Raw genomic sequence first — 57,671 nt, forward strand, 5'->3', positions numbered from 1 at the left:
GGGCCTGCGCGAGGCCTATCGCAGGATCGCGGCGGAGGATCCCGCGCGCTGCGTGCTGATCGACGCCAACTCCGACCCGGACACGGTCGCCGCGCGCATCTGGACGGCGCTGCGCGAGCGCCTGCTGCCGACGCCTGCGTCAGTAGTGTCGGCATGAGCCCGCGTCAGGCCGAGCGTGAAACCGCCATACCGCATCCGCGCGAGACGTCCCGGCTGTTCGGCCATCGCGAGGCGGAGGCCGCGCTGCTTGATGCCTACCGCAGCGGACGCATTCCGCACGCCTGGCTGATCGGCGGGCCGCAAGGGATCGGCAAGGCAACGCTGGCCTATCGGATGGCGCGCTTCGTGCTCGGCCATGCGCAGCCGCTGGCGCCGGCCGTGCAGCGCGCCGAAAGCCTTGCGATCGATCACGACGACGCCGTGGCGCGGCAGGTGGCGGCCGGCTCGCATGGCGGCCTGCTGACGCTCGAGCGCACCGCCAACGAGCGCGGCGTGATGCGCACCGTGATCACCGTGGACGAGACGCGCGAGACGATCGGTTTCTTCGGCTCGACCGCCGCGGTCGAAGGCTGGCGCGTCTGCATCGTCGACACCGTCGACGAGCTCAATCCGAACGCGGCCAACGCGCTTCTGAAGATTCTCGAGGAGCCGCCGCAGCAATCGCTGTTCCTGCTGGTGAGCCACGCACCCGCGCGGGTGCTCGCCACGATCCAGTCGCGCTGCCGCAAGCTGCGCCTGCGGCCGCTCGCCACCAACGATGTGGTCGGCGCCGCGGCCTCGGTGGCTGAGCTCGATCCGAGCGATGCGGCGCTGCGCGAGGCGGCCGAGGCCTCGGAGGGCAGCGTCGCACGGGCGCTGACGTTACTCGGTGGCGAGGCCCTGAAGCTTCAGCAGCGCACGGCGGCGCTGCTCGCGCGCCTGCCGCAGGTCGATCCGCGCGAATTGCACACGCTCGGCGATTCGCTCGGCACCAGCGACCGCGTGGCGCTTGCGGCCTTCATCGACGGCATCGACCGCTGGATTGCGGAGCGCCTGCATGCGGATGAGGCCAATGCCAACCAGAACCTGTCGCGCCTTGCGCGGCTAGCTGAGGTATGGGAAAAGATCGTCCGCGCCGCGCGCGACACCGAAACCTACAATCTGGAGCGAAAGCCCTTGGTTTTCTCGGTGTTCGGCTGGCTGGCGGACGCAACGCGCTAAAGCATGATCCGGAAAAGTGCGCAGCGGTTTTCCGAAAAGATCATGCGCAAAACAATAACGGAACGCCAAGCCGTTTCCAAAATTCGAGAAGCCGGTAAAGGAATTCGTGGTGGCAACGCGAGCTAAGAAATCCGTCAAACGCAAGAGCGGCAAAAAGGCTGCGAAGAAGGCCGTCAAGAAAGCCGCGAAAAAGGCCAACGCGCGCGCGGCCAAAACTGCCAAAAGCAACAAGAAAGCCGGCGCCAAGAAGGGCGTGAAGAAGACCGCTGCGAAGACGTCGAGGAAAGCCGGCAAGAAGGCCGCGAAGAAGCAGGTCGTCGCCAAGAAGGCCGTGAAGAAGGCCGTGAAGAAGGCCGTGAAGAAGGCTGCCAGAAAGCCGGCCAAGGCTCCGGCGAAGAAGGTCGCGAAAAAGGCGGCTACGCCTGCCGTGACCGCCGCACCGACTCCCGTCGCGCCTGTGAAGCCAACGGCGCCGAAGTCAAAGGCCCCGCGCGCGCCGAAGCCCGTCGCTTCTCCGCAAGCTGCCGCGCCTGCGGTCGCCGCCGCGCGCGACAATGTCTTCTACATCACCACCGCGATCGCCTATCCCAACGGCAGCCCGCATATCGGTCATGCCTATGAGGCGATCGCGACCGACGCGCTGGCGCGCTTTGCGCGGCTCGACGGCAAGGATGTGTTCTTTTTGACCGGCACCGACGAGCACGGTCAGAAGATGATTCAGACGGCAGCGAGCGAAGGCATGTCCACCGTCGCGCTCGCAACGCGCAATGCCGGCCGCTTCAGAGAGATGGACGAGCGCCTGGACGTGTCGTTCGACCGCTTCATCCGCACCACGGAGAAGCAGCATCACCGCTCCAGCCAGGAGATCTGGCGCCGTATGGAAGCGAATGGCGACATCTACGCCGACACCTATTCAGGCTGGTACTCGGTTCGTGACGAGGCCTATTACGCCGAGGACGAGACGCGCGTGAACGACGACGGCGTGCGCTTGGGGCCGCAGGGAACGCCGGTCGAATGGGTGGAGGAGAAGAGCTATTTCTTCCGCTTGTCGGCGTACCAGGACAAGCTGCTCAAGCTCTATGCGGATCAGCCTGACTTCATCGGGCCGGACTCGCGCAAGAACGAGGTCGTGAGCTTCGTCAAGGGCGGCCTACGCGATCTCTCGATCTCGCGCACCACGTTCGATTGGGGCGTGAAGGTGCCCGGCGACGAAGAGCACGTGATGTATGTCTGGGTCGATGCGCTGACCAACTACATCACCGGCGTCGGTTTCCCCGACGAGAGCGACAAGAATTGGCGCTATTGGCCGGCCGACGTGCACGTCATCGGCAAGGACATCATCCGCTTCCATGCGGTGTATTGGCCGGCCTTCCTTTTGTCGGCGGGCATCCCGCTGCCGAAGCGGGTCTATGCCCACGGCTTCCTGTTCAACAGGGGCGAGAAGATGTCGAAGTCGGTCGGCAACGTCGTCGACCCCTTCAACCTCGCCGAACAATACGGCGTCGACCAGTTGCGCTACTTCTTCCTGCGCGAGGTGCCGTTCGGCCAGGACGGCAATTACAATCACGAGGCCATCGTCGCGCGCATCAATGCCGATCTCGCCAACGATCTCGGCAATCTCGCGCAGCGCTCGCTGTCGATGATCGCAAAACAGCTCGGCGGCGTGCTGCCCGAGCCCGGCGAGTTCAGCGACAACGACAAGGCGATCCTGGCGATGGCCGACGGCATGATCGCGGCCTCGCGCGAGGCCATGGCGGCGCAGCAGATCCATCAATGGCTCAACGCCGTCTGGGCCGTGGTCGCGGAGGCCAATCGCTATTTTGCGGGCGAGGCGCCGTGGGCGCTCGCCAAGACGGATCCGGCCAGGCAGAAGACGGTGCTCTACGTCACCGCCGAAGTCGTGCGCCAGATCGCGATCCTGGCTCAGCCCGCGATGCCGACCGCCTCCGGCAAGCTGCTCGACAGCCTCGGCATCGCCGAAGCCGAGCGCAATTTCGCCATGCTCGGCGGCGCAAAGCGCATCGCGCCCGGTTCGACACTGCCGGCGCCGACGCCGGCATTCCCGCGCTACGTCGAGCCGGCGGCCTGAAGGCGTTCGCACGATGCTGGTCGACAGTCATTGCCATCTGGATTTTCCCGACTTTGCGGAAGATCTCGACGGAATCGTGTCGCGAGCGCGCGCGGCCGGAGTCGCGCGCATGGTCACGATCTCGACGCGGGTGCGGCGGCTGCAGGACCTGCTCGCCATCGCGGGGCGCTATGACGACGTCTATTGCTCGGTCGGCACCCATCCGCACCATGCGGACGAGGAGGACGGCATCGCGCCGGACGAGCTGATTGCGCTGACCCAGCATCCCAAGGTCGTCGCGCTCGGCGAGGCCGGGCTCGACTATTTCTACGACAACGGCTCGCCGGAGGCGCAGGCGAGGGGCTTTCGCGCCCACATCGCCGCCGCTCGCGCCACCGGCCTGCCGCTGGTGATCCACACCCGCGAGGCCGACGAGGACTGCGCGCGCATCCTGGAAGAGGAGGCGGCAAAGGGATCGTTTCGCGCCGTGCTGCATTGTTACACCGGCGGGCGCGAGCTGGCGCTGAAGGCGGTGTCGCTCGGGCTCCATATCGGCTTCACGGGAATTCTGACCTTCAAGAAATCGGAGGCCTTACGCACGCTCGCAGCCGAACTGCCGCCCGATCGTATCCTGATTGAGACAGACTCGCCTTATCTTGCGCCCGGCAAGTTTCGGGGCAAGCGCAACGAGCCGGCCTATGTGGTCGAGGTCGCAAAGGTGCTCGCCGAGACGCGCGGCGTGTCCCTCGACGAGATCTCGCGCCAGACCAGCGAAAATTTCTTCCGCCTGTTCTCGAAGGTGAAAGCTTGAGACTGGGAGCCACATGACGCTGACGCTGACGATCCTGGGCTGCGGCTCCTCCGCCGGCGTGCCGCGCCCGGCACTCGGCTGGGGCGCCTGCGATCCCAACAATCCCAAGAACCGCCGCCGCCGCTGCTCGCTGCTGGTCGAACGGACGTCCGAGCACGGCACGACACGCATCGTGATCGACACCTCGCCGGACCTGCGCGAGCAATTGCTCTCGACCAATGTCGACCACATCGACGCGGTGTTCCTGACGCACGAGCATGCCGACCAGACTCATGGCATGGACGATCTGCGCTCGGTCGTCATGCACATGCGCCGGCGCATTCCGACCTATTTCAATCAGTCGACCGCCAAGGACATCCTGTCGCGGTTCTCTTATTGCTTCATCTCTCCCGAGGGCAGCGACTATCCGCCGATCCTGACCCGGCATTCGATCGAGGCGGGGGAAAGCCAGACCATTCTGGGGAAAGGCGGCGCGGTGACGATGACCGCCTTTCTGGTGCAGCACGGCAACATCCCCGCCCTCGGTTACCGCATCGGGGATGCGGCCTACACACCTGATCTCAACGATATCCCGCGCGAAAGCTGGGGTGCGCTGGAGAATCTCGATCTCTGGATCGTCGACGGCCTGCGCTACACCAGCCATGTCAGCCATTTCAGCATCAACGATGCGCTGTCCTGGATCGAGCGCTTCAAGCCGAGGCGCGCGGTCATCACCAACATGACCGCGGACGTCGATTATGAGGTCATCCGGCAGTCGCTGCCCCCTGGCGTGGTGCCGGCCTATGACGGGCTGCGGCTGGAGACGCACTAAACCCGCGGTGGAAATTCTGCGGCCAGCCGGCATAGACCTTGCTTGCACCGGCCCCATCATGTTGATCTAACGTCTGAAAGACAGGCGTTGGGCAGGGCGATATTCAAACGGACTGACACTGCCCAAGTGCAATCCGTCGGTCGAATCGCCTCGTGTGAGGATGGGGATCGCGTTGGCAGATGACGATGTAGCGACTCAAGGACCGGTGCGACGCGCTCTGGACCTCCTTTATCTAGGCGCGGGCTACGCCGCGGGCGTGTTCCTGGTCGCGATCTTCGCAATCATGATGATCATGTCGGTCGGGCGCCAGTTTGCGCTCAACATCCCCGCCGGCGACGATTTTGCATCCTGGTGCATGGCGGCGATGGCGTTCCTCGGCCTTGCTCACACCTTCAAACGCGGAGAGATGATCCGCGTCGGCCTGCTGCTGGAACGTCTGCATGGGCGGACCAAGCAGATCGCGGAGATCGTGGCGCTCGGCATTGCCGCGGCCTTCATTCTCTACTTCACCCGTCATGCGGTGCAGATGACCTACGATTCCTGGCGCTTCAACGACGTGGCGCAGGGCGTGGTCGCGCTTCCGCTCTGGATTCCCCAACTCGGGTTCGCCGGGGGCCTCGTGATCCTCTCGATCGCGCTGATCGACGAGATGGTCAACGTCATCGGCGGCAAGCGTCCGAGCTACGAGAAGGGCTCGCCCGACGAAACTCCGGAGGAGTTCGTCGAGCGCATCTCGCAGGGCGGCGGGGGCTGACCATGGCGAATCTCGGCATGATCGAGCTGTCGTTCGTCCTGCTCGGCGTCATGATCCTGCTGCTGGGAAGCGGCGTCTGGATCGCGGTCTCGCTCGGGCTGGTCGGCTTCGTGGCGATGGCGCTCACCACGAGCCTGCCGCTCGGTACCGTGCTTGCGACCACCACCTGGAGCGCGAGCTCATCCTGGACCCTGGCGGCGCTGCCATTGTTCATCTGGATGGGAGAGATTCTGTTCCGCACCAAATTGTCGGAGGAAATGTTCCGCGGCCTGTCGCCCTGGGTGCAGTGGCTGCCGGGACGGCTGACCCATGTCAACGTGATCGGCTGCGGCATCTTCGCGGCGGTGTCGGGCTCGTCGGCGGCGACCTGCGCAACGATCGGCAAGATCGCGCTGCCGGAGCTCGACAAGCGCGGCTATGACAAGGGCCTGAGCCTCGGATCGCTGGCGGGCTCGGGCACGCTCGGCCTGTTGATCCCACCGTCGATTCCGATGGTGGTCTATGCGGTCACGGCGAACGTCTCCGTGCTTCAAGTGTTTCTCGGCGGCTTCCTGCCGGGACTGCTCGTGATCGTGCTCTATTCCGGCTACATCATCATCTGGTCGCTGCTCAACCCGACGAAGGTTCCGCCGCGCGATCCGCCGATGCCGCTCCGGCAGAAGCTGCGCGAGTCCGCCAAGCTCGCGCCCTGTCTGCTGCTGATCCTGGCGGTGTTCCTGTCGCTCGTTCTCGGCTTTGCGACGGCGACCGAATGCGCAGCCTGGGGCGTTTCCGGTGCGCTGCTGCTGGCCTGGTGGAGCGGCACGCTCACGCGCAAGAATTTCCTCGAGAGCATCATGAGCGCGACGCGCCTGACCTGCATGATCATGCTGATCCTGGCAGGCGCGGCCTACACCACGGCTGCGATGGCCTATACGGGCATTCCGGCCGCGCTCGCCACCTGGGTTCAGGGCCAGCACCTCACGCCGAGCATGCTGGCGCTGTATCTGAGCATCATGTACATCATCCTGGGGTGCCTGATCGACGGCATCTCGATGATCGTTCTGACCGCTGTCATCGTGCTGCCGATGGTCAGGCAGGCCGGCCTGGACCTGGTCTGGTTCGGAGTCTATCTCATCATCCACGTCGAAATGGCGCAGATCACGCCGCCGGTCGGCTTCAACCTGTTCGTGCTCCAGAACATGAGCGGGCGCGATACGTTCACGGTCGCGCGGGCGGCCTTTCCGTTCTTCCTGTTGCTGCTGGTCGCCGTGTTCATCATCACCGAATACCCGCAGATCGTAATGTTCCTGCCGAAGCTCGCTTTCCCCGATTGATTTCAGTCGACCGTAAGGAGAAGTCCGATGAAGTCTCGTCTCATTTTCGCAGGCCTGATCGCCGGCGCCATGCTGGCCGCAAGCCCCACCTTGGCCCAGACCAAATGGAATCTGCCGGCCGCATATCCGGCCGACAATCCGCACTCCGAGAATCTGGTCGCGTTCGCCAAGGACGTCGATGGCGCCACCTCGGGCAAGCTCCAGATCACGGTTCATCCGGGCGCCTCGCTGTTCAAGGCGCCGGACATCAAGCGCGCAGTGATGACCGGGCAGGCGCAGATGGGTGAGGTGCTGCTGTCGATCCACGAGAACGAAGACCCGATGTTCGGCGTCGACGTCGTGCCGTTTCTCGCGACCAGCTTCCCCGAGGCGATGAAGCTGTATCAGGCCTCCAAGCCTGCGATCGCCAAGAAGCTCGATGCGCAGGGTCTCAAGCTGCTGTTCGTAGTGCCGTGGGCGCCGCAAGGCGTCTACGTCAACAAGCCGCTGGCGACGCTCGAGGACATGAAGGGCCTGAAATGGCGCGCCTACAATGTCGGGACCGCGCGGATCGGCGAACTGGTCGGCGCGCAATCGGTCACGATCCAGGCCGCGGAATTGCCGCAGGCGCTGGCGACCGGCGTGGTGAACTCGTTCATGTCGTCGGGCGGCACCGGCTACGATTCGAAGGCCTGGGAGTCGCTCAAATACTTCTATGACGTGCAGGCCTGGATTCCGAAGAACTATACCTTCGTCAACAAGGCTGCGTTCGAAGCGCTCGACAAGCCGACCCAGGAAGCCGTCCTGAAGGCCGCCGCCACCGCGGAGACGCGCGGCTGGAAGGCCTGGGAAGAGAAGGCCAATTGGTACCTCGATCAGCTCAAGGCCAAAGGCATGGCCGTCGAGCCGCCGAGCCCCGCTCTCAAGGCCGGCTTTCAGAAGATCGGTGAGCAGCTCACAGCCGACTGGCTCAAGAAGGCAGGGGCCGACGGTCAGGCGGTGGTCGACGCCTACAAGAAGATGTGAGGGTGAGAGGGCTTCCGCTCATGCACGGCGGGCGGAAGCCTCCTCAGACGCTGTCAGGCCGAGATCGCCTTCACCGAACCGACTTCGTTGCGCAGCAGGAATTTCTGGATCTTGCCGGTGGACGTCTTCGGGATCGGCCCGAACACGACCGCCTTCGGCGTCTTGAAACCGCTCATGTGCGTGCGGCAGAAGGCGATGATGTCGGCCTCGCTGGCGCTGGCGCCGTCCTTCAGCTCGACGAAGGCGCAGGGCACTTCGCCCCATTTCGGATCGGGTTTTGCCACCACGGCGGCGAACAGCACGGCCGGGTGCTTGTAGAGGATGTCCTCGACCTCGACCGAGGAAATGTTCTCGCCGCCTGAGATGATGATGTCCTTGGAGCGGTCCTTGATGATGACATAGCCGTGCTCGTCGAGCACGCCGAGATCGCCGGTGTGAAACCAGCCGCCCTCGAAGGCTTCTTTCGTTGCATTCTCGTTCTTCAGATAGCCCTTCATGACGATGTTGCCGCGGAACATGACCTCGCCGATGGTCTCGCCGTCGCGTGGCACCTCCCGCATGGTCTGCGGATTGATCACGGTGACGGCTTCCTGCAGCGGGTAGGGCACGCCCTGCCGGCGCTTCATGCGGGCGCGCTCGGCGGGCGGAAGCTCGTCCCAGCCGGGCTGCTCGGCGCAGACGGAGGCGGGGCCGTAGACCTCGGTCAGGCCGTAGACGTGGGTGAGCTTGATGCCGATGCTCTCGGCGCCTTCCAGCACCGCGACCGGCGGCGCGGCGCCCGCGATCAGGCCGACGACGCGGCGGGCCGCAACCCCCTTGGGCGCATCGGGCGCGTTGATCAGCGTGTTGTAGACGATCGGCGCGCCGCACATATGGGTGACGCCGTGTTGCTTGATCAGCTCGAAGATCCTGGTCGGCTCGACCTTGCGCAGGCAGACATTGATGCCGGCGGCCGCCGCAATGGTCCAGGGAAAGCACCAGCCGTTGCAGTGGAACATCGGCAGCGTCCAGAGATAGACCGGATGCTGTCCGAGATTGCCGGCGAGGATGTTGCTGACGGCGTTCAGATAGGCGCCGCGATGATGGGTGACGACGCCCTTGGGATTGCCCGTGGTGCCCGAGGTGTAGCTGAGTGCGATGGCATCCCATTCGTCCTGCGGCAGAACAGCGTTGAAGCCGGGATCGCCTTGCGCGACGGCCGTCTCATATTCGATCTCGCCGATATGCTTGCCGCCCTTGTACGCGGCATCGTCGACGTCGATCACCAGCGGCTTGGGGCCATTCATCCGCGCCAGCGCCTCGCTGATGACGCCTGAAAACTCTGGATCGACCAGGATGATTTTCGCGCCGCCATGGTCGAGCTGGAACGCGATCGAAGGCGCATCGAGCCGGATGTTGAGCGCGTTGAGCACGGCGCCGGTCATCGGCACCGCGAAATGCGCCTCGTTCATCGCGGGAATGTTGGGCAGCATCGCCGCGACGGTGTCGCCGACGCCGATGCCCTTGTTGGCAAGCCAGGAGGCAAAGCGCCTGCAGCGCTCATAGGTCTGCGCCCAGGTGAAGCTGCGGCCTTCATAGACCGTGCTGACGTGATCGGGATAGACCGCCGCGCTGCGCGCTAGGAAGCTAAGCGGGCTCAGCGGCACGTAATTGGCTTGCGTCTTGTCGAGGCCGCTATTGTATGGATTCTGCCGCTCACTCATCGACACCCTCCTTAAACCGCATCAAAGAAATCCGATCGAGATCCAGGGGAAGATCGCGACGATGATCAATCCCACCAGCAGCGCCAGCAGATAGCCCCAGATCGGCCTGATGCCTTCGGCCGGATCGACGCGTCCGATGGCGCAGGCGGCATAATAGCCGACGCCGAAGGGCGGGGCGAATAGCCCGATACCCATGGCGAGAATGATCACCATGGCGTAGTGCACCTCGTGCACGCCGACGGCGCGGGCGATTGGAAACAGCAGCGGTCCGAACAGCACGATCGCCGGGATGCCCTCCAGCACGCTGCCGAGAACGACGAAGGCCAGGATCGACACGGCGATGAAGGTCGCAGCCCCGCCCGGCAATCCCGTCATGGCCGCAGCCAGCGAGCGCGAGAAGCCGGATTGGGTCAGGCCCCAGGCCATGCCGGTTGCCGTGCCGATGATCAGGAGGATCGCGCCCGACAGCGCGGCGGTCTCGACCAGCATCGGAAACAGCCGCCGCCAGTCGAAGCGGCGATAGACCAGGAGGCCGACGAGGGCGCCGTAGACGATGCCGATTGTGGAGACTTCGGTCGCTGTCGCGATGCCCTCGACCACGGCATAGCGGATCACGAAGGGCAGCGCGAGCGCGGGCAGGGCGATGACGAAGGTCTTGCCGATCTCGGACGCCGAGGCGCGGCGGACATGGCCCATGTCCTCGTGGCGGTAGCGCCACCACACCAGCATGCAAAGCGTGATCGCGAGCACGACGCCGGGCAGGAGGCCGCCGGTGAAGAGGGCGGCGATCGACACGCCCGTGACCGAGCCGATCGTGATCAGCACGAGGCTCGGCGGAATGGTTTCGGTCTGAGCACCCGTGGCCGCCAGCAGCGCGACGAGATCGCCGGGCTTGGCGCCGCGCTCTTTCATCTCCGGGAACAGCACCGGCGCCACCGCAGCCATGTCGGCGGCCTTGGCGCCTGAGATGCCGGAGACCAGGTACATGGCGCCGACCAGCACGTAGTGGAGGCCGCCCCTGATGTGGCCGAGCAGGCTCGCCAGGAACGCCACCATGGCTCGCGCCATGCCGGTCATCTCGATCAGCAACCCCAAGAACACGAACAGCGGCACGGAAAGCAGGATGAGGTGGCTCATGCCCTCGTCCATCCGCCCGACCAGCACCATGACCGGCGTGCGCGTGGTCAGCGCGAGATAGCCGAAGATCGCGAGGCCAAAGCCGAACGCAATGGGAACGCCGGCAAAGACGCAGAAGCCGGCAACGCCGACGAAGAAGACGACGAGGTTGAGATTGCCGAGCGGCCGCAGCAATGGCTCCGCTAGCCAGAACAGGCCGACCACGACCGCAACCGACAGCACGGCGGCCGCAACCATCCGGTGGTCGGCCGCGCGCACGAGCCGCAGCAAGGCGAAGGCCGCCATCAGGCCGATGCCGGCCGGCAGCGCAGCGGCGCGCCACATGTTGGAAATCTGCAGCGCCGGCGTCGTGATGTAGCTTTCTTCATAGGCGTAGTCGCAGGCCGGCCAGACGATCAAGAACAGGAACGCCAGGGCCGCGGAGGTCGCGACCAGATCGAGATAGGCCCGCATGGCCGGCCTCGTGCTGGCGACGACCGCTGTCATGCGCATGTGCTCGGAGCGGCGGAACGCGACCGCCGCGCCCAGCATGGCAAGCCAGAGGAACAGGATCGAGGCGAGCTCGTCCGACCAGATCAGCGGCCGGTGCAGGCCGTAGCGCGCGACCACGCCGGCAAACAGGATCACGATCTCGGCGACGACCAGGATCGCCGTCGGGATTTCGACGACGAGGCCGAGCACGCGTTCGACCGAGGCCAGCAACGAAGGTCGGCGAGGGGACTGCAACGTCACCTCGCCCACCACTTCGGTCACCTCGATATCGGCATGAGCCATGCTGGCCCCAACGCGCTAGGACAGCTTGCCGACGGCCTTCTCCAGTAGCTCCCAGGCCTGATCGCCATATTTGCCCTTCCATTCGGCATAGAAGCCGGCGGAGCGCAGCTTGTCGCGGAACGGCGCGATGGCCGGCTGGTTGAAGGTCAGGCCCTTGCCAGCAAGCTCCTGCTGCAGGTTTGCGTTCAGCTTGGCGGTATCCTCACGCTCCCTCACGGCGGCGGCATTGACGTTCTTGGCGACGACGGCGCGCACGTCCTGCGGCAGCTTTTCCCAGGCCCTGCGGTTGGCCAGGAACCAGAAGCCGTCCCACATGTGGTTGGTCAGCGAGCAGTACTTCTGCACCTCGTAGAGCTTGCCGGTCGAGATGATGGCCAGCGGGTTCTCCTGGCCCTCCACGATCTTGGTCTGCAGCGCGGAATAGACCTCGCTGAAATTGATCGAGGCGGGCGCGGCATCGAACGCCTTGAACATCGAGGTCCACAGCGGCGACACCGGCACGCGGATCTTGAAGCCCTTGAGGTCGTCAGGCCCGGCGATCGGCCTGGTCGACGACGTCGTCTGGCGGAAGCCGTTGTCCCAGATCTTGTCCATGACCTCGAGGCCGGCCTTCTTGATCTCGCCGCGGACATGGGCGCCGAGATCGCCGTCCATGGCCTTCCAGACCGTGTCGTAGTCCGGGAACGCGAAGCCGATACCATTGATGGACGCCGCCGGCACCAGGGTCGACAGGATCAGCCCGGACAGCGTGAAGAACTCGACGCCGCCGGAGCGGATCTGGCTCAGCATATCTGTGTCGGAACCGAGCTGGTTGTTCGGGAAGATCTGCAGGTCGAACTTGCCGCCTGTCTCGGTCTTGATCGCCGCCGCCATCTCCTTGGCGCGGACGTTGAGCGGATGGGTGTCGGGCAGGTTATTGGCGTATTTGTAGGTGAACTCGGCGCTCTGGGCGCGGGCCACATAGGGCGCAGCGAGGCCGCCCAGGACCGCGGTCGCGGCGGAGGCCTTGAGAAGCGTGCGTCGGGAAAAGCGCGTGGAAAGGACCATGGGTCTGCTTCCTCGGAAGGTTTGTTGTTGTTCTGAGATGCAAACCTATACGGACGGTCGGCCTTAAGGTCATCTGCGATCTCGCGGATGCCTCGCTTATTGCAGCCGGACAAGGTCACGGCAATATCGGCTTTCGCGGACCTCGACCCGATTCAAAACCTGAAAAACAACCCCATGCACAGTAGCCGTCAAGAGCCAAGACGACGGCCGACGCGCAGACGGAGATACAGGTTTTGGCGAAGGTCGGATGTCAGCAATTGCGCCTAAAGAATTGATCTGATTATACATAAAGATATTCCATAATATACCTTATGCGAATCACGGATATGCCGGGCTCCAGACCGATGTCCTGCGCGGCGATCTCGAGGATGCTACGTTGATCTGGTTCTGCCGACTGGTTCCGGGATCGAATCGCGAGAGCTCAAGACGCTCCATTCTCAGATTTTCCGGATCGCTTGCCTCCTCCGCTGGCAATTGACGACGCGGGGGCGGCGCGAGCCTACCGCCAAGCTGCGGCGGTCGGCGCAAGCCCAGACGCCGCGATCCACCTGCTGGTGATCGCCCTATCGAGGCCTCGTCCGCCTCGGCCGGTCCCCTCTCCCCGAACGTCCGCTATTCGGTCTTGACGTTGCGTTCCTCGATCAGCTTGCGCCAGGACGGGATTTCTGCGGCGATCAGAGCGTGGAGTTCGGCAGGCGTGCTGGCCTTGGCCTCGACGCCATAGGAGAGAAAACGATCCCGTATTTGCGGCATCGCCAGCACCGTGCCAAGCGCAGCGTTGAGCTTGGCCACGACGTCTGGCGGAGTGCCGGCAGGCGCGAGAATGCCGAACCACGTTTCGACCGAATAGCCCTTCAAGGCACTGCCGATGGATGCCGCACCGGGAGCAACCGGCGAAGGACCGGGCGAGGAAACCCCGAGCAGCTTCACCTTGCCGGAGCGGATGTGCTCGTTCAGCGTATCGGAAGTGGTGGTGAGCAGAATGTCGACCTCGCCGGCAAAGATGGCGAGCGTCGTCGGCGCCTGGCCCCGGTATGGGACGTGGACCATCTGCAGACCTGCCTGATTGAGGAAGCGCTCAGTGCTCAGGTGCCCGAGCGAGCCTGGTCCAGCGGAGGCATACAGCATCGGCTTGCTCTGCGCCTTCGCGTAGGCAAGCAGCCCGGCGACGTCGTTCACGGGCACCTTGTCGCTTGCCACCAGAACCAGAGGCGCCGTGGAGACCAGGGACACCGGCGCAAAGCTCTTCAGCGGATCAAAATCGATGCCCTTCTGCAACAACGGGGCGATCGAAATCGGCCCATTGTTGGCAAACAGAAGCGTGTAACCGTCGGCATCCGATCGGGCCGCTTCGTTGGAACCGGTCGTGCCGGCCGCTCCGCCGCGATTGTCGATGACGATCGGCTGGCCGAGGATCTTCGTCATCGGCTCCTGCAGTGCACGCGCCATGATGTCGGTCGAACCGCCGGCGGGATATGGCACGATCAGCCGGATGGGACGCGATGGATAATTGTCCGCTACGGCGGGCGCGACGAGCATCGCCGCTCCAAATATCAAAGCCAGAACACGTAGCCCCTTCATGTCGATCCTCCCACGATATTTTTTGATTATCTTGCGGTAGAAAATTCGCGGCTGGCAGCATCAAATCACGGCGACGCTTCACCCTTTCCAAATGCGCCGACGGCCGCGGCCTGCTCGAGGTCGTTTTCGGACAGGCCGAGCACGCGCGTCAGAATCTCGTCCCGGTGCTCGCCGACGGCGGGGATGTCGTGGCCGATTCCAGTCCGCGCGCCCGACATCCGCCACGGCGCGTTGACGCCCTTGAACTCACCTGCAGCGTCGGCGATCGGCGCGAATACGCCGCGAGCGGATAAATCCGGGTCATCCAGCGTTTCCGCGGGATCGCGAAAGCGGGCGCTCGGAATACCGGCGCGATCGAGCGCTGCCAGGCACTCATCCACCGTATGCCGTATCGTCCACCGCTCGACGACCTGCATCATCGCGGTCCAGTTCGCACCGCGCGCCGCCACCGAGCCGAAACGAGGGTCGGACGAAAGCTCCGGTAGGTCCGTCAGGTCGCGAAGCGCCGCAAAATTGCGTGCCGACACCGGCGCGATCAAAACGTCGCCGTCCTTAGCACGCACTGGACCGTAGGTCGGGCGTGCCACCGGCGTCGAGAACTGCGCCTCCTGCAGCTCATACACCAGAAGATTCAGCATGCAGTCCATCAGAACGACATCGACGTGCTGCCCTGCTCCCGTACGCTCCCGTTGCACCATCGCCGTTTGAATCGCCGAGAAACCGAAAACGCCACCGAGAATATCGGCAACGAACACGGCTCCGGCCGCCGGCCGGTCACGATCGCCGGCGTATCGCATCAGTGCGCGGTCAAAACCGCTCTCGGCATGAACGATCATTGCATAGGCCGGGCGCTCCGACTGCGGGCCGGTCTGGCCGTAACCGGATATCGAGCAATAGATCAAACGGGGATTGATCTTGCGAAGCGCCTCGTATCCGAGCCCCAGGCGCTCCATCACACCGGGGCGGAAATTCTCAACCAGAATATCCGTGCTTTCGACCATGCGATGCACGAGCTTGATCGCCTCGGACGATTTGAGGTCCAGCGCGATGCTTTTCTTGCCGGCATTCAGCTGACCGAAATAGGCGCTTTGGCCATCGCGAATGGGCGCGCGCAGACGCATCTCCTCGCCTTCGGGCGGCTCGATCTTGATCACTTCGGCGCCGACATCCGCCAGCAGCCGGGCGCAATACGGTCCGGCGAGCATGATGGAGAAATCCAGCACGCGGACGCCCTCGAGTGGTGATTTCAATGACTGGCCCTGCATCATCGGTTCCTAGCGAGGTAAGCCAAGCGCACGCTGCGCAATCAAGCTACGCTGAATTTCGTTCGTGCCGATGCTGATCACCCACATCAGTGAATGACGCAGGTTTTGCTCGAACCGGCCGTTGTCGATGGCACCCGGCATCTGCTCGGACAGCGTGGCGCGCATGCCGAGCATGTCGAGCGCGGCTTCGCCAAAGCGTTCCATCAGCTCGCTGGAAAAGACCTTGCTGATCGCGCCATACTCCGGCGGAGTGATGCCGCCGGCGGCAAGGTCAGCGCAATGCATCATCAGCTGGCGCCCGATCTCGATTTCGCACGCGAACGCCGCCATGCGGTCCCGGACGATCGGATCCTCTCTCAATTCCGGCCTGGCCATGACGTGCTGGCGCAGTTGTTCAAAGGCATGCGCGACTTTCAACACGATGCCGCCGCCGACCAGCCCCCGCTCGAAAGCGAGCGCTCCGGTCAAGACTTTCCAGCCCTCGTTTTCACCGCCGACGAGGTTCTCCAGGGGCACGCGAACATCGTCGAAGAAGATGTTTGCGAACGTTCCATCGTACATGGTGGTGGCAGGCCGGATCGTGATCCCGGGCGTGTTCATCGGCACGATGAACATGCTGATGCCGGCATGGGGCCTGGCGCTCTTGTCGGTTCGCGCCGCCAGGAACATGTATTTTCCCCACCAGGTCGTGGTCCAGATCTTCTGGCCGTTGATAACCCAATGGTCGCCGTCGCGGACTGCGCTGGTCCGCAGCGCCGCAAGGTCGGATCCTGCCTGCGGCTCGCTGTAACCCATCCCATGCATGGCCTCGCCACGCAGAATTTCCGGCAGATATTTCTTCTGTTGCTCGGGCGTTCCGAACATCATCAAGGCGTTGGCCTGGATCGAAGCGCCAATGCGCGGAGCCTCGTTTAGCTCCATGGTCTCCATGAAGGCGATTTGTTCGAGCGGCGAACGCGCCTGGCCGCCGAACTCCTGCGGCCAGCCGAGCCCGATCCACCCGGTGCTCCCAATATCGGCAGCAAATTCAGCGTCGAACTCGCGCTTTGCGAACGGCTTGGCGTCAAAGGCGGCCTTTCTGCCGCCCGCCCAGTTTTGCGCAAGCCACCGTCTGACACGTTCGCGCAGTTCGTTCCCGGCGGGACCGAGATCATACTGCGGCATCGCTGCGCCGCCATTGTCGAACAGGTGAGCGGCGAGGTTTCGTCTGGCATGAGCGGCGCCACCCAGCGCTATGGTGTCCAGATGTACGCGCTTGAAGTGCAGCGGCGCTTCGTGCTCTTCGGCATAGCCGATGGCGCCGAATGTGTGCTGCGTCTCCAGGGAAACACGTCGCAAAGAAGGGCCCGCAAACGCCATGGCGCAATCGGAGAAGTACGACCAGGCGACATCGCCCTCGTCCCGTAGCTTCGCCGCGTGATGCAGAACGAGACGCACGCCCTCGAGATCGATGAAGCAGTTGGCGAGCTTGTGCTGGATCGCTTGAAAGCGCCCGATCGGTTGGCCGAACTGCTGCCGCTCCCCAGCGTAGGTTACCGCCAGGTCGAACGCACGACGCGCGGCACCATGGGCGCGTGCTAGCAGCGCCAGGCGCGCGATTGATCGCAATTCGCTCAGGCTGATGTCGGCAACAGGAACAAGCCTTGCCGGCGCCGCATCGAGCGTCAGCTCCCAATTGCCCCAGCTACCCATCGCGCGCGTGGGCATAAGATCAATGCCGGGGTCCCGAAGATCGACGAGCGCAAGCTGTGTCTCGTCCACCGGCGCGAGCAGGTGCGTAGCGCTCCCTGCCGCCTCAACAAACCGAAGCGATCCCGTTGCCTTCTCGCCATGCAGCGTGATCGATCCGATACCGGGATCGGAATCGAACGCAGCAAAGGAAAAGACAATGCGCGCCCCGCCCACGCGAAGCGCGCTTTGCAAATCACCTGCATGTGGGGATGCAGCCGACAGCACGAGATTGGCCAGCACGGCAGACCACATCGGAGCGGGGCACGCCGCGCGGCCGAGCTCTTCCATCACCGCCAGGATCTCGCGAAGGCCGCCCTCCTCCGAATTGGCGCCCAGAACCGTGACACCTTGCTGAGCCAGCTTGTCCCAGATCTCGGTGATCGCGTCGGGCGACGCACCATCCTTCTTCATGCAGTCGGCGCGCCAATGCGCTTCGAGAAGCCCGCGCAAAGAATCGCGAAGCATGCCCGCAACGTCGTCGCTTTCGATGCCGGTGGCCATCACGAGAGCCTACGCCTGACCGAACCTCGGCTTGCGCTTTTCCTTGAAGGACATGGTTGCCTCCTTGTGATCCGCTGTCTCGAACGTGACCTGTTCGAGCGCCATTGACGCCTCGAGCAACATGTTCACGCGATCCTTCACGATCTGGTTGATCGACAGCTTGGTCCAGCGGATCGCCCAGGTAGGGCCGTTCGCCAGTTCGATGGCGATTTCCCGCGCCTTGCCTAGCACGTCAGCACGAGGAACCACGTGATTGACCAGGCCGATCCGCTCGGCTTCCCGGCCCTTCAGCAGCGTGCCGCGAATCAAGAACTCCTTGGCCTTGTTGATGCCGACCAGCAACGGCCAGATCACGGTGCCGCCGTCTCCGGCAACCAAGCCAACGCGCGACACGTGTGTGTCGCCAATGCGCGCATCCTCGGATATCACCGTGATATCGCAGAGCAGCGCGTGAGTCGCAGCCAGCCCGATGGCATCGCCATTGATCGCCGCGATGATGGGCTTGTCGAGCTCGAGCTGCCGGGTGACGCCGCGGCGGCTGATCATGGGATCATGGACCTCGCCCTCCTCCAGGACGTCCCCGCCGGGACGCTCCGACATCGCCTTGACGTCACCTCCAACGCTAAAGAAATCGCCGGCGCCGGTCAGCACCACGACGCTGACGGCATGGTCATCGGCGAGGTCGTCCCAGATCGTCCGCAACTCGCGGATCAGCTTCTGATTGATCGCGTTGCGGGACTGCGGCCGGTTCAGAGTCACCGTCGCCACCTTTTCCGATACCTCGACCTTGAGGCATTCATACTTCGCGTAAGTCGACACTTGTTCCTCCCTTTGTTATCGTGTTCGAGCGTAAGCCGTCCGCTTCCAAGCCCGGCTAACGCCGCATGCCCGGCTGGACCTCCGCCAGCGCGACATGCAGCGACATTGCGCCCGGGTCCTGCTCGAGCATTCGTTGCACAGCTTCGAGATGCGCGCGCATCAGGCGGCGCGCCGATGAGGTGTTTCGTTCGGCTATGGCAGTAAGCAGTTTGCGCCGCCGCTCGGCCAGTCGGCTCATTGCGACGCCGCTCGAAGCTACCTTGGCGTAAACGAACCGCATGTGAATTTCGGTCACCGAATCCATGATCATCGCGATGACCTTGTTTCCAGTCGAAGCTGCGAGCAGCTTGTAGAACTCACGGGAGCATTCGACCCGGTCGAGCAGTCTCCCCTCCTTCGTCGCAAGCTCAGTTCGCCGGATGTTGGCCTCCAGCGCGTCGAGATCGGGCTGGCGTGCCTGGTTACACGCAAGACCGACGACGAGGTCGAGCACGTGGACGCGCGCCTCCGACAACTCCCGGACCGAAATCGTGCCAAGGCTCAGCATGTCCCGGATGACGTCGTTCATGCGGCTGGTGTCGCCCTCCTGGATGAAGGCTCCGCCTTTGACGCCCTTTAGCAGTCGAAGCACGCCGGCCATCTCGAGGCTGCGCAGCGCTTCCCTCAGGACATTCCGGCTCACGCCGAGCTGCTGAGCGAGATCGCGCTCCGGAGGCAGCTTATCTCCCGGCTTGAGCAGCCCGAGCGCGAGCTGCTCGCGGATGCGCTCGCAGATTTCCTCGAACGCCCGCCTCGTATGGATCGGCCGGAACCTGGGGGCCGGCGCGGGACTTGCCGTCGCCCGCTGATCGGCCGGGCGCTCGCGCCTGCCGGACGAAACATTGCGTGTATGCGCACCAGCGCGGGGACTTGACTTAGCATTCATGGGGTGAATTATTAAATGGATCACCCATTCAATGAAAGCCCTTTTTTCGGCTTTCATTAGAAAAGTCCACAATGAGGGTCCATGAGTTCTTCCGAAGAGCAGATCGCCTTCCGCGACACCGTCCGCAAGATGGCCGAGAAGCATGTGGCGCCGATCGCCGCCGAGATCGACGAGACCGACCGCTTTCCGACCGAGCTCGTGAAGCTGTTCGGCGAAATGGGGCTGATGCAGCTCTGGGTGCCGGAGCAATATGGCGGCCCGAACGGCAATCTCACCATGGCCTGCATCGCGCGGGAGGAGATATCCAGGATATCGCCGGCCTGCGCTTCGATTGCCTGTCTGAACACCATGTTCATCATGCCGCTGCTTCATTTCGGCTCGGAGGAACAGCGGAAGAAGTACCTGCCGATCATCGCGAAGGGCGGCGTCGTCACGGCAATTGCCATATCCGAGCCGCAGGCCGGTTCAGACGTCACCGCAATCGCGACGCGCGCCCGAAAGGATGGCGATTGCTACGTTCTCGATGGCCGCAAGCAGTGGTGCAGTTACGGAGTGGTCGCCGACTATATCGTGGTGATGGCACGGACCAGCGACAGTCCAGGCTCCGACGGCATAAGCGCCTTCATCGTCGAGCCGAAGAAGATGGCGGGCATTTCCTTTGGCCGTCACGAGCGCAAGATGGGTTTCCGGGGCGCGCCGAATACCCCGATCTTCTTCGACAATGTGCGCGTGCCGAGGGAAAATCTGGTTGGGGAAGAAGGCAAGGGCTTTCGAGCCTCGATGCGCGCCCTTGATCTCAATCGGCCGACGATTGGAGCTCAATCTGTCGGGCTGGCTCAGGGCGCGCTCGACGCCTGCGTCGCCTATGCAAAAGAGCGCAAGCAGTTCAAGAAGTCGATCTCTGAATTCCAAGGCGTCCAGTTCATGCTCGCGGACATGGCGATGCAAATCCAGGCCGCACGTGCGCTGGTCTACGAGTGTGCGCGCGCCGGCGACGCGGGTGACTGGAAGCGCCTGAATGTTCTTGCCAGCATGGCCAAGTGTGTGGGCAGCGACGTGGCCATGAAGGTCACAACGGATGCGGTGCAGATATTCGGGGGCTATGGCTACACCATGGACTACCCTGTCGAGCGCATGATGCGCGACGCGAAGCTAACCCAGATCTTCGAGGGCACGAACCAGATCCAGCGGGTCGTCATCGCGCGTGAGCTGCTCAGTTAGCCAAACGCGCTACCCACCTTCTGCCGGCCGATCCGGCCTCGCGACCTATGAAGCGGCGCTCGTCGTGCGGGTTTGCACCTTGGCTCCATCGGCAAGGTCCACCGACGGATTGAGAATGATCTGATCCCCGCGCGCGACCCCGCTGTCGACCTCGAGCTGACGGCCAAGATCGCGCAGCACGTGGATCGTCCGGAAATGCACGATGCCATTCTCGACCATGGCGACCTGCATGCCTTTGGCATTGAAGATCACCGCATCAGCCGAAATCTGGAAGCTTGGCGTTCGGCGCGGGATACGAAGTTCCACGGTGCAGTAGATCCCCGACGTGAGCGCGGCGTCGGGATTCGGGATATCGACCTCCGTCAGCAGCGTCCGCGAGCCGGGCTGGAGTGCATCCGCTATCCGGGTCACCGTGCCTGGAAAGGTCCGGTCCGGGATCTCCGGTACGTGGATGGCCGCGGCAATGCCAGGCCTGAGGCCGAATGCGGCGTCCTGCGGCACGAACACCTGGGTACGGATGACGTTGCCTTGCTGGAGCGTGAACATGAACGTGCCCGATGTGGCATCGGCCTGGACCAGGCTGCCGACGTCGACATTGCGCTGGGTGATGACGCCGTCGAATGGAGCCACCACGCGCTGATACAGCTTCTGCTGGCGGAGCACCTGCAACTGCGCCTCCTCGGCCGTGATGTTGGCCTGCGCCACCGCTACCGCGGCCTCCTGGGCCTTCAGAGTCTGCTCGTCGATGGTGCCCTGCTGCGCGGTCACCCAGCCCTTTTCGACCAGCGGCCGATCGCGGTCCCACGTGACCTTGGCGAGTTCACGGTTCGCCTGGGCCTGCTGGTACGACCAATTGAGCTGGGCAAGGGTCGCCTCCGCCTGGGCGATCTGGTGATCGAGCTCGGGGGCCTTGATCTCGGCGAGCAGCTGCCCTGCCTTGACGCGGTCGCCGATATCGACGGCGCGGGTGGCAATATAGCCGCTGGCGCGGGCGAAGATGTTGGCGCTCGCAAATGCGGAGGTCGTCGCCGGCAGCTCGACGACCTCGACATTATCGGCGGGCTCGACGGCGACCACACGGACCTCTGGAACAAAATCCCGGTGCTGCTCGGCCGTCGCTCGTAGCTGGCGGTGCTCGGCATATTGGCGCCAAGCGCCCGCCGCCAGCAGCGCGCCCACAATGAGGATCAGGATGAGGCCGGCGAGGCGCCCTCCCCGACGAGCCCGCCGCCGAGGCGCGATGTCCTGGTCCCGGCCGAGTTCGGTCACGCGCTCGGGTTCGATTGGTCCGTTGAAATTCATTCCAGCACCTCGTCGAATACCCCGTGATGTGTCTTGCCGTCATTGCGCTTGCGAAGAATCGCGAACAGGTAAGGCACGACCAGCAACGTGGTCGGCGTCGCGAACAGCAGCCCGCCGATGACGGCACGGGCCAGCGCGGCGTTCTGTTCCTCGCCGGCCGCGCCTATCGCCATCGGGATCATGCCGACGATCATCGCGGCCGCGGTCATCAGGACCGGTCGGATTCGGGTATGGCCCGCCTCGACCGCGGCTTCAAAGGCAGTCTTGCCTGCAAGTTGCTGCTCGCGGGCAAAGGTCACGAGCAGGATCGAGTTTGCCGAGGCGACGCCGACCGCCATGATCGCGCCCATCAGCGACGGCACATTGAGTGTCGTGCCGGTGATGAACAGCATGGTCAGGATGCCGCAGAGCGTTGTTGGCAAGGCCAGAATGACGACAAGGGGATCGCCGAAATTCTGGTAGTTCACGACCATGAGCAGATAGACGAGCACGGCGGCGAACAGCAGTCCTGTGCCGAGGTTGATGAAGGCGCTGTTCATGCTCTGGATCTGGCCGGTGACCTGGATCGTGTTGCCGGGCTTGAGCTGCTTCTGAAGATCGGCCGTGACTCTGGCGATGTCGCTCGCCACGCTGCCGAGATCGCGATCCTGGACGCTGGCATAGACCTCGTAGACCGGCTGCACATTGGCCTGGTTGGCGTTGGTCGTGATCGTGCCACGCTGGAACGTTGCGACATTGCTCAGCAGGCCGGGAATGGGCGTGTCATTCTGCGGTGACGCCAGCGACGTCGATACCGGGGTGTTGGCGAGATCGTTGAGCGATGCGATCTGCCGCTCGGGGGTCTGCACCGCGAAGTAATAGGGAATGCCGGATGTGGGGTCAGTCCAGAAATTCGGCATCACCTGCTCCGAAGAGCTCAGGCTGACGTTGAGATTGCTCGCGATCGTATCGGCATTGAGCCCCAGCTGCGCTGCACGGGTGCGGTCGATATTCGCGTAAAACGCCGGCGCGTTGACCTCTTGCTGGAGATGGACGTCGGCGATTCCCGGGATCGCGGCGAGACGCCGGCGCAACTCGTTGGCAACCTTCAGGTTATTCGCCTTGTCGTAGCCCACGGTTCGCACGTCGATCTGAGCCGGAAGCCCGAAATTGAGGATCTGGGTGACGATGTCGGCCGCCTGGAAGTAAAAAGTGTCTTCAGGAAATGCAGCCGGCAAGGCCTCGCGCAGCTTGCGCACGTAGTCGGCGGTTGGCCGGTGGCCTTCCCTCAGCGAAATCAGGATGACGCCATCGTTGACGCCGATGGTCGAACCGTCGCTGAACGCGAGATTGTAGGAGCGCGCCGGCAGGCCGATATTGTCGACGATCAGAGCCCGATCCTTCTCCGGAACGATCTCGCGGATCTTGTCCTCGACCTGCTGAAAGATCGCCTCGGTGTTCTCGATCCGGCTTCCGGCCGGCGCGCGCACATGGAGCTGGATCTGTCCCCCGTCGATGACCGGGAAGAAATCGCGACCGACCATGGGGAACAGCACGAGGCCGAGCGCCAAAACGGCGACCATGCCGGCAGGAATGATGAAGCGGTGCTCGATCAATCCTTTCAGGGCTTGCGAATAGGCACGGCGCATCGCCTCGAAGTGTCGCTCGAAGGCCGCATGAAATCGCGCGAAAGAACCGCGTGGCGCAGCACCGGTCTCGCCGTGCTGCTCGCCCTTGAGCAGGAGACCGATGATGATCGGCGTCAAAGTCCGCGACAATCCGTATGACGCCAGCATGGCGAACACCACCGCAAGGCCGAGCGGCGTGAACAGATATTTGGCCGGCCCTTCCAGGAAGACGACCGACGTGAAGACGCAGCTGATCGCCAGTGTCGAGACGAGCGTAGGTATGGCGATGCCGGCCGCACCGTGCAGCGTTGCCTGCGGCAGAGGCTGTCTCTCCTCCGTGAGCAGGCGATGGGTGTTTTCGATCGTGACCGTGGAATCGTCGACCAGGATACCGACGGCCAGCGCCAGTCCCCCCAGCGTCATCGTGTTGAGGGTCTCCCCGAGGAAGTGGAGCACGATCAGCGATGTGAGGATCGATAGCGGAATCGAGATCATCACCACGAGCGTCGATCGCCATGATCCGAGGAACAGCAGGATCATCAGCGCGGTCAGCGCGGCCGCGATGGCGCCCTCGCGCAACACGCCTTCCACCGATTGCTTGACGAACACCGACTGATCGAACAGTTCGTCGATACGCAGCCCCGGAGGCGCGGCGGCGCGTGCGGCTTCGAGCGCCTTGTGAACCGCGTTGACCACGCTCAGCGTCGAGGCGTTGCCGTTCTTGATGATGCTGAGCAGCACCGAACGGCGGCCGTTCTGGCGCACGACATTCTGCTGCACCAGCCAGCCATCGTGAACCTGCCCGACGTCCCTGACGAAAATCGTGGCGCCGTTCACGACCTTGATCGGGATGTTGTTCAGGTCCTTGATCGATGGCGGCGTCGCATTGGTCCGGACCACATATTGCTTGTCACCCATCTTCGCGGTGCCGGCCGGCAGCGTCAGGTTCTGGGCGTTGACCGCATTGACGACGTCGAGCGGCGTCAGCCCCTTGGCGACCAGCTTGGCTGGGTCGAGATCGACCATGATCTGGCGGTATTTTCCGCCCGAAGGCGTCGGCAGCGTGATGCCCGGAATCGGCGCCAGTTGCTGACGTATGCGATAGATGCCGTAGTCGTAGAGCTGCTGCTCGCTCAGCGTATCGGAGCTCAGACTGACCTGGAGCACGGGCACGCTGGAGGCGTTGAACTGCACGACGACCGGCGCCTGGATGCCGGGCGGCATCAGTGCGCGGATGGCGTTGGTTGCGGAGACGATCTGCGAAATCGCGAGGTCGAGATTGACGTCGGGTTGGAAGTAGATTTTCTGCACCGACAGACCAGCCATGGTCTGTGCCTCGATGTTCCTGATACCGTTGACGTTCGAACTGATCGAGTACTGGCTGTAGGTGGTGACGCGTTGCTCCATTTCCGGCGTACTGAGGCCGGTATAACTCCAGATCACGGTCACGACCGGGATGTCGATATCCGGAAAGATGTCGGTCGGCATCGCGAGTATGGTGACTGCGCCGAGGAACAGGATCAGCGCGGCGACCACGTAGAAGGTGTGGGGAAATCGCAAGGCGAAACGAACGATACCCATCGAGGCACTCCTTGCGGCGTTGCGGCCCCTTGCGGCCTCAACGGCTGTCCAGATCAGCGTTGACGCATGCACGCGGCATGTTGCCCGTGCGGCCACCTCGTGCGCTCCTGGATGGTTCTTGGCCTCGAGGGTCGACGATAAACCCCGCTCACACTTCCGGCTTCGGGCGTCCGGAATTGCAGAAACATGGCAACAGAAGATCAGAAGTGAATGCGGTGCGGTGTTAATTCACGGCAATGATGGGCGCGGCTCGACCACAAATCGGTGAGCGCCCTCGTACGGAATCTCAAGACCATGCGAGCTAAGTCGCGGGACCAGACGGCCGGGAGGTCCTTCCCGCGGCACTGACAGGCGATGCACCTTGCTCCGGGCGTTAGCGGCCGCTTCCCGGGTTCAAACCAGCCTCGCTCTCAGCGCGAGCAGATGGCATTGCCACGGCGAACTCCGACCGCGTTCCGCCACGGAAAGTTCGGAAAAGTGTGGCCCAGTTCATACAATCGAGCGGCCGAGAGCCGCACTATTCCCAAATAGCGTTGTTGCATAACGAAACACGTTTCGGTTGCCGGGCCCAGGCGGGAATGCGCCTCGAGCCCGCGTGCGACCCGGGGGAGCCAGAGACATGCGTCGCGATTTGACCATCAAGACCGGCAGCATGGCCGGTACGTCCGATTTCAGGGTCATGGCTCCGATCAAGAAGGGGTTCGTGCCGTCCCTGGATGCGACCACGTACAAGACCCGCGTCAAATACGTGTTGCGGGCGCTGAATGGCGGACGCGCCAACGCCTATGAATCCGAGCTCGCCCGCGTGCTGACCGATTCCGTTGACCGCGTCGGACGGATCCACTCGGTGGGCATCGCCGTGCTCGAACCCGAGGACGAGGGCATCGACGGCGAGGACTATGTGCTGCTGACGGCGACGTTCGACGGCTCCTGGGAAGCCTATGTCCGCGTCATCTGGCAGAAGGCCGCCCGGCTGCTCGACCTCATCTTCTGCAACACCGAGGGCTACGTGCTCGGATATGAGAACACGTACGAAGACTGGGGTATCTGGCTCAAGAGCAGGCAGACCGAGGCCTATTTCCTCTACGCCACCCCGGACCTGACCGTGGATGACACGCGCTTCCTGCGGATGGAGGAGCGGGTCTATCGGCGCGTCTCGGGCGCCGGCGCCGACCAGATCGTGACGCGGATCAGGATTCCCTCGCCGGAAGACATCGCGCGCCGCTCGATATTCGAGGTCGACGGCCAGATCGGCGTCGATCCGGCCAATGCCGGCTTCAGCCAACCGCTCAGCATCGAAGCTGCCGCCCGGCCTCCGTTTCGCCACGGCATCCGAGCGCTTGCGGGGCTCTACCGTCTGGCCGACTTCTATCCGCCGGGCACGGATGATGGGGTGATTCTGCATCGGGCCGGCCACGAGCTGCTGCCGGAATTCGTCACCATGATCAACCACCCCGCCTATGCGGCGGGCGTCCAGCGCGCGCGCCGGCGCTATGAAGAGGCTCTGCGCTGGTTGATGACCCCACCCAATGTGGCGCCCGTCCGTCGCAACCTGCCCCTCGCCCCGCCGGCCGAACCGCCGTTGCAGGATCCCGGCAACGTGCAAGGCGGGATTCTGACCGCCTACAATTCAGATCACGGCTGCCTGCTGCTGTTGCAGTTCGCCAATCCGGCCGCACTGGCCGCGTTTCTCGACGTCCTCAAGGTGACCTCCGAAGCCGACGTTCTGACGGAGGGGCAGATCGTCACCAACATCGCATTCACCGTCGAGGGACTGCGTCAGGCTGGCCTGTCCGATGAAGAGGTGCGCACTCTGCCGGAAGAGTTCGTGCAGGGCATGGAAAGACGCGCCGGCCTGCTCGGCGACGTGCGCTGGAATCATCCGAACCGGTGGCGCCTTCCGGCCAGCAATTGGGCGCTCGGGATCGACGCGCCGGACCTGCCCGAAGGCGACCTGGCGCCGCGGATCAGCATGAGCTCGGTCCATGCCGTCCTCCAGCTCCGCCTGTTGCTGTCCAAGGATACGCAGACCGCGACCGATGCGAGAGGCGCGTTGATGGCCGAAATGAAGCGCCTGGTCGAGGTCGATGCAGGTGTCAGGCCGCTTTCGATCCAGTGGATGCAGCGACAGCGCGACAAGAGATCCGGCGACATGCAGGACCATTTCGGGTTCGCCGACGGCAGTTCGAACCCGGTGCTGCGTGAGTGCCAGACCGGCAGATCCTATTCCAATCAGGTGCATCTCGGCGAAATTCTGTGCGGCTATCCGAACATCGCCGACGAGACGGCGCCGCTTGGCGACCCGACCAATCGTGCTCATGCGATGCTTCGCGACGGCAGCTTCATGGCGCTACGTAAGCTGCGACAGGATGTCGAGCAGCTTGAGGATGTCCTCGCCCGCGCGACGCGACAGGCGACCGAGACGGCCGGGCCGGACGCACCTGCCCTGACGCGCGAAACGCTGATGGCCAAGATGATGGGACGCTGGCCGACCGGCCATGCCCAGGCGGGGCAACCCCTGACCCCTACTCCGCCGCCTGACAAAGGCCACAACGACTTCAACTACGACGCCGATCCGCAGGGACAAGTGTGCCCGTTCCACGCGCATATTCGACGCGCCAATCCGCGCGTTGCGATCACCAAGGCCGACGCAGGCGCCCGGCCCCCACGGATCGTCAGGCGCGGCATGTCCTACGGCCCGCCCGTCGACACGCAAGGGGCCAAATCCGCGCCGCAACCAGAGCGCGGCCTGGTTTTCATGGCCTACAATGCTAGCCTCGGCGAGCAGTTCGAGGTGGTGCAGAGCTGGCTCGCCGGCGGCAACAGCTCGGGCTCGTCTTCCGGAGTGAGCGATCCTTTCCTCGGCCTCGCCGAGCCTGGCCGGCTCCGGCATTTCCGTTTCGAGCACGCAGGCCAGACCATCCGCGTGGCGCTGGACGGCTCGGACCGGCTCCACGATGAACCCCGTCCGTTCGTTCGTCTGGAATGGGGCGCGTATTTCTTTGCGCCATCGAAGAAGGCGCTTGCCGATCTGCAGCAATGGGCGGCGAGCCAAGGGTATAAACCGGCGGTGACGTGGAGTGCGGATGAGGGGGAAAAGGAGATCGCGCGGCTGCGCCTGATCGAGCGCCAGAAGGGGGAAGCCGCTGCGATGGCTGCGTGGAAGACGGCACTCGAAGATCCGGATTCAGCCTCGCATTTCGTCAACGCCTCGATCTGGGCTGCGATCCGCGAGCGGCACGGCGGCGCGCTGCGCACGCCATTCGGGGTTTTGGTGGCCGACCGCGACATGGTCTACAAGGTGTTCGCCGATTCCGACACCAAGCTGACCATCACCGGCTATCTTCCTCGCATGTTGCGGTCGTTCGGCATCCTCTATCTCGGCCGCGACGCCGGGCAGCCGGATCAGGTCTACGAACAGGAATCCGAGGCCTGCAACGCCGCGATCATGGCCCTCGACCAGCCCACCGCATTCGAGCTGGCGCGCGCGGTTACGCAGAAAGTTCTAGGCTTCATGGTCAAGCAGACCATCGACTTTGCAGCAAGCGACGGCGAAGCGAGCTGGGAATTGACCGTCGATGTGCACGAATTGGTGGATCCGCTGCTCGCCGCCTTCTGCGAAGCGTGGTTCGGATTGAGTGAAGAAGGAGGTCATTTCCGCCGCGTCGGTTATCGCTGGGATTGGACGCCGGGCGAGGCGCCGGGTTATCCCGGCCATTTCCTGTCCCCGTCGCGCTACATCTTCCAACCGCATCCGAACCGGACGGTGGAGGCGATCGGTGCGGCACATGGCGACGCCGCGCGCCGCGCCATGGAAAATTTCCTGGCGCAGTTCGGGCCGACGAACGGGCCGGTGACGAAGGCGGTTTACAACTCGCCGCGGGGCACCGGCGACATTCCGTTCGTGGCCCGCACGGTCGCCGGCGCCATGATGGGATTCATTCCGACCGTCGACGGCAATTTGCGCCGAATATTGAACGAATGGCTGCGCGAGGGAACGCTATGGGCGTTGCGCGCTCGCTATGCCGGCACGAAGGCAAAGAACTACATGGACGCCCTCAACCGGCTGCGGGACGACTTCATTCCGGCGATGCAACTTCGCGCCGTGCCGGAACTGATCTGGCGGACAGCCGTCGTTTCGCAGACCATCGGAGGTGTCGAGGTCAGGCCGGGAGACGTCATCGTCGCCGGCGCAGTCTCCGCCACCCAGCAAAGCCTCGCCGAAGGTCGCCAGGACATCTACCACGCCTTCGGCGGCAATCGCAGGGTCGCGGGGCATCCGACGCATTCATGTCCCGGAGCAGACCCGGCCCTGGCGGTGATGCTGGGCTTCTTCAGCGCGCTGGTGGAGACGGAGCTACCCTTGCGGACCGGCCCCATTCCAATGAGCCTGACGATGGACGGACGAATCCCCGCGCCGAGCCCACCGCCACCCTAGGGCCGGAGGTACGCGGCGGTTAGACGGCACAATGCTGAGCGAGCTGATCGTTGGCGTGGATGACGGGTATGCCGGCGACGCGCCTGATCGTCTGCTCCGCATGCCAGTGCATGCCGAGCGCGCGCAGTTTCTCCGCGGCTTCCATCATGGTCTGGCGAGCCGCCTCGCCCCGGCCCTGCGCTGCGAGGAGCTCGCCCCGCAGGGAAAGATTCAGGGCCGCATCGCGCAGCGACCCGCGCCACCCTGCGGAGGTTTCGGCCCGGCGCAACCAGCGCTCGCTGAGGCGAGGATCCTGGCGCAAAGCTGCGAGCTTCGCCAGCGCGCGGCACGCCACCGCTTCGCCCAGTCGCTCGCCTTCGCGCGCGCGCCGCAGGACATGGGCGGCATACCGCCGCGCCGTCTCGACATCGCCTTCGGCGGTCGCCGCCTCGACGAGCCAGCTATATTGAACCGACGTGTAGAATTGAAAGTTGCGCCGCTCCATCCATTCGGCGGCGTTGCGCAACTGCAGCAGGCCCTCGGCGTCGCCGGTTGCCGACCAGCGGGCAAATCCCGAGGCGGCCCGGCAATCCGCCAGAAGCAGCAGGCTGCGCGTGTTCTCGGCGATGCGCGCCCCTTCCACGGCAAGCTGCTCCGCCTCCTGCCAGCGGCCCTGCCAGATCAGCGCGACTGCGATCCAGTTGCGCACGGAATTGACGACCGGATGGGTCGAGCCTCCGACCAGAGCCATGGCTTCGCCGAAACAGGCGTGGGCGTCCTCGAAATCGCCGCGATCCGCAAGGACACCGCCCTTGCACGATAGCGCATAGGCAGCTCCGAAGGATATCGCACCATGCCGCCGGCTGCGTTGCTGCTTGGTCGAAATGGCGGCGTCGATCAGGGCGATGGCCTCGTCGTACTGACAGCTTGCAGCGAGAATCTGACCGAGCGTCGCTTCGATCTGGGCGATCAGGCGACGATCTTCGAGCTTGCGCGCCAATTCCAGGGCCGTCCGCGTGTGCGTCACGGCTTCGCGGAAGCGGCCGAACCCGTAGCACATCCAGCCGAGCCATTCATAGGCGCTGGCCATCGCAGCGGTCTCGCCGAGGGAGGACGCGATCGCAACCGCGCGTTCGAACACAGTGGTGTCGTCGGTCAGCGACAGCGGGTCGAAGATATTGGCCATAGCCAGCTTGTTGGCCAAGAGGCACCAGCGCAGCGATTGCTCGCGCGAGCGATCCGGCACGCGATCCAACGCTTGCATCGCAACCTGATATTGCGCACTGGCACGATCGAGCGCGAATGCAGCCATGGCCTTGTCGCCGGCGCGTTCGGCATAATGGGCTGCGCTTTCCCAATGACCTGCGCCTTGCGAATGATAGGCCAGAGCTTCCATCGCATCCTCGCGATCAGCCTGCTCGGACCGCGCCAGCAAGGTGGCCTGCATCCGCTCGTGCAATGCCTGACGCTCGTGCAGGCCAATGCTGTCGTAGACCGCATCGCGCGTGATGCCGTGCTTGAAGCGAAGGACGCCGCCCGCTGGATCGGCATAGAGAAAGTCCGCATCTGCCAATGCCCGCACGATGGCCGGGTCCGGTTCGCTGCCGCAGGCCGAAACCAGTAGTCCATGCGGGACGGTATTGCCAATGACGGCCGCGGCGCGCACCACCTTCGCCTCGTCGGGCGGCAGGCGCGCCAGGCGCGAGGCGACCAGCGTTGCGATCCAGCCCTGTTTGCTGCGCGCTTCGAACGAAGCAGGATCGTTGGCGGCGATGGAATGGCACAGCTCCTCGATGAACAACGGCACCCCGCCCGCGTAGGCGTGGATGCGGGCCACGAGGAAAGGATCGGCCTGCGGGACCCAGCGTCGTACGGCAAGGTCGGTTTCCTGCCCCTGAAACGGTTCGAGAAACAGGCGCGGCGCGCCGGAGATCCAATCGGTGCCGTCCTCGCGCGGCCGGCTGGCGAGGATGACGCGCGGTCCATTGTGCAATTCCAGCAAAGCCTGCAGCAATTGGCGGCTGGCGTCGTCGGACCATTGCCAGTCGTCGATCACCAGCAGCAGCGGGCCTTGTGCCGACAGTCCGGTGAAGAACCCGAGCAGATCGCCGACGATGCCGTCGACGGTGATGCGGCCGCCGCGTGCATCGGCGCCGGCCGACGCCAGTGCGAGGATCGATTCTGCGTTCGGACCGAGCTGGGCCGCCCATGGCTCCAGAGCAGCGCGCGCCGTCTCCCTGGCCTCGACGATGGAGGCGTCCGGCCGAATTCCCAAGGCGGCGCGCAGCATCTGCAGGAATGGTTGCAGAACCTCGGCACCGACGTAACTCTCACAACTCCCCCGCAGCAGCCTGAAGCGCTCGGTGCCGACGTGTCCCAGCACCTCTTCCAGCAGGCGCGTCTTGCCGAGTCCGGGTCCGCCGACGACCACCGTGCAGCGTTGTGCGGGCGCAGGTGCCTCGCTCAGAAAGCGCCTCAGGAATCCGAATGCCTCGTTGCGACCGATGAAGGGCGTCAGGCCGCGCCGCGAGGTTGCCTCGAAGCGCCGGGTCGCCGTGCTTCGGCCCAATACCAGCCTCGCCTGCGGCATTCCGGAAGCCGCCGGGAGGGGGGCGGCGAGCTCGAAGAAGTTGGCATGCGGCCCAAGGGCATCGAGGCTGGCGAGGACCTGATCCGGACCGGCGTGGCGCGACAGATGCGCTGCCGTGTTCACGACATCGCCGATCAGGTCATACCGGCCGGACTCGATGTCGCCTTGGGTCAGGAGCACGGTGCCGGCATGAATACCCGAATGCATTCGCAGCGGCATCAGCGCCGGCGACACGCCGTGGTGGCGCAGCTCTCCGACCCATTCGTGAATGTCGAGTGCTGCTTCCGCAGCGCGACGACCGTCGTCTTCGCCGGATTGGGGATAACCGAAAATGGCGAGGGCACCGTCTCCCTGCGTTCGGATGATGCGACCACCGTGCTTTGCCACCGCGCGATGCCAGATCTGCCGCAACTGGCTGAGAAGTTCGGAAAGGTGCTCGGACTCGACGTCCCGGCCCAGGGCCGTTGATCCGACAAGGTCGGAGAACAGCACCGTCAATCGATGACGTTCGCCTTTGGGGACGCGGGTCTGCGTAATCATCGTCAATCGCAGCCAACTCGTTGACGAACCACAAGAACGGTCTCCAGCGGGTGCCTGACCGGATCCAGCAAGTATCGCAAAAGGCCATAGTAGCTCGCCTAACCCGCAAGTGGAAGCTCGCAGGATTGCATCCGCCGAATATGGCGATCAGGGCGACCCCATCGGCCTATCCTATTCAAAAACCTCATTTCTTCCGGTTTGTCGGAGGGCGCGGCACTGCCTCGCCTGCGCCGGCCGAGGCGGTCGATCAAAGCCGAAGGATCACGGCGGAGGATATCGAGCTGGCGTTTCTAGGGGAGCGGCAGCCGCTCCAACTGGCTCTGTGCCTTCTTGACCGCGGCCGCATACCAGCTCTGGCTCGGAGCTTCCTTGGCGAAGCACGCCGTGAAGGCAGTCATTGCCTTGTCTTCGCGGGCCATCTCGCCGCGTGGGTCTTTCTTGTCGACGGGCTTTGCCATCATCTGCTTCCAGACCTTCTCGCAGGCCGGGATCGGGGCGGTCTTCACGGCCTCGCTTGCCGCGAGGAAATAGACCCTGTCGCCCTGGATCGCGACGACGTCGATTTCATCCGGCGGACCCTTGAGGCCGCCATTGCCGCGCACGCCGAGCACAGCGGCTGCGGCGCTCGCCTTGGCCGGCTTGGTGATCGGCAGCTCCGCATAGATCGCGAAGGCGGCGTCCTGGATGGCGTGATAATAGAAGCGGTCGGATTTCAACGCGGCGCCACTCTCCTGCGGCATGCCGTCCGCGCGATGCTCGCCCAGCCAGTGCTTGAGCAGCGCGGTCGTGGTCACCACGGCCTGCATCCTGTCGCCTTCGGATGCGAAGCTCAGCCCGTCGAGATGGCCGAAGCCGATGTCGCCCTTGAACAGCGTATCGACGTTCGACCTGCCCTCGGCCGGGAGTCCCTTGATCGCGACCGGACCGATCAGACCGCGCAGCACGCCGGCCAGCTCCTTCAGGGCCGCATCGTGCTGCTTGTAGATCTCGTCGCTCTCCTTGGCGTTCGAGAATTTTGCGATGTAGCGGTCGCGCAGGTCGAGATAATGCTGCTCGGGCGCGGCCGCCTCGGCGGGCGCGGCCAGGACGAGCAGGCAGAGCAAGGCTAGCAATCTCATTGCAATTCCGAAAAGACTGGAGAGCGATCTCCCATCTTTGTGCCGAGGCGGTGTGCCAAGGTTCATCCGCCGGCGGAACGTCCCTACTCTGCCGGCGTCAGCTGCTCGCGGTTCAGCCGCAGGGCGGCCGTCTCCCGCACGCGGACCCGGGCACGGCGCTTGCGCCACCAGATGACGACACCGGTGACCGAGAGCGCGGCCACCACGAGCCCCATGATCGAGATCAGGATGCGGCCGGGCAGCCCGACGATGCGGCCCGAATGCAGCGGAAACTGCGCCTGGACGAAGATGTCGGCGGCGGTGCCAACCCAGGGCAGCCGCTCGCCGATGGGGCGTCCGTCCTCGCTGTCGTAATAGAGCTGCGCCGGGCCGACGCCGCCGGCACCGTGATCGTCGCCGGGGTGGAAGAAGGCGGCGGCATAGACGCCATGGGCCGGACCGTAGCTGAGCGCGCCGACCGGGGTGGTCCAGCCTCGCGCCTTGCCGTCGGCGGCCGCGCGGGCGGCGATCTCGGCGAACGTCATCTTGGGTTCGATCGGATTGTCGAGATCGCGATACGGCCGCTGCTCGTAGGGCGTCGGCGTATAGTTCGACACCATCTTCATCAGCGGCGAGAACACCTCGAAGTAGAGGTTCAGGGAGAACGCGGTGAAGGCGATGATGAACAGCACGCCCCAGGTCCACAGGCTGAAGGCGCGGTGGATGTCGAAATTGATCCGGTAGGCGCTGCCCGAGGTCTTGATGGTCCAGGCCGGCGCCCAGCGCGCCCAGAATCCGCGCTCGAGCTGGCGCGTGACCTCGGGCGCCCGCGCCGCCTTGGCGCGCCGGCGCGAGGGCAGCGTCAGGTAGAAGCCGACGAAGCAATCGATGGTCCAGATGATGGCGATGATGCCGAGCACGCGCATGCCCCAGCGGTCGCTGCCCCAGAATTCCGGGATGTGCATCGTGTAGTGCAGCTTGTACAGAAACGAGACGAAGTTTTCGCGCGTGACGGGCCACACCGCGCCCCAATAGCGCCGGCCAAGCTCCGCGCCGGTGTTGGGATCGAGGAAGACCTGATTGTAATCGAGCGGGTAACGCTTGCCGGTCGCGGGATCGATCCGCGGCATGACGAAGAACCACAGCGAATGGCCCTGCTCCGGCGTCATGAAGAGGTAGACGACGCGCGCACGCGGATCACGCTGCTCGATCATCTTGGCGAGCTCGAGCGAGGGAATGGCCGGGCCCTTGGTCGAGACATCGAACAAATGGCTGTTCAGGACGTCGTCGAGCTCGTGATCCCAGGAGATGATCGCGCCGGTGATGCCGGAGAAGAACAGGAAGGCGGCCGTCAGCAGTCCCGCCCAGCGATGCAGTTTGCCGAATATCGCTCTCATCGCTTGGATCTCATTCCCACTGGGCCCGGCCCCCTCGTTTGCCGGACCGCTTTCGATTGGACTCACCGGCGGCAGCTCAGCTCGCCGATGGGCCTTCGGCCTAACGCAGGGACTATTTCAGTGCGAGAGGTCCGACATTAGAATCTATCGAGACTGGCCAATAAGCTGCGCGACAAAGCGTCCATGCGTGATCGGCTGTCCGCGCAGCCGGGTGCGTCAAGGCCAATCAGCAAAGTTCAGCGTCGGTCTCGATCGTCCCGCTCTCGCGCGTGCCGCAACGCGCCGACGCCATACGCCCGGTGCCTCGCCGGTGTGCTTGCGGAAGAAGCGGCTGAAATAGGCGGTGTCCGTGAAGCCCAGCGCGAACGCGATCTGCTTGACGGCGATGGTTCCAGCCTCCAGCCGCGCCGCCGCTTCCCTGACGAGGCGCTGCTGGATCAGTTCGCTCGGCGAGCGCTTCAGCTCGCGGCTGCACAGCGCGTGCAGGCGATCCGGCGTGGTGCCGAGCAGCCTCGCGTAATCGCTGACGCGCAGGTGCTGTTGATAACGCTCTTCGAGCAGCCTGCGGAACCGGCTCAGGATCTCGGTGCTGCTGCTCTCCTCGTTGCGGTTGCCGTCGCCGGCGAACAGGCGCCAGAATCGCAGCACGCAGAGCGTCAGCTCCGCCGACATGATCGACGCTGCTCCGCTGCGTGCGGGCGAGGCGATCTCGGCGGCGATCGCCGCGATGGAACGCGCCATCGTGGCCGCAAGATCAGCCTCGACCTGCAATGCCAAAATGCCGCCCGCGCCCTCGAGCGCGAGATAGGCCGCCTCAGCCGATGGCGGGAGATAACGATGCCATGTCCCGGCACGCAATTGCAGCAGCTGCGCGGTCGTGCCGGCCGGCACCTCCAGATAGTCGACCGATCCCGCCGGGAGCCAGACCATCGCGGGTCCGACCGTCCGCACGGTCTTGCCGGCCTGGCCGATCTCGGCGGTCCCGCCGCCGGGAAGGCAGAGCAGATGAATGCATGGACGGGCCGCTTTCGAGGTCAGCGTCCATCGCCGCGCGACGTAATGCGCTGCGATCAGCTCGGCGCCCACAGGCACAGCCCCACTGGGGACGCCTGCCGGATCCGGGTCCGCGGCGCCTCGACGCACTTGGCGGGCAAGACCAGAAACGTCCAATCTTTCACCGGATTTGTCCATTGTGCGAGCAAAGCTTGGGATGCTTGCTAGGTCAAGTCCCGGTGGCGGCCGGCCAATGATGCCGCCCTAGAGAAGGTCGGGACCAGAGGAACGACCACTCACGTCGATGCCAACAATCGCTTGAGTGCAACAGGAGGGAGACACGATATGTTTTCGGCGAACCGTCGAACGTTGCTGCGCGTCGCTGGCCTTGCGGCTCTGGCCGGGACACTCTGGACCTTTCCGTCCACGGCCGATGCGCAGGAGAAGATCCGGATCGGCTACGCGATTTCCAAAACCGGTCCCTATGCCGGCGGCGCCGGCATCACCACCCTGCCCAACTATGAGCTGTGGGTGAAGGACGTGAATGCCGCCGGCGGCATCAAGCTCGGCGACAAGAAGCTGCCGATCGAGGTGGTCGAATATGACGACCGCAGCAGCTCGGAGGAAGCCGTCAAGGCGATCGAGCGCCTCGCCAATCAGGACAAGGTCGATTTCATTCTTTCGCCGTGGGGCACGGGTCTCAACCTCGCGGTCGGCCCGACACTGAACCGCCTGGGCTACCCTCACCTCGCGGTCACGTCGGTGACCGACAAGGCGCCGGAGCTTGCCAAGCGCTGGTCGAACGCGACGTTCTGGCTCGGGACGTCGGCGCAGATATCCGAGGGGCTCGCCGATCTGCTCGGCAAGCTGAAGAGCGAAGGCAAGATCGGGGCGAATATCGCGATGGTCAGCATCGCCGACCAGTTCGGCATCGAGCTGTCCGCCGCGGGCCGCGAGGCCTTCAAGAAGCACGGCTTCACGCTCGGCTATGACAAGACCTATCCGATGGGAACGCAGGATCTCCAGCCTCTGTTGAAGGATGCGATCGCGTCGAACCCGGATGCGTTCATCGCCTTCAGCTATCCGCCGGATACGATCGCGCTGACCGAACAGGCGCAGCTGTTGAAGTTCAACCCGAAGGTCTTCTATGTCGGCGTCGGCACCGCGTTCCCGCTCTACAAGGGCAAGTTTGCCGCCAACAGCGACGGCGTAATGGGCATCGGTGGTTGGAATGCCGAGTCTCCGCAGCTGAAGGAGTATCTCGCGCGCCACAAGGCTGCCACCGGCAAGGAACCGGATCGCTGGGCGAGCTCGATCACCTATGCGAGCCTGCAGGTGCTCCAGCAGGCGATCGAAAAGGTCGGCAAGCTCGACCGCACCGCTGTCGCAGCGGAAATCCGCGCGGGCACGTTCGAGACCATCATCGGCAAGGTCAAGCTGAAGGACGGCCTGCTCCAGGAGGTCTGGAGCGTCGGACAGTGGCAGAACGGCGAGTTCTACGCCCTCGCACCGACCTCGCGGCCGGGCGCGCGTGCCGCGGTCGTGCCCAAGCCGCAGTGGCAGTAAGGCTGGCTGGCAGGCCTTGCCCTCGCAAGGCCCGCCTGCAGTCCGCTCAAGGGGACGCCGCTTCATGTTGCTTGTCGACATCGTCCTGCCGGGCCTCGTGCTCGGCGGCATGTACGCGCTGATCGCGCTCGGGCTGACGCTGCAATATGGCGTCGCGCGGATCATGAATCTCTCCTATGGAGAGTCGCTGGTCGCGGCCGCCTTCGGCGCGTTCTCGCTCTACAGCGGCATTGGGCTGAGCCCGCTCGCGGCGCTGCTGCTGGCGGTCCCGGTCGCGATGGTGCTGAACTGGCTGCTGTATCGCTTCCTGCTGGAACGGCTGATGCGGCGCGGCAAGGACCGGGGCGCGCAGGAGATCGACAGCATCCTCGTCACCTTCGGCGTGCTGTTCGTGATCCAGGGCGCCATGCTGGTCGCTTTTGGCGGCCAGTACTACAGCTATAGCTATCTCTCCATTCCATTGACGATCATGGGCTCGACGCTTGCCGTCAATCGGCTCGTCGCGCTGCTGTTCGCGGCGCTGGTCGGCGGCGCCGTCTATCTCGCCCTCACCCGCACCCGGATCGGCACGGCGGTACGCGCCATCGCCGTCGATGCCAACGCCGCGCGTCTCGTCGGCGTCGACGTCGCGGCCCTGTCGGGGCTGGCGTTTGCCTTTGGCGGCGGCCTCGTCGCCGTCGGCGGCGTGCTGATCAGCATGTTCCTCACCTTCAATGCCGCGATGGGGGTGGTCTTCACCATGAAGGCGCTGGTCGTCGTCATCATGGGTGGCGTCGGCAACGTCATCGGCGCGCTGGTCGCCGGACTGCTGCTTGGTGTCGTCGAGACCGCGGTGGCGCGGCTGGTCGATCCCGGCCTGACGCTGGCTGCGACCTACGCGCTGTTTCTCGGCGTGCTCGTGATCAGGCCGACCGGCCTGTTCGGCAGGGCCGCGTCATGACGGGGCCTGTCCGGATCTTGCTGTGGTGCGCCGTTCTCGCCCTCGCCGCCTGCCTCGTCACCTATCCGCTCTATGCCAACGGCTATTATCTCGCGCTCGGCATCAGCGTGCTCTACTTCACGATCCTTGCGACCGCGTGGGCGATGTTCTCGGGCCCGACGCGCTACATCTCGCTCGCCACGGTTGCGTTCTTCGGGCTCGGCGCTTACACGGCTGCGGTGCTCGGCGAGACCATGCCCTGGCCGGTCGTGCTGCTGGCCGCAGCCGGCGTGGGCGCATTCACCGCCGCAATCACTGGCCTCTCCACGCTGCGGCTGTCCGGCATCTATTTCGTGATCTTCTCCTTCGGCCTGGCCGAGCTGATCCGGCAGCTCGTGATCTGGTACGAGGTCAACATCCACAAATCGGTCGGCCGCTATCTTTTCAGCGGGGTGACGCAGGACGTTCTCTACTGGCAGCTCCTGGGCTTGACCGCGATCGTCTTCCTGGTGGGCTGGATGCTCGGGCGCTCACGCTACGGGCTGGCCCTGCGTGCCATCGGCGCCGACGAGACCGCGGCGAGCCATTCCGGCATCGATGCCACGCGGGTCAAGCTCGGCGTCTTCATTCTGAGCGCGACCTTCATGGCGGTGACCGGCGCGATCATGGCGCCGCGCTGGACCTATATCGATCCGGCCATTGCGTTCAATCCGACCATCTCGTTCCAGGTCGTGATCATGGCCTTGCTGGGCGGCGCGGGCTCGCTGTTCGGGCCCGTGCTGGGCGTCATTCCCCTGGTCCTGCTGTTTGAAGTCCTGACCGCGACCCTGCCCAACCATTTCAGCATCGTGCTCGGCGTCATCTTCGTGTTCATCGTGATGGTGTTGCCGAACGGCGTGATCGGCCTGTTCGGGCCAAGCCGCTGGCGCGTTCCGGCCGGCGGTCCCGCAGCCGCGCCCGCCCGCGAGAGCGAAGCACCGCTGCTCGCGGTCGACGGCGTCAGCAAATCGTTCAGCGGATTGCGCGCCGTCGACGGTGTCAGCTTCACAGTCACGCCGGGCGAAATCATCGGCATCATCGGCCCGAACGGATCCGGCAAGACGACGTTGCTGAATACCCTGTCCGGGGCGCTGCGGCCTTCCTCGGGCACGATCCGGCTGGGCGGTATCGTCCTCAATGGCCTGCGCGCACACCAGATCGCGCGCCTCGGCCTTGCGCGCACGTTCCAGCTGGTGCGCGTGATGCCGGATCTGACGGTGGCTGAAAATGTTGCGGCGGCGCGGCTGTTCTCGACGTCCAACGGCTCGGGCGCAACGGCAAGCGAGCTGCTGGACCTCGTCGGGCTCGGCAAGCTGCAGGAAGCGCCCGCGAGCGAACTGACCTATATCGACCAGAAGCGGCTCGAGCTCGCCCGCGCGCTGGCGCTGCAGCCGCGCCTTGTGCTGCTCGACGAATGGCTGGCGGGCCTCAATCCGAGCGAGCTCGAGACCGGCATCGCGTTGATCGCGAAATTGCGCGACCGCGGCCTCACCATCATCATGGTCGAGCATGTGATGGATGCGATCCGAGCGCTGTGCAGCCATTGCATCGTCATGAACGCGGGCAGCGTGATCGCGCGCGGCGCTCCGGAGGCCGTGTTGTCCGATCCGAAAGTCGTAGCAGCCTATCTCGGAGGCGACGATGCTTGAGGTCGCCGCCCTCTCCCACTTCTATGGCAAGCACCAGGCCCTCGCCGACATCGCACTCGGTGTCGAGCAAGGTGAAATCGTCGCGATCCTCGGTGCCAACGGCGCCGGCAAGTCCACCTTGCTCAAGAGCATCGCCGGGCTGGTCAAGCCCGCGCCGGGCGCAACGATCCGGTTCGAGGGAGATCACATTGGCGAGCTACCCGCCCATCTGATCGTTGAGCGTGGCATCGCGCTGGTGCCCGAAGGCCGCGGCGTGTTCGGCGATCTGACGGTTGCCGAGAATCTGCAGCTCGGCGCCTACCCCGCCCGCGCCCGCGCAGGCGAGGCGGACCGGCTCGCGAGGATCCTGCGACTGTTCCCGCGCCTTGCCGAGCGTATGGCCCAGGCCGTTCGCACCATGAGCGGCGGCGAGCAGCAGATGGTGGCGATCGGGCGGGCGCTGATGTCGAACCCGCTGCTGCTCCTGCTCGATGAGCCTTCGCTCGGCCTGTCGCCCCTGCTCAGCCGCGAAGTTTTCCGTGCACTGGCCGAGATCCGCAGCAGCGGCCTCAGCGTGTTGCTGGTCGAGCAGAATGCGCGGGCGAGCCTCGACATCGCCGACCGTGTCTACCTGATCGAGTCCGGCCGCAACGCCGGCAGCGGACCGGCCAGTGCGATGAAGAACGATCCGGAGGTCCAGCGCGCCTATCTCGGCAAGGCGCGCGCGGCCCCGTCCCCACCATAATCACTCAACCCGCCCGCAACCTTTGGAGTGCTTCATGAACGCGATCGACCTTCTCATCGGTGGCAAGGACCAGTCGGCCAGCAATCAGCGCACCTTCCAGCGCAACAACCCGATCTCCGGCGACGTCGCGACCATCGTGGCGGCGGCCTCGATTGACGACGCGATGCGGGCCGCAGACGCTGCGGCCGCCGCCTTTCCGGCCTGGTCACAGCTCGGTCCGTCCGAGCGCCGCAAGCGGCTCAATGCGGCCGCCGACATCCTCGCGCGCCGGGCAGCGGAGTTCACCGCGCTGATGGTCGCCGAAACCGGCGCCACCGCGGGCTGGGCCGGGTTCAACGTGCACCTGGCCGAAGGCATGCTGCGCGAAGCCGCGGCCATGACGACGCAGATATCCGGCGAGGTCATTCCGACCGACAAGCCCGACAACCTCGCCATGGCGTTTCGCCAGCCGGTCGGCGTGGTGCTCGGCATCGCGCCGTGGAACGCCCCCGTGATCCTCGGCGTGCGCTCGGTGGCGATGCCGCTCGCCTGCGGCAACACCGTGGTGCTCAAGGCGTCCGAGATGAGCCCCGGCGTGCATCGGCTGATCGGAAGCTGCCTGGCGGAGGCCGGCCTCGGTGACGGCGTCGTCAATGTCGTGACCAATGCGCCCGAGGATGCGCAGGCGGTGGTCGAGGCGCTGATCGCCCACCCTGCGATCCGCCGCGTCAACTTCACCGGCTCGACCCGCGTCGGGCGCCTCATCGCACTGGCATGCGCAAAGCACTTGAAGCGCGCGCTGCTGGAGCTTGGCGGCAAGGCCCCGCTCGTGATCCTCGACGATGCCGATCTCGACGCCGCCGTGAATGCGGCAGCGTTCGGTGCCTTCATGAACCAGGGTCAGATCTGCATGTCGACCGAGCGGATCGTGGTCGACGACAAGGTGGCGGACGCCTTCATCGCCAAGTTCGCCGCCAAGGCCAGGAGCCTTCCCTTCGGCGATCCCCGCAAGGGCAATGTGGTGCTCGGCTCGCTGGTCAGCGACGCCGCCTGCGAGCGCGTCCGGGGCCTGATCGACGATGCCGTCGCCAAGGGTGCCGTACTCGCTGCCGGCGGTCACGGCAGCGGCACCATCATGCCCGCCACCATCGTCGATCATGTCACGCCGGCGATGCGGATCTATGGCGAGGAGAGCTTTGGTCCGGTCGTGACCGTAGTGCGCGTCAGCGGAACCGACGAGGCCGTGCGCGTGGCCAACGACACCGAATACGGCCTCTCCTCCGCCGTGTTCGGCCGCGACATCGCCCGTGCGCTCGGCGTTGCCAGGCGGATCGAGGCGGGCATCTGCCACGTCAACGCTCCGACCGTGCATGACGAACCTCAGATGCCGTTCGGCGGCACCAAGGCGTCAGGCTACGGCCGCTTCGGCGGCAAGGCCGCAATCGACGAGTTCACCGAGTTGCGCTGGATCACCGTGCAGACCGGGCCTCGGCACTATCCGTTCTGACCGTTGGACGAACAGGTCCTCCAAGGCCGGACCGCCCACGCGTTGTGCTCACCAACGGTAGGTCAGCCTGGCGATGGCTTTCCGCCCTTCCGCGTAGAAGCAGCCCGACAGGCTGTAGCATGCGGCGACGTAGCGGGTGTCGGTGAGGTTGGTGACGTTCAGTGCGAGGCGCCAATTGTCCCTGTTGTAGGCGAGCAGCGCGTCGAGAACGGTCGAGGCGCCCACCTTGAAGGTGTTGGCGTCATCGCCCCAGGTCGCGCCGACATGGCGGATGCCGCCGCCGAACTGAAGGCCCGCGAGCGGCCCGTTCTGGAGCGTATAGTCGCTCCACAGCGAAGCACGGTTGAGCGGCACCGTCGTTGGCGCCTTGCCGACATTCACCGGATCCTGCGTCACCATGGCATCGACATAGGCATAGGCTGCGCGCAGGTTCCAGCCGTCGGCGAGCGACATCGTGCCTTCGAGCTCGATGCCGCGCGACTTCACCTGCCCGATCTGTTCGTAGAAGTTGGCTGCCGGCACGTACACGGCGACGTTGTCGCGCGTCAGGTCGAATGCGGCGACGGTGAACAGCGCGTTCCAGCCGATCGGCTGGTACTTGACGCCGACCTCGTACTGGACGCCAGTCTCGGGATTGAGCATCTGTCCGCCAAAGCCGGTCGCGAGCAGCGGCAGGAACGATTCCGAGTAGCTAAAATAGGGCGCGATGCCGTTGTCGAAATTGTACATGATCGCGGCGCGGCCGGTGAAGGCCGAAGCGTCCTTCGCGACCGTGGTGTTGGCGATGCCGTTGTCGATCTGCGTCGTCACGAAATCCTGACGGCCGCCGAGCTGAAACGAGAGCCGGCCGAGCTTGATCTGATCCTGCGCATAGACGCCGACCTGCGACTGCTTCACGCCGGTCTTGTCGCTCGGCAGGCCGTCCACAGCATAGTCGTAGCTATAGACCGGGTTGAAGACATTGATCGTCGGTGACGAGGTCGTCACGCCATAGGCGGTGTCGCGGAAGGACGTGTTGCGGTAGTCCACGCCGACCAGCGTGGTGTGGCTGAAAATGCCGGTGTTGAACTTGCCCTGGAGCTGATTATCCACCGCGAAGGAGTTGATGTAGGAATTGCTGTAGCTGCCGTAGCGCGCGAGCTGCCCTGCGGCTTCGTCGGTATAGCCGCCGCCATAAAACACCTTTTCCTCGTTGTGCTGATAGGCGTAGCGCAGGTTCTGGCGGAACGTGAGGTAGTCGGTAAAATCGTGCGAGAGCTGGTAGCCGGCGGTCGCGATCTCCGTATTGAACGCATCGAAGCTCGGCACGCCTGCGAAGAACGAGACCGGAATGGTACGGCCGTTGTTCGGCCACACCGTGCCCGAGGCCGGCAGGAACTGCAGGCCCCACCCTGCCCGGTCCTTCTGGTAGTTGGCGAGCAGGGTGATCGTGGTGTCCTCGTTCGGCTTGAAGGTGACGGCGGGCGCGATGAAGATGCGATTGTCCTTGCTGAAGTCGACCTGGGTCTCGCCGTCGCGCACGACGCCGGTCAGGCGCCACAGCACGGTGCCTTCCTTGTTGGCGGCGCCGCCCATGTCGAACTGGCCCTGATAGCGGTTGAAGCTGCCACCGGAGATCGAGACCTCGCCGAACTGCTGCGCGGTCGGCAGCTTGGTCACGTAGTTGAGAACGCCGCCGGTGCCGCTGCCGCCGTACATGGCGGAGGACGGACCCTTGAGCACCTCGATGCGCTCGGCTCCATAGGGCTCGAGGCCATTGAAGTGCACGTAGTTGCTGGAGGGAATCCGCAAGCCGTCGACGTAGAGGCCCGGCATGGTCATGTCGAAGCCGCGGATCTGGAGGCCGCCAAAGCGGGTGTCCGAGCCGCCATTGACGTCGCCGCTGACGCCGGCGGTGTAGCGCAGGGCCTCGCCGATCGAGACCGCACCCTGATTTCTGATCTGATCGGTGGTGATGACCGACACCGACTGCGGCGTTTCGATCAAGGGCGTATCGGTCTTGGTGGCGGTGCCGCTGCGTGTCGCGACGAAACCGCGGACCGGACCATTGGCGCGTTCGCCCGTTGCACCGTTCGATGCTGCCGACTGGGTTGGTGCAGCCTGCTGCGCCGGGCCGCGACGATTGGCGCGTGCGGTTCGCGCCGTCGCAGCCCGTCGTGCCGATGCAACTGCCGCCGGACGAGCGCGCTGCGCCGGCGCTTCGACGGTGACGGAAGGAATTTGCGTCTGCGCTTCCACCGCAGCGAAGGGAACGACGAGAGCGAATGTGCTGACCGCCCCGAGAAAAAGCACCTGAATCGGTCGATGACGCGTATCGCCACGCGAAGAAAATTGAAAGTCGCTCACGTCGTTCGAGGCCCCACGCACTTCCGGCTTCGCCGGTACCGTTCTTGATGCCTCGCCCTAACTCAGGCGGGTTTCGAGCGCGAGAGGAACCGGGTTAGAATCTCTCCAGACGTGTGCGCAGCATGTGCGGCGAATGCGCTCAGGCGTGCTTCGCAGTTTGGAATGTTTCCAGGCAGAAAACAGAATCAGCCTGTCTGCATCGGGAAACGATTCAGCGATGCCGCAGCCGGCGATTGACCCGGCGCGCCAGGAATTCGCCGGCGCTCTGGACGATCTGCACCAGCGCGATCAGCACGATCACGACGGCCAGCATCATCTCCGGCATGAAGCGCTGATAGCCGTAGCGGATGCCGAGATCGCCAAGGCCCCCGCCGCCGACCGCGCCGACCATGGCGGAATAGCCGAGCAGGCTGACCACGGCGAGCGTCAGCGCCAGCAGCAGACCCGGCAGCGCCTCCGGGATCAGGACCTTGAGTACGATCTGGAGCGGCGAGGCGCCGAACGAGGATGCGGTTTCGATCAGGCCGCCGTCGACCTCGCGGATCGCGGCCTCAACGAGGCGCGCGATGAACGGCGTCGAGGCGATCGTCAGCGGCACGATCGCGGCGGTCGAGCCGATCGAGGTGCCGGCAACGAGGCGCGTGAACGGGATGATGGCGACGACGAGGATGATGAAGGGCGTCGAGCGCGTCGCATTGACGACGATGCCGAGTACGCGATTGACGATGGGCGCCGCGAACAGCTCGCCCTTGCGGCTGGTGGCCAGGAACACGCCGAGCGGCAGGCCGAAGGCGGTGCCGAGCAGCGCCGCAATGCCGACCATGTACAGGCTTTCGAAGGTAGCCTGGATGATCAGGTTGATGAGTTCAGGCGACATAGCCGAGACGCTCCGCCGGGAATTGATATTGAGAGAGCCAGGCGAGTGTCCGCGCCACTGCGTTCTCACCGCCGGGAATGCCAAGCGTCAGCGAGCCGACGTGCTGGCCGCCGATCTCGTCGATGCGCGCTGACAGCAGCGACACGTCGAGCCCGAGCTCACGCGCGAGCCGCGCCACCACCGTGTCGCCGGCCCCTGCCCCGCGCACCTGGACCCGGATCACCGCCTGCCCGCCGGCGGGCCGCTCCGAAACGATCCGGCTCGCCAGCGACACCGGCAGGCTGTCGCCGATCACCTCGGCCAGGAAGGACTGCGTGATCGGATGTCTGGGATGCGTGAAGATGTCGGCGACGTGGCCACTCTCGACCACGCGGCCGGCGTCCAGCACCACCACGTCCTTGGCGAGCTGCCGCACCACGGACATCTCGTGAGTGATCAACACGATGGTAACGCCGAGCTCGCGGTTGATATTCGCGAGCAGATCGAGGATCGCGCGCGTGGTCTGCGGATCGAGTGCCGAGGTCGCCTCGTCCGACAACAGCACGCTCGGCCGCGTCGCCAGCGCGCGGGCGATGCCGACGCGCTGCTTCTGGCCGCCGGACAGTTCGGAAGGATAACGGTCGTGCTTGTCGGCGATGCCGACCAGTGCGAGCAGCTCATTGACGCGGGCCTTGATGTCGGCCCTGGTCCAGCCGGCGATCTCCAGCGGCAGCGCGATGTTGTCGGCCGCGGTGCGCGAGGACAGCAGGTTGAAGTGCTGGAAGATCATGCCGATCGAGCGCTGCGCCAGCCGCAGCTCGCGGCCGGCGAGCGCCGAGATATCGCGGCCGTCCACGATCACGCGGCCCGTGGTCGGCTTCTCCAGCCCGTTGATGAGCCGGACCAGGCTTGACTTGCCGGCGCCGGAGCGGCCGATCACGCCGGTGATGGAGCCGCGCGGAATGGCGAAGTCGATGTCTTGCAGCGCGTTGACGCCGAGCTTGCCGCGATAGGCCGGGTAGGTCTTCGAGATGCCGGCAAAACGAACCATCGCGTCCGACGCGGCCGACGCGGGTGAAATCGCTTCAAGCGTTTCGATGGGTCGCCCGATTGCTAGCGATTGGTGGGCATTCATGGCGGCGGCCTTCATGCAACGAGAACTCGGTCACCCAGATGCCAAGAGCACATGGGAACCGGTCGCGTCTGCGACGGGGGTGGAAATGGCGACGAGGGCTCCATTGAGCGCGCTGCACCGCAGCACGCACCTTCGCTCTTTCTCGTCTTCCTTGCAATCTCGGATATTTGGGAGGAATTGGACGAAATTTTCCCAATGGCCTCCTGACGAAGAAGATTATCCGCCGAGTATTGGCGCCTCCATCACCTGCCCCGGAACCGCGGCTTGCGGCGCGTCAGAAACGCCTCCACGCCCTCCTTGTGGTCCTCGCTGAGGCTGGCGAGCGCGAACTGATCGACATCCATGTGGCTTGCAAGATCGTCCAGCGCATGCGCGAGCCGGTTGACGGTCAGCTTGGTCATGGCGACGGACAGCGGCGGTTGCGCGGCGACCTTGCGGGCAAGCTCCATGGCGGCATCGAACGCATGGCCGGGATTCGCCACCTGCTCGACGAGCCCCCATTCATAGGCCTCGTCCGCGCTGATGCGCTGGTCGGCCAGGATCACCGCCTGCTTGGTGCGGGCCGGCCCGATCAGATGCAGCATGCGCGGGATGCTCTGCCAGCTCATGTTCATGCCGAGCCCGATCTCGGGCACACGCAAATGGGCATCGCGGCCCATGACGCGGAAGTCGAGCGCGACGGCCAGCGCGACGCCGCCGCCGATGCAAAAGCCTTCGATCGCCGCGATCGTGATCTGCTCCATGTCCTGCCAGGCTTGGGTGAGGCGCGGCCCGAGCCGGAGATGCCGCCGCAGCGCGCCGAGATCCATCTCCTTGCGCGAGCGGCCCTCGGCATCCTTGAGGTCGAAGCCGGCGCTGAAGGCGCCCGAGCTGCCGGTCAGCACAACGACCGAGGTCGCTGCATCGTCCTCGAAGCTGCGCGCGGCCGCCGTGAGTTGGCGCAGCGCCTCCGGCGAGAGCGCGTTGATGCCGTCGCCGCGGTCGAAGCGCACGACCGCGATCCGCCCCTCCGGCCCGAGACCCTTCTCGATCTTCACGTAGTCGGTCACCATCATCTCCATGTTGTTTGCGGGATGCTAGCGTACAAATGCCCTCACGCATACGTGCCAGGACTGCGCTGCAACGAGCCCTCGACAGCCCCTAGCCATTGCGCCTATCTTCCGCGGCATGAGCCAAGATCACGACCATCATCACCACGATCACGATCATTCCGAGCTGTCCGAGACCGAGCTGCGCGTGCGCGCGCTCGAGACGATCCTGACCGAAAAAGGCTATGTCGAGCCGGCCGCGCTCGATGCGATCATCCAGGCCTATGAGACCAAGATCGGCCCGCACAATGGCGCACGCGTGGTAGCAAAGGCGTGGACCGATCCGGCCTTCAAGAAAGCACTGCTGGAAGATGGCTCCAAGGCGATCGGCACCCTCGGCCATGTCAGCCGCGTCGGCGATCATCTCGTCGTGGTCGAGAATACGCCCGAGCGGCACAACATGGTCGTGTGCACGCTGTGCTCCTGCTACCCCTGGGAAATGCTCGGGCTGCCGCCGGTCTGGTACAAAGCCGCGCCCTACCGCTCCCGCGCGGTGAAGGACCCGCGCGGCGTGCTCGCCGATTTCGGAGTGGCGTTGCCCAAGGACACGGAGATCCGGGTGTGGGATTCCACCGCCGAGACGCGCTTCCTGGTGCTGCCGATGCGCCCCGCCGGCACGGAAGGCTGGAGCGAGGAGCAGCTCGCCGAGCTCGTGACGCGCGACTCCATGATCGGCACCGGTTTCGCCAGGACACCGGGAGCACCGTCGTGAACGGCGTGCACGACATGGGCGGCATGGACGGATTCGGCAAGGTCGAGCCCGAGCCGAACGAGCCGATGTTTCACGAGGAATGGGAATCGCGCGTGCTGGCCATGGTGCGCGCGATGGGCGCGGCCGGCGCCTTCAACATCGACACCTCGCGCTTCTATCGCGAGACCTTGCCGCCGCACGTGTACCTGTCGAGCTCCTATTACAAGAAGTGGTTTCTCGGGCTCGAGGAGATGCTGATCGACAAGGGCTATCTCACCCGCGAGGAGGTCGCTGCCGGCCATGCGATGCAGCCTGCGAAGCCGCTCAAGCACGGCAAGTTCGATCTCGCGAACGTCGAACGCATCATGGTGCGCGGCAAGTTCGGCCGCCCTGCCCCGGCTCCGGCCAAATTCAACATCGGCGATCGCGTCCGCGCCCAGAACATCCATCCTGCCACGCACACGCGGCTGCCGCGCTATGTGCGCGGCCATGTCGGCGTCGTCGAGCTGAACCATGGCTGCCACGTGTTTCCTGACACGGCGGCGATGGAGCGCGGCGAGAACCCGCAATGGCTCTATACCGTGGTGTTCGAGGGCCGCGATCTCTGGGGCGAGGACGGCGATCCCACGCTGAAGGTCTCGATCGACGCGTTCGAGCCCTATCTGGAGCCGGCGTGATGGACAGCGCGCTTGCGGCCGCCGCGACGGCGGCGATCCCGAGCATTCCGCGCGACGATGACGGCCCGGTGTTCCGCGCGCCCTGGGAGGCCCATGCCTTCGCGATGGCTTTGAGCCTGCACGAGCGCGGCGTATTCACCTGGCCGGAATGGGCCGCAGCACTCGCCGACGAGATCAAGCGTGCCCAGGCCGCGGGCGATCCGGATACGGGCGAGACGTACTATCTGCACTGGCTTGCCACGCTGGAGGGCCTCGTCGCCCGCAAGGGCGTCGCGTCGATGGAGACGCTGCACCGTTATCGGAATGCGTGGGACCACGCGGCGGAACGCACGCCGCACGGCAAGCCGATCGAGCTTAGGGACGAGGATTTTCAGTAGGTCACTCACGTGTCCCGGACAAGCTGCAACGCGTAAGCGTTGCGGCGCAGAGCCGGGACCCAGACGGCGGCACGGTGCATTGCGAAAACATAGGCCCCGGCTCTGCAGCGCATCGCTGAAGAAGCGCTGCGCTGCGTCCAGGGCACGAGAGAGTAGCGCGGCGAAGCCTCAACGTCCCGCCACGAACTCCCGCCAACCCCTCGCCCGCAAACTGCAGGCCGGGCACTCGCCGCAACCATGACCCCATTCGTGCAGCGCGCCGCGTTCGCCGAGATAGCAGGTGTGCGACTGCTCGCGGATCAGGTCGACCAAGCCATCGCCGCCGAGTTCATGCGCCAGCTTCCAGGTCGCGGCCTTGTCGATCCACATCAACGGCGTGTGCAGCTCGAACTTTCTGGCCATGCCGAGCGAGAGCGCGGACTGCATGGCGCGGATGGTCTCGTCGCGGCAATCGGGATAGCCGGAATAGTCGGTCTCGCACATGCCGCCGACGATATGGCCGATGCCGCGCCGGTAGGCCAGCGCGGCGGCGAAGGTCAGGAATACGAGGTTGCGGCCCGGCACGAATGTGTTGGGCAGGCCGTCCGCGCCCATCGCGATCGCGACGTCGCGCGTCAGCGCCGTCTCGGACACCGCCGCGAGCGTCGGGATCGACAGCGTGTGGCTCTCGCCGAGCCGTGCGGCCCAATCCGCGCGCAGGCCCTTGATGCCGTCGAGCAGGCGGTCGCGGCAGGCAAGCTCGATGGCATGGCGCTGGCCGTACTCGAACCCCAGCGTCTCCACGCGGGCGAAGCGGCTTAGCGCCCAGGCGAGGCAGGTGGTGGAATCCTGGCCGCCGGAGAACAGCACCAAAGCGGTTTCGGAGGAAAATGTGTCGCTCATGAGCCGCGCTTTAGCACTGTGCACTTCACCCGCCAATCGGTGGAAATCGGCCTGTTCCGCCGCCTTGCGCTGGGATCGGGGGCCCGCTTTTGGCATAAGGCTCTGGACCCCAGGAGACTGCCCGGCAATGACCCCTTCCCGCGATATTTCCCGCCTGATCGAGATCATGGCGGCGCTGCGCACGCCCGTGACCGGCTGCCCCTGGGACCTCGAGCAGGATTTTTCGACGATCGCGCCCTACACGATCGAGGAAGCCTATGAGGTGGTCGACGCCATCAGCCGCGGCGATCTCGACGATCTCCGCGAGGAGCTCGGCGATCTCCTGCTCCAGGTGGTGTACCACGCCCAGATGGCGTCGGAGCAGAACGCGTTCGATTTTGGTGACGTGGTCGAGGCCATCACCCGCAAGATGATCCGGCGTCATCCCCACGTCTTCGCCGACAAGGACGGCAATCTCGCCCCGCACCACGTCAAGGAGGTCTGGGACCGCATCAAGGCTGAGGAGAAGGCCGAACGTGCCGCGCGCCGGCCGCCGGAGGAAGCGCCGACGCACAAGTCGCTGCTCTCGGGCGTGAAGGCCGGCCAGCCTGCTTTGACTCGCGCGATGGAGCTGCAGCGCAAAGCCTCCAGCGTCGGCTTCGACTGGAACGACCCACGCGCGGTGCTGCACAAGATCCGCGAGGAGGTCGACGAGATCGAGGCGGCGTTGGACCGCAACGACAAGCAGGAGATTGCGGAAGAGACCGGCGACCTGATGTTCGCCCTCGTCAACCTCGCCCGCCATGTCGATGCCGATCCGGAGGCTGCGCTCCGCGCGACCAACGCCAAATTTGAGCGGCGCTTCGCCTATATCGAACGCGCGCTGGAGGCGCAGGGCGGCACGCTGGAGCAGGCCTCGCTGGCGGAGATGGATGCGCTGTGGAATGTGGCGAAGGATGATGAGCAATCGGCGCAGCAACGGCGAGCCGCTAATTCTGCTGTCGTCCTGGCAAAGGACGATTCGTAGGGTGGGCAAAGGCGCGCACTTCGCGCGCCGTGCCCACGCCTTTCAACAACGGGCAAATGGTGGGCACGGCGCTCACGCGCCTTTGCCCACCCTACGAAGTGCGTTTGTCTGGGACGCCAGCTGTTACACTGAAAGGCGCGGCACGGCGTCGAACCTCGACACCACGATGTCCCGCTTGGTTTCGTCCACCCGCACGGTCATGTCGAAGCGGCCGTCGTGCAGCTCCTTCGACAGCACCTCGGCATTGCGGTGCAGCCAGCTGATTCCGGCGCCGTCGGCGGCGTCGATGGAGAGATCGAGCGTGGTCCGTTTCGCCGCGAGCCGCTGCTCGATCGCGGCGAGCAGAGCATCGACGCCCTCGCCCGACACGGCTGAGACCAGCATCGCCGGATGATCTTCGGGCCTGCGCGCGGCGATGTTGAGCAGCTCTTCGCGTTGCTCGGGGTCGAAACGGTCAATCTTGTTCCAGACCTCGATGATACGGCCGGAATCGTCGGGATTGATGCCGAGCTGGCGCAGCACCGCGTCGACGTCGCTCTGCTGCGCCTCGGCGTCCTCATGCGAGATGTCGCGGACATGCAGGATGACGTCGGCCTCCAGCACCTCCTCCAGCGTGGCACGGAACGCAGCGACGAGCTGCGTCGGAAGGTTGGAGATGAAGCCGACGGTGTCCGAGAGCATCGCCTTGCCGCCATGCGGCAGGTTGAGCGCCCGCAAGGTGGGATCGAGCGTCGCAAACAGCATGTCGGCCGCCTGCACGTCGGCGCGGGTCAGGCGATTGAACAGCGTCGACTTGCCGGCATTGGTGTAGCCGACCAGCGCGACGACACGATACGGCACGCGTTGACGGCCGGCGCGATGCAGGCGCCGCGTCGCCTGGACCTTTTTCAGCTCGCTCTCGAGCTTGGTGATGCGCTCCTGAATCAGGCGGCGGTCGGCCTCGATCTGCGTCTCGCCCGGACCACCCATGAAGCCGAAACCGCCGCGCTGCCGTTCGAGATGGGTCCACGACCGCACCAGGCGCGAGCGCTGGTAGTTGAGATGCGCGAGCTCGACCTGGAGCGAGCCCTCCCTGGTCTTGGCGCGGCGGCCGAAGATTTCCAGGATGAGGCCGGTGCGGTCGAGCACTTTGGCGTGCAGCTCCTTCTCGAGATTGCGCTGCTGGATCGGCGCCAGCGCGCAATCCATCACCACGAGCTCGACGTCGAGGCTCTTGGCCAGCGCGGCGATCTCCTCGACCTTGCCCTTGCCGATATAGGTCGCGGGCCGGATCTGGCTGACCGGGGCGACGATGGCATCGGCAATGACGAGATCGATCGCACGCGCGAGACCGACGGCTTCATCGAGCCGGGCCTCGGTATCGCGCAAGGCATGAGTCTCCGATTGCGCGTCGGCGCTGCCCGCACGCGCGCGCAAGTAGGGGCCGATGACAAGCACCCGCCCCGTCTGCGTCGCCCCTGCCGACCTCGGACGGTCGGCATCCCCGTCGAAATTCCGGGGTTCCAATCAGGTCACTCTCAAGCCGGCTGGTCCTCGCCGCCTTCGAACAACTGAATCGGAGCGCCCGGCATGATGGTCGAGATCGCGTGCTTGTAGACCAGTTGCGAATGACCGTCGCGCCGAAGCAGCAAACAGAAATTGTCGAACCAGGTCACGATGCCCTGGAGCTTCACTCCGTTGACCAGAAAGATCGTCAGTGGCGTCTTGGTTTTGCGAACGTGATTAAGGAAGGTGTCCTGTAGGTTTTGTGCGCGGTCTGCCGCCATTGTTTTTTTCTCGCTTTGAGTTTCTTTTTATTGCGCCGGATGCGGCCCTCTTTGTGGAGTTCGGGGCCTCCTCCGGTTGCCGTCCTTCATGAGATCCCCCTCGGAAGGAACAGCGGTTCGATTAGAGGACAGGTCGGGATATTAGGCAAGCCGCTTCAAGCGGCAGGCCCGGCCCTATTGCCCCGAAAAAATACGGAAATCGATGATTTTCTTTGTCTATTCCCGAGATGTCGCCGCAGCGTCGCAGCATCAGCCGACGCCGAGCGCTTTCAATTTCCGGTGCAAGGCCGAACGTTCCATGCCAACGAACTCGGCCGTTCGAGAAATATTTCCTGAGAAACGGCTGATCTGTGCAATCAAATAGTCGCGCTCGAACACCTCGCGCGCTTCGCGCAGCGGCAGGCCCATGATGTGCTCGCCATTGTTGCTGGTCGGCATCGCCGGCACCATCGAGCCGACATCCTGCGGCAGCATGTCGGCGGTGATGATGACCTCCGGCCCGCCGGCGGCCAGAATCATGACCCTTTCGACGTTGTTGCGGAGCTGGCGCACATTGCCGGGCCAGACATGCGATTGCAGCACCGCCATCGCGTCCTGACCGATCTGGCGCTTGGGCAGGCCGCTGCCGGCCGAGATCTGCTCCATGAAATAGTCGATCAGTTCCGGAATGTCCTCGCGCCGCTCCGACAGTGCGGGCACGCGGATCGGCACCACCGAGAGCCGGTGGTAGAGATCCTCGCGGAAACGGCCGGCCGCGATCTCCTCTTCGAGATTGCGTGCGGTCGATGAGATGATGCGCACGTCGACCTGCACCTTGGCGGTGCCGCCGACGCGCTGGAACGACTGCTCCACCAGCACGCGCAGGATCTTGTTCTGGGTCTCGCGCGGCATATCCGCGATCTCGTCGATGAACAGCGTGCCGCCATGCGCCTCTTCGAGTGCGCCGGGCTTGCGCGGCTGCTCGCCATTGGACTGCTCGACGCCGAACAGCTCATGCTCCATCCGCTCGGGCGTGATCGCGGCGGCGTTGATGACGACGAACGGACCGTCGGCGCGGCCCGAGGCGGTGTGCAGCGTGCGCGCGGTCAGCTCCTTGCCGGCGCCGGCGGGACCGACGATCAGGATGCGGCTGTTGGCTTTGGCCGCCCGCTCGATGGTCTGGCGCAGCTGGTTCATGCTGGGCGAGCGGCCCACGAGCTGGCTGGCGCTCGGGGCGAGCTGCTTCAGCTCCTTGACCTCGCGCTTGAGCCGCGAGTTCTCCAGCGCTCTGGTCGCGACCAGGATGAGGCGGTCGGCCTTGAACGGCTTCTCGATGAAGTCGTAGGCGCCGCGCTTGATCGCGGCGACCGCGGTCTCGATGTTGCCGTGGCCGGAGATCATCACGACGGGCAGATCGGCATTGTCCTTCTTGACCTGCTCCAGGAGCTGCAGGCCGTCGAGCTTGGAGCCTTGCAGCCAGATGTCGAGAAACACCAGATGCGGCCTGCGATTGGCAATCTCGGCGAGCGCCGTGTCGCTGTCGCGTGCGGTCCTCGTGACGAACCCCTCGTCTTCGAGAATGCCCGCAACGAGATCGCGAATATCGGCCTCATCGTCGACAATCAGAATTTCACTTGCCATGGATCGCGCCTGTCTTGTCAGCTGCCTGTTGAGGCTTCGATTTTGGTTGAATCATTGGTCTTTTCAGCCGGCTCTTTGGTTCCGGCGACGGGCTCTTTTGTTTCCCGGTTCGCGAAGGATTCCGTCGCCGTTTGCGTGATGTCGGCCTTGGAGGTCGTCCCGGTCGCGTCGTTGACAGCCGGCACTTGCTCCGTTGTCGCGGACTTCGCCGGTTGCCCCGACACGGCAAAGCGCATGCGCATCCAGGCGCCGCGCTGTCCTGGACGGAAGTCGGAGGCATCCTTCAGCTCGATCCGCCCGCCATGGTCTTCCAGCACGCGGCCGACGATGGCAAGCCCCAGCCCGGTGCCCTTGGCGCGCGTGGTGACGTAAGGCTCGAGCAGACGCGAGCGCGCCACCTTGGGCAGGCCGATACCGTTGTCGATGACGTCGATCAGCACGTCGTCGCCCTCGCGCGACACCACGACGTCGATTCGGCCCTTGCCACCGTCCTTGCCGAGCTCCTCGGGCGGGACCTGCTCGATCGCCTCGGTGGCGTTCTTGACGATGTTGGTGACCGCCTGCGAGATCAGCCGCCGGTCGAACTGGGCGCGCAGCGGATCCTGCTTGAACTCGGCCTCGATGTCGATTTCGGGATGGGCGACCTTCATCAGGAACACGGCCTGGCGCACCGTGTCGGCGACGTCCTCGCCCTCCATCACGGGCTTCGGCATCCGCGCAAAGCGCGAGAACTCGTCGACCATGCGCCTGATGTCGTCGACCTGGCGGACGATGGTGTCGGTGCACTGGTCGAAGATCTGCTTGTCCTTGTCCTCGGTGATGGTCTTGCCGAACTTGCGGCGGATGCGCTCGGCCGAGAGCTGGATCGGCGTCAGCGGGTTCTTGATCTCGTGGGCGATGCGGCGCGCCACGTCGCCCCAGGCCGAGGTGCGCTGGGCCGAGACCAGCTCGGTGATGTCGTCGAGCGTGATGATGTAGCTGTCGTGCGGCTGGTTCTTCTCGGCGCTGACGCGGACCGACAGGTTGCGCTCGGTGCCGTCGCGGGTGATCGTGATCTGGCCCTGCACGAGGCGCTGGGTCCCTTCCCGCGCCGTCTTCATCATCTCGTCGAGCTCGGGCAGCACGTCGGAGAGCGGATGGCCGAGGGTCTCGGCTTCGGAGTGCCCGATCAGCTTCTCGGCGGAGCGATTGAGGATGCCGACGCTGCCGGACGCGTCTACGCCGATGATGCCGGCACTCGCCGATGACAGCACCGCCTCGATGAAGCGGCGGCGGCTGTCGATCAGATCGCTGGCGTTGACCAGCTCGTCGCGCTGGCTGCGCAATTCCTGCGTCATCTTGTTGAAGGTCTCGCCCAGCTGGGCGAGATCGCCCTCCGACTGATGCACGGGCACCTGGACGTGCAGGTCGCCGGTCGAAACCGTCTGGGCCGCGTTCATCAGCCGCCGGATCGGCGAGACCAGCGAGTTGGCGAAGTTGAGGCCGATCAGCACCGAAGCCATGAGGATGGTCAGCGCGATCACCGCGAACATCAGCGCGAAGGCGACCTGGAGGCCGAGCCGCCGGGACTCCATCTGGGCGTATTCGGCGACGCTGACTTCGGTCTGCTTCAGCTGATTGACGACGTTCGGATCGAGCGGCCTGGCGACATAGAGGAAGGTGTCGTTGAAGGCGCGCAGGCGGATCACCGCGGCGACGAAGCTCGCATCGGGAAGGACCGCGATCTCGGGTTCGTTCTCGTTGACGTTGCTGAGAAAATCCGGCGCGGGTGGCGAATAAGCCAGCCGCATGCCGGTGTCGGCCGACTCCAGGATGTTGGTGTTCTTGTCGATGATCATCGCGCCCGGCAGATTGCGCGAGCTGGCGCTGGCGGTGAGCATCTCGCGGAACGAGCGGCGGTCCTGGTCGTAGAGCGGCCGGGCATGGGCGATGTCGTTGGCCATGCCGAGAATGTCGCCGCGGATCAGCTGCGCATGGTCCTGCATATAGGCCCGCGCGATCGTCAGCGAGTTCTGGATCACCTCCTTGGTCGGCCCGGAGAACAGCCGGTCGAGGCCGCGTTCGATGGTGACGTTGGCGACAACGGCGACCAGCACCGCCGGCAGCACCGCCACGATCGAGAACAGGCTGACGATCTGGACGTGGAGACGCGCCGCCGCCCTACCGCGCCGCCGCGCCAGGATCAGCTGCCAGAGTTCCCGGATGATGATCCCGACCAGCAGCAGGATCGTGGCGGCATTGATCAGATAGAATGTTCGGACCACCCCGGGCGTCGGCTCGATCGTGCTCAGACCCGTCAGGACCAGGAAGGTCAGGAAGGCCGACAGCAGCGCCAGCGCGACGGCAAAGGGTGCCAGCCAGCGTCGCACCGACCAGCGCCGGGGCTCTTCCGTTGGGGCCGTATCAAAGTGTGCGGCCGAGGTATCTGCGCTGGTCATTCCGGCAATGGCGGTGCTGAAAACGGGTCCGCGGGCAGGCGGATACTGATGTATTCGTACCACATTGTTGCCGAATTGCGACAATTCCGCGGCGTCACCCCCGCCGCGCACCCGCGCAATCCACAGGCACATGTCCCCGAGGCGGAACGGATTCCCACCGCCGCGGCTTGATCAGCATGGATAGGATCTGTCTCGCAACGATGGTTTCGGCCG

Annotated in this window: 43 protein-coding genes (2 of these 43 cut by a window edge); 20 read left to right on the plus strand and 23 right to left on the minus strand. The window is 64.8% G+C overall.

Features of this window, described 5'->3' with window-relative positions; translation table 11 throughout:
• The 8 genes from tmk to AC24YW_RS34335 form a co-directional block, all read left to right on the plus strand.
• Positions 1 to 157, plus strand: partial view of a dTMP kinase gene (gene tmk / locus AC24YW_RS34300; RefSeq protein WP_487486844.1) — the final stretch only. The gene continues 530 nt to the left of window position 1, outside the view; 157 of the gene's 687 nt are visible here — the last part of the coding sequence; its start codon lies off the left edge, out of view; its stop codon occupies positions 155 to 157.
• Complete coding sequence (locus AC24YW_RS34305; RefSeq protein ID WP_487486845.1) at positions 154 to 1,200, plus strand: DNA polymerase III subunit delta'; 1,047 nt, start codon at positions 154 to 156, stop codon at positions 1,198 to 1,200. The genes tmk and AC24YW_RS34305 overlap by 4 nt, the downstream gene beginning before the upstream one ends.
• A gap of 109 nt (positions 1,201 to 1,309) precedes the next feature.
• On the plus strand, positions 1,310 to 3,289 hold the full coding sequence (gene metG, locus AC24YW_RS34310) for a methionine--tRNA ligase (RefSeq protein ID WP_487486846.1): 1,980 nt from the start codon (positions 1,310 to 1,312) through the stop codon (positions 3,287 to 3,289).
• 13 nt (positions 3,290 to 3,302) lie between these two features.
• On the plus strand, positions 3,303 to 4,079 hold the full coding sequence (locus AC24YW_RS34315; protein ID WP_487486847.1) for a TatD family hydrolase: 777 nt from the start codon (positions 3,303 to 3,305) through the stop codon (positions 4,077 to 4,079).
• Between the two features lie 13 nt (positions 4,080 to 4,092).
• Complete coding sequence (locus AC24YW_RS34320; RefSeq protein ID WP_487486848.1) at positions 4,093 to 4,890, plus strand: MBL fold metallo-hydrolase; 798 nt, start codon at positions 4,093 to 4,095, stop codon at positions 4,888 to 4,890.
• 160 nt (positions 4,891 to 5,050) lie between these two features.
• Positions 5,051 to 5,644, plus strand: a complete 594-nt coding sequence (locus AC24YW_RS34325) for a TRAP transporter small permease (protein ID WP_487486849.1) — start codon at positions 5,051 to 5,053, stop codon at positions 5,642 to 5,644.
• A 2-nt stretch (positions 5,645 to 5,646) separates the two neighbouring features.
• Positions 5,647 to 6,960, plus strand: a complete 1,314-nt coding sequence (locus tag AC24YW_RS34330) for a TRAP transporter large permease (RefSeq protein ID WP_487486850.1) — start codon at positions 5,647 to 5,649, stop codon at positions 6,958 to 6,960.
• 27 nt (positions 6,961 to 6,987) lie between these two features.
• Positions 6,988 to 7,965 (plus strand): TRAP transporter substrate-binding protein, encoded by a 978-nt coding sequence (locus AC24YW_RS34335; RefSeq protein WP_487486851.1) that lies wholly within the window; start codon positions 6,988 to 6,990, stop codon positions 7,963 to 7,965.
• A gap of 53 nt (positions 7,966 to 8,018) precedes the next feature.
• Here AC24YW_RS34335 and AC24YW_RS34340 read toward each other — a convergent pair whose 3' ends face one another.
• From AC24YW_RS34340 to AC24YW_RS34375, 8 genes are all read right to left on the minus strand, one after another.
• On the minus strand, positions 8,019 to 9,668 hold the full coding sequence (locus tag AC24YW_RS34340) for an acyl-CoA synthetase (protein WP_487486852.1): 1,650 nt from the start codon (positions 9,666 to 9,668) through the stop codon (positions 8,019 to 8,021).
• Between the two features lie 21 nt (positions 9,669 to 9,689).
• Positions 9,690 to 11,579 (minus strand): TRAP transporter large permease, encoded by a 1,890-nt coding sequence (locus AC24YW_RS34345; protein ID WP_487486853.1) that lies wholly within the window; start codon positions 11,577 to 11,579, stop codon positions 9,690 to 9,692.
• A 15-nt stretch (positions 11,580 to 11,594) separates the two neighbouring features.
• A complete protein-coding gene (locus tag AC24YW_RS34350) occupies positions 11,595 to 12,626 on the minus strand; it encodes a TRAP transporter substrate-binding protein (protein ID WP_487486854.1) in 1,032 nt (343 codons plus the stop codon).
• A 612-nt stretch (positions 12,627 to 13,238) separates the two neighbouring features.
• Entirely contained in the window at positions 13,239 to 14,207 is a 969-nt protein-coding gene (locus AC24YW_RS34355) for a Bug family tripartite tricarboxylate transporter substrate binding protein (protein ID WP_487486855.1), read from the minus strand.
• 65 nt (positions 14,208 to 14,272) lie between these two features.
• A complete protein-coding gene (locus AC24YW_RS34360; protein ID WP_487486856.1) occupies positions 14,273 to 15,475 on the minus strand; it encodes a CaiB/BaiF CoA transferase family protein in 1,203 nt (400 codons plus the stop codon).
• A gap of 6 nt (positions 15,476 to 15,481) precedes the next feature.
• On the minus strand, positions 15,482 to 17,704 hold the full coding sequence (locus tag AC24YW_RS34365; RefSeq protein ID WP_487486857.1) for an acyl-CoA dehydrogenase family protein: 2,223 nt from the start codon (positions 17,702 to 17,704) through the stop codon (positions 15,482 to 15,484).
• A 9-nt stretch (positions 17,705 to 17,713) separates the two neighbouring features.
• Positions 17,714 to 18,523, minus strand: a complete 810-nt coding sequence (locus AC24YW_RS34370; RefSeq protein ID WP_487486858.1) for an enoyl-CoA hydratase/isomerase family protein — start codon at positions 18,521 to 18,523, stop codon at positions 17,714 to 17,716.
• A 55-nt stretch (positions 18,524 to 18,578) separates the two neighbouring features.
• The gene (locus tag AC24YW_RS34375) at positions 18,579 to 19,505 is read right to left on the minus strand and encodes a FadR/GntR family transcriptional regulator (protein WP_487486859.1); all 927 of its coding nucleotides are present in this window, start codon (positions 19,503 to 19,505) and stop codon (positions 18,579 to 18,581) included.
• 24 nt (positions 19,506 to 19,529) lie between these two features.
• Here AC24YW_RS34375 and AC24YW_RS34380 point away from each other — a divergent pair, with 24 nt between their 5' ends.
• Positions 19,530 to 20,669 carry an acyl-CoA dehydrogenase family protein gene (locus AC24YW_RS34380; protein WP_487486860.1) on the plus strand — a complete coding sequence of 380 codons (1,140 nt, stop codon included), beginning with the start codon at positions 19,530 to 19,532 and terminating at the stop codon, positions 20,667 to 20,669.
• Between the two features lie 45 nt (positions 20,670 to 20,714).
• Here AC24YW_RS34380 and AC24YW_RS34385 read toward each other — a convergent pair whose 3' ends face one another.
• Both AC24YW_RS34385 and AC24YW_RS34390 read right to left on the minus strand, forming a co-directional pair.
• Positions 20,715 to 21,971 carry an efflux RND transporter periplasmic adaptor subunit gene (locus AC24YW_RS34385; RefSeq protein ID WP_487486861.1) on the minus strand — a complete coding sequence of 419 codons (1,257 nt, stop codon included), beginning with the start codon at positions 21,969 to 21,971 and terminating at the stop codon, positions 20,715 to 20,717.
• The gene (locus AC24YW_RS34390; RefSeq protein ID WP_487486862.1) at positions 21,968 to 25,159 is read right to left on the minus strand and encodes an efflux RND transporter permease subunit; all 3,192 of its coding nucleotides are present in this window, start codon (positions 25,157 to 25,159) and stop codon (positions 21,968 to 21,970) included. Before AC24YW_RS34390 ends, AC24YW_RS34385 begins: the two co-directional genes overlap by 4 nt.
• Positions 25,160 to 25,778: 619 nt before the next feature.
• Here AC24YW_RS34390 and AC24YW_RS34395 point away from each other — a divergent pair.
• Positions 25,779 to 29,597 (plus strand): hypothetical protein, encoded by a 3,819-nt coding sequence (locus AC24YW_RS34395; protein WP_487486863.1) that lies wholly within the window; start codon positions 25,779 to 25,781, stop codon positions 29,595 to 29,597.
• A gap of 19 nt (positions 29,598 to 29,616) precedes the next feature.
• On the opposite strand, the gene AC24YW_RS34400 is transcribed toward AC24YW_RS34395, so the two are convergent.
• The 4 genes from AC24YW_RS34400 to AC24YW_RS34415 all read right to left on the minus strand — a co-directional run bounded on the left by AC24YW_RS34400 (position 29,617) and on the right by AC24YW_RS34415 (position 36,286).
• Entirely contained in the window at positions 29,617 to 32,664 is a 3,048-nt protein-coding gene (locus AC24YW_RS34400; RefSeq protein WP_487486864.1) for an ATP-binding protein, read from the minus strand.
• A 332-nt stretch (positions 32,665 to 32,996) separates the two neighbouring features.
• On the minus strand, positions 32,997 to 33,824 hold the full coding sequence (locus AC24YW_RS34405) for a hypothetical protein (RefSeq protein WP_487486865.1): 828 nt from the start codon (positions 33,822 to 33,824) through the stop codon (positions 32,997 to 32,999).
• Between the two features lie 83 nt (positions 33,825 to 33,907).
• Positions 33,908 to 35,200, minus strand: a complete 1,293-nt coding sequence (gene fsrB / locus AC24YW_RS34410) for a siderophore utilization protein FsrB (protein ID WP_487486866.1) — start codon at positions 35,198 to 35,200, stop codon at positions 33,908 to 33,910.
• 216 nt (positions 35,201 to 35,416) lie between these two features.
• Positions 35,417 to 36,286 carry a helix-turn-helix domain-containing protein gene (locus AC24YW_RS34415; RefSeq protein ID WP_487486867.1) on the minus strand — a complete coding sequence of 290 codons (870 nt, stop codon included), beginning with the start codon at positions 36,284 to 36,286 and terminating at the stop codon, positions 35,417 to 35,419.
• Between the two features lie 252 nt (positions 36,287 to 36,538).
• Between AC24YW_RS34415 and AC24YW_RS34420 the strand changes: the two genes are divergently transcribed.
• The 5 genes from AC24YW_RS34420 (at position 36,539) to AC24YW_RS34440 (ending at position 42,576) form a co-directional block, all read left to right on the plus strand.
• Positions 36,539 to 37,759 (plus strand): amino acid ABC transporter substrate-binding protein, encoded by a 1,221-nt coding sequence (locus tag AC24YW_RS34420; protein ID WP_487486868.1) that lies wholly within the window; start codon positions 36,539 to 36,541, stop codon positions 37,757 to 37,759.
• Positions 37,760 to 37,823: 64 nt separating this feature from the next.
• On the plus strand, positions 37,824 to 38,699 hold the full coding sequence (locus AC24YW_RS34425) for a branched-chain amino acid ABC transporter permease (RefSeq protein WP_487486869.1): 876 nt from the start codon (positions 37,824 to 37,826) through the stop codon (positions 38,697 to 38,699).
• Positions 38,696 to 40,366, plus strand: a complete 1,671-nt coding sequence (locus tag AC24YW_RS34430) for a branched-chain amino acid ABC transporter ATP-binding protein/permease (RefSeq protein WP_487486870.1) — start codon at positions 38,696 to 38,698, stop codon at positions 40,364 to 40,366. The genes AC24YW_RS34425 and AC24YW_RS34430 overlap by 4 nt, the downstream gene beginning before the upstream one ends.
• Positions 40,359 to 41,090 carry an ABC transporter ATP-binding protein gene (locus tag AC24YW_RS34435; protein WP_487486871.1) on the plus strand — a complete coding sequence of 244 codons (732 nt, stop codon included), beginning with the start codon at positions 40,359 to 40,361 and terminating at the stop codon, positions 41,088 to 41,090. Before AC24YW_RS34430 ends, AC24YW_RS34435 begins: the two co-directional genes overlap by 8 nt.
• Before the next feature lie 34 nt (positions 41,091 to 41,124).
• Complete coding sequence (locus tag AC24YW_RS34440) at positions 41,125 to 42,576, plus strand: aldehyde dehydrogenase (protein ID WP_487486872.1); 1,452 nt, start codon at positions 41,125 to 41,127, stop codon at positions 42,574 to 42,576.
• A gap of 48 nt (positions 42,577 to 42,624) precedes the next feature.
• Here AC24YW_RS34440 and AC24YW_RS34445 read toward each other — a convergent pair whose 3' ends face one another.
• From AC24YW_RS34445 to AC24YW_RS34460, 4 genes are all read right to left on the minus strand, one after another.
• Entirely contained in the window at positions 42,625 to 44,943 is a 2,319-nt protein-coding gene (locus AC24YW_RS34445) for a TonB-dependent siderophore receptor (RefSeq protein ID WP_487486873.1), read from the minus strand.
• A 190-nt stretch (positions 44,944 to 45,133) separates the two neighbouring features.
• Positions 45,134 to 45,799, minus strand: a complete 666-nt coding sequence (locus tag AC24YW_RS34450; RefSeq protein ID WP_487486874.1) for a methionine ABC transporter permease — start codon at positions 45,797 to 45,799, stop codon at positions 45,134 to 45,136.
• Positions 45,789 to 46,928, minus strand: a complete 1,140-nt coding sequence (locus tag AC24YW_RS34455; RefSeq protein WP_487486875.1) for a methionine ABC transporter ATP-binding protein — start codon at positions 46,926 to 46,928, stop codon at positions 45,789 to 45,791. The genes AC24YW_RS34450 and AC24YW_RS34455 overlap by 11 nt, the downstream gene beginning before the upstream one ends.
• Before the next feature lie 227 nt (positions 46,929 to 47,155).
• Positions 47,156 to 47,962, minus strand: a complete 807-nt coding sequence (locus AC24YW_RS34460) for an enoyl-CoA hydratase/isomerase family protein (protein WP_487486876.1) — start codon at positions 47,960 to 47,962, stop codon at positions 47,156 to 47,158.
• A 118-nt stretch (positions 47,963 to 48,080) separates the two neighbouring features.
• On the opposite strand from AC24YW_RS34460, the gene nthA reads away from it, so the two are divergent.
• The 3 genes from nthA to AC24YW_RS34475 are packed head-to-tail and all read left to right on the plus strand — an operon-like array spanning position 48,081 to position 49,746.
• The gene (gene nthA / locus AC24YW_RS34465) at positions 48,081 to 48,713 is read left to right on the plus strand and encodes a nitrile hydratase subunit alpha (protein ID WP_487486877.1); all 633 of its coding nucleotides are present in this window, start codon (positions 48,081 to 48,083) and stop codon (positions 48,711 to 48,713) included.
• Positions 48,710 to 49,369 (plus strand): nitrile hydratase subunit beta, encoded by a 660-nt coding sequence (gene nthB / locus AC24YW_RS34470; protein ID WP_487486878.1) that lies wholly within the window; start codon positions 48,710 to 48,712, stop codon positions 49,367 to 49,369. Before nthA ends, nthB begins: the two co-directional genes overlap by 4 nt.
• Complete coding sequence (locus tag AC24YW_RS34475; protein WP_487486879.1) at positions 49,369 to 49,746, plus strand: nitrile hydratase accessory protein; 378 nt, start codon at positions 49,369 to 49,371, stop codon at positions 49,744 to 49,746. The genes nthB and AC24YW_RS34475 overlap by 1 nt, the downstream gene beginning before the upstream one ends.
• Before the next feature lie 168 nt (positions 49,747 to 49,914).
• Here the strand turns inward: AC24YW_RS34475 and queC are convergent, their stop codons facing one another.
• Complete coding sequence (gene queC, locus AC24YW_RS34480; RefSeq protein WP_487486880.1) at positions 49,915 to 50,628, minus strand: 7-cyano-7-deazaguanine synthase QueC; 714 nt, start codon at positions 50,626 to 50,628, stop codon at positions 49,915 to 49,917.
• 127 nt (positions 50,629 to 50,755) lie between these two features.
• Between queC and mazG the strand changes: the two genes are divergently transcribed.
• Positions 50,756 to 51,634, plus strand: coding sequence for a nucleoside triphosphate pyrophosphohydrolase (gene mazG, locus AC24YW_RS34485; protein ID WP_487486881.1), 879 nt, complete (start codon positions 50,756 to 50,758; stop codon positions 51,632 to 51,634).
• A 123-nt stretch (positions 51,635 to 51,757) separates the two neighbouring features.
• On the opposite strand, the gene hflX is transcribed toward mazG, so the two are convergent.
• The 4 genes from hflX to AC24YW_RS34505 all read right to left on the minus strand — a co-directional run bounded on the left by hflX (position 51,758) and on the right by AC24YW_RS34505 (position 57,458).
• The gene (gene hflX, locus AC24YW_RS34490; protein ID WP_487486882.1) at positions 51,758 to 53,140 is read right to left on the minus strand and encodes a GTPase HflX; all 1,383 of its coding nucleotides are present in this window, start codon (positions 53,138 to 53,140) and stop codon (positions 51,758 to 51,760) included.
• Positions 53,141 to 53,151: 11 nt separating this feature from the next.
• Entirely contained in the window at positions 53,152 to 53,400 is a 249-nt protein-coding gene (hfq, locus tag AC24YW_RS34495) for an RNA chaperone Hfq (protein WP_007591126.1), read from the minus strand.
• A 249-nt stretch (positions 53,401 to 53,649) separates the two neighbouring features.
• Positions 53,650 to 55,020, minus strand: coding sequence for a nitrogen assimilation response regulator NtrX (gene ntrX / locus AC24YW_RS34500; RefSeq protein ID WP_036039494.1), 1,371 nt, complete (start codon positions 55,018 to 55,020; stop codon positions 53,650 to 53,652).
• Positions 55,021 to 55,037: 17 nt separating this feature from the next.
• Positions 55,038 to 57,458, minus strand: coding sequence for a sensor histidine kinase (locus AC24YW_RS34505; protein WP_487486883.1), 2,421 nt, complete (start codon positions 57,456 to 57,458; stop codon positions 55,038 to 55,040).
• A gap of 200 nt (positions 57,459 to 57,658) precedes the next feature.
• Between AC24YW_RS34505 and AC24YW_RS34510 the strand changes: the two genes are divergently transcribed.
• Positions 57,659 to 57,671: the 5' end (the start) of a hypothetical protein gene (locus tag AC24YW_RS34510; RefSeq protein WP_487486884.1), read on the plus strand. The gene runs 110 nt beyond the window's last position; only the first 13 of its 123 coding nucleotides appear in the window; the start codon lies at positions 57,659 to 57,661; its stop codon lies off the right edge, out of view.

The sequence above is a fragment of the Bradyrhizobium sp. USDA3516 genome (genome assembly GCF_057651995.1).

Coding starts and splice junctions, on each gene's coding strand:
- AC24YW_RS34345 (WP_487486853.1), bottom strand. CDS start 11,579: ATGGCTCATGCCGATATCGAGGTGACCGAAGTGGTGGGCGAGGTGACG.
- AC24YW_RS34505 (WP_487486883.1), bottom strand. CDS start 57,458: ATGACCAGCGCAGATACCTCGGCCGCACACTTTGATACGGCCCCAACG.
- AC24YW_RS34350 (WP_487486854.1), bottom strand. CDS start 12,626: ATGGTCCTTTCCACGCGCTTTTCCCGACGCACGCTTCTCAAGGCCTCC.
- AC24YW_RS34440 (WP_487486872.1), top strand. CDS start 41,125: ATGAACGCGATCGACCTTCTCATCGGTGGCAAGGACCAGTCGGCCAGC.
- AC24YW_RS34425 (WP_487486869.1), top strand. CDS start 37,824: ATGTTGCTTGTCGACATCGTCCTGCCGGGCCTCGTGCTCGGCGGCATG.
- AC24YW_RS34340 (WP_487486852.1), bottom strand. CDS start 9,668: ATGAGTGAGCGGCAGAATCCATACAATAGCGGCCTCGACAAGACGCAA.
- fsrB (WP_487486866.1), bottom strand. CDS start 35,200: ATGAGAGCGATATTCGGCAAACTGCATCGCTGGGCGGGACTGCTGACG.
- AC24YW_RS34360 (WP_487486856.1), bottom strand. CDS start 15,475: ATGATGCAGGGCCAGTCATTGAAATCACCACTCGAGGGCGTCCGCGTG.
- AC24YW_RS34390 (WP_487486862.1), bottom strand. CDS start 25,159: ATGGGTATCGTTCGTTTCGCCTTGCGATTTCCCCACACCTTCTACGTG.
- AC24YW_RS34330 (WP_487486850.1), top strand. CDS start 5,647: ATGGCGAATCTCGGCATGATCGAGCTGTCGTTCGTCCTGCTCGGCGTC.
- mazG (WP_487486881.1), top strand. CDS start 50,756: ATGACCCCTTCCCGCGATATTTCCCGCCTGATCGAGATCATGGCGGCG.
- hfq (WP_007591126.1), bottom strand. CDS start 53,400: ATGGCGGCAGACCGCGCACAAAACCTACAGGACACCTTCCTTAATCAC.
- AC24YW_RS34355 (WP_487486855.1), bottom strand. CDS start 14,207: ATGAAGGGGCTACGTGTTCTGGCTTTGATATTTGGAGCGGCGATGCTC.
- AC24YW_RS34335 (WP_487486851.1), top strand. CDS start 6,988: ATGAAGTCTCGTCTCATTTTCGCAGGCCTGATCGCCGGCGCCATGCTG.
- AC24YW_RS34450 (WP_487486874.1), bottom strand. CDS start 45,799: ATGTCGCCTGAACTCATCAACCTGATCATCCAGGCTACCTTCGAAAGC.
- AC24YW_RS34315 (WP_487486847.1), top strand. CDS start 3,303: ATGCTGGTCGACAGTCATTGCCATCTGGATTTTCCCGACTTTGCGGAA.
- AC24YW_RS34305 (WP_487486845.1), top strand. CDS start 154: ATGAGCCCGCGTCAGGCCGAGCGTGAAACCGCCATACCGCATCCGCGC.
- AC24YW_RS34455 (WP_487486875.1), bottom strand. CDS start 46,928: ATGAAGGCCGCCGCCATGAATGCCCACCAATCGCTAGCAATCGGGCGA.
- AC24YW_RS34475 (WP_487486879.1), top strand. CDS start 49,369: ATGGACAGCGCGCTTGCGGCCGCCGCGACGGCGGCGATCCCGAGCATT.
- AC24YW_RS34325 (WP_487486849.1), top strand. CDS start 5,051: ATGGGGATCGCGTTGGCAGATGACGATGTAGCGACTCAAGGACCGGTG.
- AC24YW_RS34405 (WP_487486865.1), bottom strand. CDS start 33,824: ATGAGATTGCTAGCCTTGCTCTGCCTGCTCGTCCTGGCCGCGCCCGCC.
- nthA (WP_487486877.1), top strand. CDS start 48,081: ATGAGCCAAGATCACGACCATCATCACCACGATCACGATCATTCCGAG.
- AC24YW_RS34395 (WP_487486863.1), top strand. CDS start 25,779: ATGCGTCGCGATTTGACCATCAAGACCGGCAGCATGGCCGGTACGTCC.
- queC (WP_487486880.1), bottom strand. CDS start 50,628: ATGAGCGACACATTTTCCTCCGAAACCGCTTTGGTGCTGTTCTCCGGC.
- AC24YW_RS34430 (WP_487486870.1), top strand. CDS start 38,696: ATGACGGGGCCTGTCCGGATCTTGCTGTGGTGCGCCGTTCTCGCCCTC.
- AC24YW_RS34320 (WP_487486848.1), top strand. CDS start 4,093: ATGACGCTGACGCTGACGATCCTGGGCTGCGGCTCCTCCGCCGGCGTG.
- ntrX (WP_036039494.1), bottom strand. CDS start 55,020: ATGGCAAGTGAAATTCTGATTGTCGACGATGAGGCCGATATTCGCGAT.
- AC24YW_RS34385 (WP_487486861.1), bottom strand. CDS start 21,971: ATGAATTTCAACGGACCAATCGAACCCGAGCGCGTGACCGAACTCGGC.
- AC24YW_RS34375 (WP_487486859.1), bottom strand. CDS start 19,505: ATGAAAGCCGAAAAAAGGGCTTTCATTGAATGGGTGATCCATTTAATA.
- AC24YW_RS34435 (WP_487486871.1), top strand. CDS start 40,359: ATGCTTGAGGTCGCCGCCCTCTCCCACTTCTATGGCAAGCACCAGGCC.
- AC24YW_RS34420 (WP_487486868.1), top strand. CDS start 36,539: ATGTTTTCGGCGAACCGTCGAACGTTGCTGCGCGTCGCTGGCCTTGCG.
- AC24YW_RS34365 (WP_487486857.1), bottom strand. CDS start 17,704: ATGGCCACCGGCATCGAAAGCGACGACGTTGCGGGCATGCTTCGCGAT.
- AC24YW_RS34380 (WP_487486860.1), top strand. CDS start 19,530: ATGAGTTCTTCCGAAGAGCAGATCGCCTTCCGCGACACCGTCCGCAAG.